The organism is Pseudomonas sp. PB120 (assembly GCF_009761815.1).
In the GTDB taxonomy this organism is placed as follows: Bacteria; Pseudomonadota; Gammaproteobacteria; order Pseudomonadales; family Pseudomonadaceae; genus Aquipseudomonas.
In genome coordinates this window covers 1-56,923 of record NZ_RWIN01000045.1, presented here as the reverse complement: position 1 = coordinate 56,923, position 56,923 = coordinate 1, and the positions used below count along the sequence as shown (strand labels likewise).

At 58.8% G+C, this 56,923-nt stretch carries 51 protein-coding genes, 1 other RNA gene and 1 pseudogene; 22 read left to right on the top strand and 31 right to left on the bottom strand.

The genetic code is table 11. From position 1 onward, the window contains the following. Nucleotides 1-258 precede the first annotated feature (258 nt). The 4 genes from dapB to grpE form a co-directional block, all read right to left on the bottom strand. Complete coding sequence (gene dapB / locus EJA72_RS09115) at nucleotides 259-1,065, bottom strand: 4-hydroxy-tetrahydrodipicolinate reductase (RefSeq protein WP_157711154.1); 807 nt, start codon at nucleotides 1,063-1,065, stop codon at nucleotides 259-261. Nucleotides 1,066-1,074: 9 nt separating this feature from the next. Continuing rightward, nucleotides 1,075-2,199, bottom strand: coding sequence for a molecular chaperone DnaJ (gene dnaJ, locus EJA72_RS09110; protein WP_157711153.1), 1,125 nt, complete (start codon nucleotides 2,197-2,199; stop codon nucleotides 1,075-1,077). A 295-nt stretch (nucleotides 2,200-2,494) separates the two neighbouring features. Further along, nucleotides 2,495-4,411 carry a molecular chaperone DnaK gene (gene dnaK / locus EJA72_RS09105; RefSeq protein ID WP_157711152.1) on the bottom strand — a complete coding sequence of 639 codons (1,917 nt, stop codon included), beginning with the start codon at nucleotides 4,409-4,411 and terminating at the stop codon, nucleotides 2,495-2,497. Between the two features lie 102 nt (nucleotides 4,412-4,513). Continuing rightward, nucleotides 4,514-5,080, bottom strand: a complete 567-nt coding sequence (gene grpE, locus EJA72_RS09100) for a nucleotide exchange factor GrpE (protein WP_017336461.1) — start codon at nucleotides 5,078-5,080, stop codon at nucleotides 4,514-4,516. Between the two features lie 240 nt (nucleotides 5,081-5,320). Here grpE and recN point away from each other — a divergent pair, with 240 nt between their 5' ends. Further along, a complete protein-coding gene (gene recN / locus EJA72_RS09095) occupies nucleotides 5,321-6,994 on the top strand; it encodes a DNA repair protein RecN (protein WP_157711151.1) in 1,674 nt (557 codons plus the stop codon). A gap of 75 nt (nucleotides 6,995-7,069) precedes the next feature. Here recN and fur read toward each other — a convergent pair whose 3' ends face one another. Further along, a complete protein-coding gene (fur, locus tag EJA72_RS09090; protein ID WP_003197684.1) occupies nucleotides 7,070-7,474 on the bottom strand; it encodes a ferric iron uptake transcriptional regulator in 405 nt (134 codons plus the stop codon). A 97-nt stretch (nucleotides 7,475-7,571) separates the two neighbouring features. On the opposite strand from fur, the gene EJA72_RS09085 reads away from it, so the two are divergent. Next, complete coding sequence (locus EJA72_RS09085) at nucleotides 7,572-8,099, top strand: outer membrane protein assembly factor BamE (RefSeq protein WP_157711150.1); 528 nt, start codon at nucleotides 7,572-7,574, stop codon at nucleotides 8,097-8,099. 61 nt (nucleotides 8,100-8,160) lie between these two features. On the opposite strand, the gene EJA72_RS09080 is transcribed toward EJA72_RS09085, so the two are convergent. From EJA72_RS09080 to EJA72_RS09070, 3 genes are read right to left on the bottom strand one after another with little or no spacing between them, the layout of a single operon-like run. Then, nucleotides 8,161-8,463, bottom strand: a complete 303-nt coding sequence (locus EJA72_RS09080) for an RnfH family protein (RefSeq protein ID WP_157711149.1) — start codon at nucleotides 8,461-8,463, stop codon at nucleotides 8,161-8,163. Next, on the bottom strand, nucleotides 8,456-8,890 hold the full coding sequence (locus EJA72_RS09075) for a type II toxin-antitoxin system RatA family toxin (RefSeq protein ID WP_157711148.1): 435 nt from the start codon (nucleotides 8,888-8,890) through the stop codon (nucleotides 8,456-8,458). The genes EJA72_RS09080 and EJA72_RS09075 overlap by 8 nt, the downstream gene beginning before the upstream one ends. 7 nt (nucleotides 8,891-8,897) lie before the next feature. Beyond that, entirely contained in the window at nucleotides 8,898-10,301 is a 1,404-nt protein-coding gene (locus EJA72_RS09070) for a sodium-dependent transporter (RefSeq protein ID WP_157711147.1), read from the bottom strand. 118 nt (nucleotides 10,302-10,419) lie between these two features. Here EJA72_RS09070 and smpB point away from each other — a divergent pair, with 118 nt between their 5' ends. Further along, the gene (gene smpB / locus EJA72_RS09065) at nucleotides 10,420-10,902 is read left to right on the top strand and encodes an SsrA-binding protein SmpB (protein ID WP_157711146.1); all 483 of its coding nucleotides are present in this window, start codon (nucleotides 10,420-10,422) and stop codon (nucleotides 10,900-10,902) included. 148 nt (nucleotides 10,903-11,050) lie between these two features. Here smpB and EJA72_RS09060 read toward each other — a convergent pair whose 3' ends face one another. After that, the gene (locus EJA72_RS09060; protein WP_157711145.1) at nucleotides 11,051-11,818 is read right to left on the bottom strand and encodes a GntR family transcriptional regulator; all 768 of its coding nucleotides are present in this window, start codon (nucleotides 11,816-11,818) and stop codon (nucleotides 11,051-11,053) included. 262 nt (nucleotides 11,819-12,080) lie between these two features. Here EJA72_RS09060 and EJA72_RS09055 point away from each other — a divergent pair, with 262 nt between their 5' ends. The 8 genes from EJA72_RS09055 (at nucleotide 12,081) to ssrA (ending at nucleotide 21,097) form a co-directional block, all read left to right on the top strand. After that, entirely contained in the window at nucleotides 12,081-13,775 is a 1,695-nt protein-coding gene (locus tag EJA72_RS09055) for a lactate permease LctP family transporter (protein ID WP_157711144.1), read from the top strand. A 151-nt stretch (nucleotides 13,776-13,926) separates the two neighbouring features. Further along, on the top strand, nucleotides 13,927-14,751 hold the full coding sequence (locus EJA72_RS09050) for a (Fe-S)-binding protein (RefSeq protein ID WP_157711143.1): 825 nt from the start codon (nucleotides 13,927-13,929) through the stop codon (nucleotides 14,749-14,751). After that, a complete protein-coding gene (locus EJA72_RS09045) occupies nucleotides 14,748-16,202 on the top strand; it encodes a LutB/LldF family L-lactate oxidation iron-sulfur protein (RefSeq protein WP_157711142.1) in 1,455 nt (484 codons plus the stop codon). Before EJA72_RS09050 ends, EJA72_RS09045 begins: the two co-directional genes overlap by 4 nt. Next, nucleotides 16,202-16,873: a lactate utilization protein gene (locus tag EJA72_RS09040; protein ID WP_157711141.1), complete on the top strand. Its 672-nt coding sequence runs from the start codon at nucleotides 16,202-16,204 to the stop codon at nucleotides 16,871-16,873. The genes EJA72_RS09045 and EJA72_RS09040 overlap by 1 nt, the downstream gene beginning before the upstream one ends. Further along, complete coding sequence (locus EJA72_RS09035; RefSeq protein ID WP_157711140.1) at nucleotides 16,870-19,686, top strand: FAD-binding and (Fe-S)-binding domain-containing protein; 2,817 nt, start codon at nucleotides 16,870-16,872, stop codon at nucleotides 19,684-19,686. The genes EJA72_RS09040 and EJA72_RS09035 overlap by 4 nt, the downstream gene beginning before the upstream one ends. A gap of 122 nt (nucleotides 19,687-19,808) precedes the next feature. Continuing rightward, nucleotides 19,809-20,081 (top strand): hypothetical protein, encoded by a 273-nt coding sequence (locus EJA72_RS09030; RefSeq protein WP_157711139.1) that lies wholly within the window; start codon nucleotides 19,809-19,811, stop codon nucleotides 20,079-20,081. A gap of 245 nt (nucleotides 20,082-20,326) precedes the next feature. Beyond that, on the top strand, nucleotides 20,327-20,605 hold the full coding sequence (locus EJA72_RS09025; RefSeq protein WP_157711138.1) for a hypothetical protein: 279 nt from the start codon (nucleotides 20,327-20,329) through the stop codon (nucleotides 20,603-20,605). A 95-nt stretch (nucleotides 20,606-20,700) separates the two neighbouring features. Continuing rightward, nucleotides 20,701-21,097, top strand: a transfer-messenger RNA (tmRNA) gene (gene ssrA / locus EJA72_RS09020). Nucleotides 21,098-21,177: 80 nt separating this feature from the next. Here the strand turns inward: ssrA and EJA72_RS09015 are convergent. The 10 genes from EJA72_RS09015 to EJA72_RS08970 all read right to left on the bottom strand — a co-directional run bounded on the left by EJA72_RS09015 (nucleotide 21,178) and on the right by EJA72_RS08970 (nucleotide 32,669). Beyond that, a complete protein-coding gene (locus EJA72_RS09015) occupies nucleotides 21,178-21,954 on the bottom strand; it encodes an aspartate/glutamate racemase family protein (protein ID WP_157711137.1) in 777 nt (258 codons plus the stop codon). A 202-nt stretch (nucleotides 21,955-22,156) separates the two neighbouring features. Then, nucleotides 22,157-22,864, bottom strand: coding sequence for a TetR/AcrR family transcriptional regulator (locus EJA72_RS09010; protein WP_157711136.1), 708 nt, complete (start codon nucleotides 22,862-22,864; stop codon nucleotides 22,157-22,159). Between the two features lie 67 nt (nucleotides 22,865-22,931). Further along, nucleotides 22,932-24,317, bottom strand: coding sequence for an MFS transporter (locus tag EJA72_RS09005; RefSeq protein ID WP_157711135.1), 1,386 nt, complete (start codon nucleotides 24,315-24,317; stop codon nucleotides 22,932-22,934). A gap of 76 nt (nucleotides 24,318-24,393) precedes the next feature. Beyond that, entirely contained in the window at nucleotides 24,394-25,545 is a 1,152-nt protein-coding gene (locus EJA72_RS09000; RefSeq protein WP_157711134.1) for an FAD-dependent monooxygenase, read from the bottom strand. After that, nucleotides 25,542-26,027, bottom strand: coding sequence for a thioesterase family protein (locus EJA72_RS08995; protein WP_157711133.1), 486 nt, complete (start codon nucleotides 26,025-26,027; stop codon nucleotides 25,542-25,544). Before EJA72_RS08995 ends, EJA72_RS09000 begins: the two co-directional genes overlap by 4 nt. Next, a complete protein-coding gene (locus EJA72_RS08990; RefSeq protein WP_157711132.1) occupies nucleotides 26,024-27,691 on the bottom strand; it encodes an AMP-binding protein in 1,668 nt (555 codons plus the stop codon). Before EJA72_RS08990 ends, EJA72_RS08995 begins: the two co-directional genes overlap by 4 nt. Nucleotides 27,692-27,820: 129 nt before the next feature. Then, on the bottom strand, nucleotides 27,821-28,714 hold the full coding sequence (locus EJA72_RS08985) for a VOC family protein (RefSeq protein WP_157711131.1): 894 nt from the start codon (nucleotides 28,712-28,714) through the stop codon (nucleotides 27,821-27,823). A 38-nt stretch (nucleotides 28,715-28,752) separates the two neighbouring features. Further along, nucleotides 28,753-30,012: an alpha/beta hydrolase gene (locus tag EJA72_RS08980; RefSeq protein ID WP_157711130.1), complete on the bottom strand. Its 1,260-nt coding sequence runs from the start codon at nucleotides 30,010-30,012 to the stop codon at nucleotides 28,753-28,755. Between the two features lie 165 nt (nucleotides 30,013-30,177). Further along, entirely contained in the window at nucleotides 30,178-31,497 is a 1,320-nt protein-coding gene (locus tag EJA72_RS08975) for an OprD family porin (RefSeq protein WP_157711129.1), read from the bottom strand. Between the two features lie 248 nt (nucleotides 31,498-31,745). Further along, a complete protein-coding gene (locus EJA72_RS08970; RefSeq protein ID WP_157711128.1) occupies nucleotides 31,746-32,669 on the bottom strand; it encodes a LysR family transcriptional regulator in 924 nt (307 codons plus the stop codon). Between the two features lie 76 nt (nucleotides 32,670-32,745). Between EJA72_RS08970 and EJA72_RS08965 the strand changes: the two genes are divergently transcribed. Further along, nucleotides 32,746-33,396, top strand: a complete 651-nt coding sequence (locus EJA72_RS08965; RefSeq protein WP_157711127.1) for an SDR family oxidoreductase — start codon at nucleotides 32,746-32,748, stop codon at nucleotides 33,394-33,396. A 131-nt stretch (nucleotides 33,397-33,527) separates the two neighbouring features. On the opposite strand, the gene EJA72_RS08960 is transcribed toward EJA72_RS08965, so the two are convergent. Beyond that, entirely contained in the window at nucleotides 33,528-34,733 is a 1,206-nt protein-coding gene (locus EJA72_RS08960) for an MFS transporter (RefSeq protein WP_157711126.1), read from the bottom strand. Nucleotides 34,734-34,847: 114 nt separating this feature from the next. Here EJA72_RS08960 and EJA72_RS08955 point away from each other — a divergent pair, with 114 nt between their 5' ends. Then, entirely contained in the window at nucleotides 34,848-35,510 is a 663-nt protein-coding gene (locus tag EJA72_RS08955; RefSeq protein WP_157711125.1) for a TetR/AcrR family transcriptional regulator, read from the top strand. Here EJA72_RS08955 and EJA72_RS08950 read toward each other — a convergent pair. From EJA72_RS08950 to EJA72_RS08940, 3 genes are all read right to left on the bottom strand, one after another. Next, the gene (locus EJA72_RS08950) at nucleotides 35,480-36,325 is read right to left on the bottom strand and encodes an MBL fold metallo-hydrolase (RefSeq protein ID WP_157711124.1); all 846 of its coding nucleotides are present in this window, start codon (nucleotides 36,323-36,325) and stop codon (nucleotides 35,480-35,482) included. The genes EJA72_RS08955 and EJA72_RS08950 overlap by 31 nt on opposite strands. Before the next feature lie 45 nt (nucleotides 36,326-36,370). After that, nucleotides 36,371-37,618, bottom strand: a complete 1,248-nt coding sequence (locus EJA72_RS08945) for an MFS transporter (RefSeq protein ID WP_256679661.1) — start codon at nucleotides 37,616-37,618, stop codon at nucleotides 36,371-36,373. An 81-nt stretch (nucleotides 37,619-37,699) separates the two neighbouring features. Then, the gene (locus tag EJA72_RS08940) at nucleotides 37,700-38,653 is read right to left on the bottom strand and encodes a D-2-hydroxyacid dehydrogenase family protein (protein ID WP_178129201.1); all 954 of its coding nucleotides are present in this window, start codon (nucleotides 38,651-38,653) and stop codon (nucleotides 37,700-37,702) included. A 142-nt stretch (nucleotides 38,654-38,795) separates the two neighbouring features. On the opposite strand from EJA72_RS08940, the gene EJA72_RS08935 reads away from it, so the two are divergent. From EJA72_RS08935 to EJA72_RS08915, 5 genes are all read left to right on the top strand, one after another. Continuing rightward, nucleotides 38,796-39,743: a LysR family transcriptional regulator gene (locus EJA72_RS08935; RefSeq protein WP_157711123.1), complete on the top strand. Its 948-nt coding sequence runs from the start codon at nucleotides 38,796-38,798 to the stop codon at nucleotides 39,741-39,743. A gap of 395 nt (nucleotides 39,744-40,138) precedes the next feature. Continuing rightward, entirely contained in the window at nucleotides 40,139-40,915 is a 777-nt protein-coding gene (locus tag EJA72_RS08930) for a phosphotransferase (protein WP_157711122.1), read from the top strand. Continuing rightward, nucleotides 40,912-42,051, top strand: coding sequence for a hypothetical protein (locus EJA72_RS08925; protein ID WP_157711121.1), 1,140 nt, complete (start codon nucleotides 40,912-40,914; stop codon nucleotides 42,049-42,051). The genes EJA72_RS08930 and EJA72_RS08925 overlap by 4 nt, the downstream gene beginning before the upstream one ends. Nucleotide 42,052: 1 nt before the next feature. Continuing rightward, on the top strand, nucleotides 42,053-43,033 hold the full coding sequence (locus EJA72_RS08920; protein WP_157711120.1) for a glycosyltransferase: 981 nt from the start codon (nucleotides 42,053-42,055) through the stop codon (nucleotides 43,031-43,033). A 63-nt stretch (nucleotides 43,034-43,096) separates the two neighbouring features. Next, the gene (locus EJA72_RS08915) at nucleotides 43,097-44,410 is read left to right on the top strand and encodes a nucleotide sugar dehydrogenase (protein ID WP_157711119.1); all 1,314 of its coding nucleotides are present in this window, start codon (nucleotides 43,097-43,099) and stop codon (nucleotides 44,408-44,410) included. A 138-nt stretch (nucleotides 44,411-44,548) separates the two neighbouring features. Here EJA72_RS08915 and EJA72_RS08910 read toward each other — a convergent pair whose 3' ends face one another. Beyond that, the gene (locus EJA72_RS08910) at nucleotides 44,549-45,748 is read right to left on the bottom strand and encodes a type II toxin-antitoxin system HipA family toxin (protein ID WP_157711118.1); all 1,200 of its coding nucleotides are present in this window, start codon (nucleotides 45,746-45,748) and stop codon (nucleotides 44,549-44,551) included. Continuing rightward, nucleotides 45,745-45,996 (bottom strand): helix-turn-helix transcriptional regulator, encoded by a 252-nt coding sequence (locus EJA72_RS08905; RefSeq protein ID WP_157711117.1) that lies wholly within the window; start codon nucleotides 45,994-45,996, stop codon nucleotides 45,745-45,747. Before EJA72_RS08905 ends, EJA72_RS08910 begins: the two co-directional genes overlap by 4 nt. Before the next feature lie 161 nt (nucleotides 45,997-46,157). Here EJA72_RS08905 and EJA72_RS08900 point away from each other — a divergent pair, with 161 nt between their 5' ends. From EJA72_RS08900 to EJA72_RS08890, 3 genes are all read left to right on the top strand, one after another. Next, a complete protein-coding gene (locus tag EJA72_RS08900) occupies nucleotides 46,158-47,564 on the top strand; it encodes a DUF2252 domain-containing protein (RefSeq protein ID WP_157711116.1) in 1,407 nt (468 codons plus the stop codon). Between the two features lie 262 nt (nucleotides 47,565-47,826). Beyond that, nucleotides 47,827-49,248, top strand: coding sequence for a glycosyltransferase family 39 protein (locus tag EJA72_RS08895; protein ID WP_157711115.1), 1,422 nt, complete (start codon nucleotides 47,827-47,829; stop codon nucleotides 49,246-49,248). Between the two features lie 458 nt (nucleotides 49,249-49,706). Further along, complete coding sequence (locus tag EJA72_RS08890) at nucleotides 49,707-49,967, top strand: DUF6124 family protein (protein WP_157711114.1); 261 nt, start codon at nucleotides 49,707-49,709, stop codon at nucleotides 49,965-49,967. A 118-nt stretch (nucleotides 49,968-50,085) separates the two neighbouring features. On the opposite strand, the gene EJA72_RS08885 is transcribed toward EJA72_RS08890, so the two are convergent. After that, a complete protein-coding gene (locus EJA72_RS08885) occupies nucleotides 50,086-50,913 on the bottom strand; it encodes a phosphatase PAP2 family protein (RefSeq protein ID WP_157711113.1) in 828 nt (275 codons plus the stop codon). Between the two features lie 34 nt (nucleotides 50,914-50,947). After that, complete coding sequence (locus EJA72_RS08880; RefSeq protein WP_178129199.1) at nucleotides 50,948-51,619, bottom strand: histidine phosphatase family protein; 672 nt, start codon at nucleotides 51,617-51,619, stop codon at nucleotides 50,948-50,950. A gap of 264 nt (nucleotides 51,620-51,883) precedes the next feature. Here EJA72_RS08880 and EJA72_RS08875 point away from each other — a divergent pair, with 264 nt between their 5' ends. Next, on the top strand, nucleotides 51,884-53,803 hold the full coding sequence (locus EJA72_RS08875) for a methyl-accepting chemotaxis protein (RefSeq protein ID WP_157711112.1): 1,920 nt from the start codon (nucleotides 51,884-51,886) through the stop codon (nucleotides 53,801-53,803). Between the two features lie 136 nt (nucleotides 53,804-53,939). Here EJA72_RS08875 and EJA72_RS08870 read toward each other — a convergent pair whose 3' ends face one another. The 4 genes and pseudogenes from EJA72_RS08870 to EJA72_RS08855 form a co-directional block, all read right to left on the bottom strand. Continuing rightward, nucleotides 53,940-54,308: a glyoxalase superfamily protein gene (locus EJA72_RS08870; protein ID WP_157711111.1), complete on the bottom strand. Its 369-nt coding sequence runs from the start codon at nucleotides 54,306-54,308 to the stop codon at nucleotides 53,940-53,942. 119 nt (nucleotides 54,309-54,427) lie between these two features. After that, nucleotides 54,428-55,885: an amidohydrolase family protein gene (locus EJA72_RS08865; protein ID WP_157711110.1), complete on the bottom strand. Its 1,458-nt coding sequence runs from the start codon at nucleotides 55,883-55,885 to the stop codon at nucleotides 54,428-54,430. Between the two features lies 1 nt (nucleotide 55,886). Then, nucleotides 55,887-56,747: a MurR/RpiR family transcriptional regulator gene (locus EJA72_RS08860; RefSeq protein WP_157711109.1), complete on the bottom strand. Its 861-nt coding sequence runs from the start codon at nucleotides 56,745-56,747 to the stop codon at nucleotides 55,887-55,889. Nucleotides 56,748-56,762: 15 nt separating this feature from the next. Then, nucleotides 56,763-56,923: pseudogene (locus EJA72_RS08855) on the bottom strand (permease DsdX); the annotation flags it as partial.

The following is a 56,923-nucleotide window of genomic DNA, read 5'->3' as shown; positions in this document are numbered from 1 at the left end:
GAAGACCTCCCGTAAATAAAGCCTGAAAGGGCGATCGCAGGTGTAAAAAAGCGGAGTGACGTATGGACACGTCACCCCGCTCATTCACTGAATTATTCTGCGCGCTTTTAGTGAACACACTAAAGCTGTAGCTTACAGAAAAAGGCCTTTTTGGTCTACCGCCAATGAGCCCTAAAGGCTGGAGAATGCGACAGGACGTCGCTTGGCGTAACAAAACCGGGCTCAAACGCAATGTTGAAACCCGGTTTCGGCTGTTTCTTAACGCAGGTCGAGCACGTCTTGCATGTCGTACAGGCCAGGCTCACGATCGTCCAGCCACAACGCCGCACGCACCGCGCCCTTTGCGAAGGTCATGCGGCTGGATGCCTTGTGAGTGATTTCCAGGCGCTCGCCTTCACAGGCGAACAGCACCGTATGATCGCCGACCACATCACCGCCGCGAACGGTGGCAAAGCCGATCGTTTCACGCTCACGTACACCGGTGTGGCCTTCACGCCCGTAGACCGCGACCTTTTGCAGATCACGATCCAACGCACTGGCAATCACCTCCCCCATACGCAGGGCTGTACCCGAAGGCGCGTCGATTTTGTGCCGGTGATGAGCCTCGATGATTTCGATATCAGCCTCATCGCCGAGGACACGTGCCGCCATGTCGAGCAACTTCAGCGACAGGTTCACGCCGACACTGAAATTGGCCGCGAACACGATCGGAATGTCCTTGCCCGCCTCGACCAGCAACTGCTTCTGAGCAGCCTCCAGCCCCGTGGTGCCGATCACCATGGCTTTACCCGCCTTACGGCAGAACGCCAGGTTTTTCAGCATGACTTCCGGAAGCGTGAAATCGATCAACACATCGAATTCTTCAGCCACCGCCTCGACGTGACCGGACAACGGCACGCCGATACGCCCGAGCGAAGCCAACTCACCGGCATCCACGCCGATCAGCGTGCTGCCGGGGCGCACGATGGCCGCCGTCAGACCGGTCAGCGGAGCGCGTTGCTGCACCGCCTCGACCAGAATCTTGCCCATGCGGCCAGCAGCGCCCATCACAGCTATACGTCGCATGCTCACTCCTTACAGATCGCCGAAGAAGCGCTTCACGCCTTCGAACCAACCGGTGGTTTTCGGGGAATGACTGTTGTCGTCTGCCAACGAGCTGCGGAACTCTTCCAGCAATTCGCGCTGACGACGACCCAGGTTGACCGGAGTTTCGACCGCCACACGGCACATCAAGTCACCAGCACCGCCGCCACGCACAGGCGCAACGCCTTTGCCGCGAACACGGAACTGCTTGCCGGTCTGAGTGCCTTCAGGGATCTTCAGTTTGACGCGACCATCGAGGGTCGGGATCTCCAGCTCACCACCCAGCGCCGCATCGACGAAGCTGATTGGCACTTCACAGAACAGGTGCTTGCCATCGCGCTGGAAGATCGCGTGCTCGCGCACGTTGATCACCACATACAGATCGCCAGTCGGCCCACCCTGAGCGCCCGCCTCGCCTTCGCCCGACAGGCGAATGCGGTCACCGGTATCAACACCGGCCGGCACTTTCACGGAAAGGGTTTTGTACTCTTCGACCCGGCCTTCGCCATTGCACGAGGTGCACGGATCAGAAATGACCTTGCCCTGGCCATGGCAGCGTGGGCAAGTCTGTTGCACCGAGAAGAAACCTTGCTGCATCCGGACCTGACCGATACCGCCGCAGGTCGTGCAAGTGATCGGCGACGAGCCTTTCTTGGCGCCCGAGCCATCGCACGGCTTGCAGTTGACCAGTGTCGGAACGCGGATATTCACGGTCGTGCCGCGCACCGCTTCTTCCAGATTCAGTTCCAGGGTGTAACGCAGGTCACTGCCGCGCTGGGCGCCGCCACGAGAACCACCGCGACCACCGCCGAAGAAATCACTGAAGACATCGCCAAAGATGTCGGAGAAATTCTGACCGCCAAACCCGGCACCGCCGCCACCCATGCTTGGGTCGACGCCGGCATGACCGTATTGGTCGTACGCCGCGCGCTTGCTGGAATCGGACAGCACTTCGTAGGCCTCGTTGGCCTCCTTGAACATCTCTTCCGACGCTTTGTCATCGGGATTACGGTCCGGGTGGTGCTTCATCGCCAGGCGACGGTAGGCCTTTTTCAGGTCCGCTTCGCTTGAGCCACGCTCAACACCCAACACTTCGTAATAGTCACGCTTTGCCATAAGTCTTTTCTCTTGAGGACGTTCGGCAAGACTCTCCTGAGCCCCGCCAAACTCGTTGAGCCCCAATACAGGCCCGGACCCAACTCACGTCAATTCAACGATCCTGGTCTTTGATTCGGTACGGTACTTTCGGCTCGAAAAGCAGGAGCATCTTCGGCCATACCAGCAGCACACGAACGCTGTCGCATGCTGTAAAAATTCGCGTGCTCCAGACACGCCAACGCGGGAGCAAGCTCCCGCGCGGCGACATCCTACCAGTCACCGCCGCAAGGCAGTCAACCGGGCGACCAACAACTTACTTGTGGTCTTTGACTTCTTCGAACTCGGCATCGACAACGTCGTCAGCCTTTTCAGCTTTTTCGTCGTGCGGTGCCGCGCCTTCAGCAGGCTGGGCCTGTTCGGCGTACATCTTCTGCGCTACTGGAGCGGAGACTTTCGACAGCTCTTCAACCTTGGCTTCGATGGCAGCCTTGTCGTCGCCTTTGACGGCGGCTTCCAGGGCAACCACGGCCGCTTCGATTGCAGTCTTCTCTTCAGCAGACACTTTATCGCCGGCATCAGCGACCATTTTGCGCGTCGAGTGAACCAGTGCGTCGCCCTGGTTGCGGGCAGCAGCCAGTTCTTCGAACTGACGATCGGCGTCGGCGTTGGTTTCAGCATCACGGATCATTTGCTGAATTTCTTCCTCGGACAGACCCGAGTTAGCCTTGATCACGATCGACTGAGTCTTGCCGGTGGCCTTGTCTTTGGCGCCTACGTGCAGGATGCCGTTGGCGTCGATGTCGAAGGTCACTTCGATTTGTGGCACGCCACGTGGTGCTGGTGGAATCTCGGCCAGGTCGAACTTGCCCAGGGACTTGTTCTGGGCGGCTTGCTTACGCTCACCTTGCAGCACGTGAATGGTCACAGCGCCCTGGTTGTCATCGGCCGTCGAGAACACTTGCGATTTCTTGGTAGGAATCGTGGTGTTTTTCTCGATCAGCGCAGTCATCACGCCGCCCATGGTTTCGATACCCAGGGTCAGCGGGCTGACGTCCAGCAGCAGCACGTCTTTCACGTCGCCGGCCAATACCGCGCCCTGGATGGCAGCACCCATGGCAACCGCTTCGTCCGGGTTCACGTCTTTACGTGCTTCTTTACCGAAGAATTCGGTGACCAGCTTCTGAACCAGTGGCATACGGGTCTGACCGCCTACCAGGATCACGTCGTTGATCGCGCCAACGTCGATACCGGAGTCTTTCAGAGCGATGCGGCAAGGTTCGATGGTGCGCTGAACCAGGTCTTCTACCAGCGCTTCCAGCTTGGCGCGGGAGATTTTCACGTTCAAGTGCTTAGGACCGGTAGCGTCTGCAGTGATGTACGGCAGGTTCACGTCGGTCGACAAAGCAGAAGACAGCTCGATCTTGGCTTTTTCAGCGGCTTCTTTCAGGCGCTGCATGGCCAGCGGGTCACCTTTGAGGTTCATGCCGCTTTCTTTCTTGAATTCGTCGACGAGGTAGTCGATCAGACGAATGTCAAAGTCTTCACCGCCCAGGAACGTGTCACCGTTGGTGGCCAGTACTTCGAACTGGTGCTCGCCATCGACTTCAGCGATTTCGATCACGGAAACGTCGAAAGTACCGCCGCCCAGGTCGTAAACGATCACGGTGTGATCGCCTTTCGCCTTGTCCATACCGTAGGCCAGAGCGGCTGCGGTTGGTTCGTTGATGATACGTTTAACGTCCAGGCCCGCGATGCGGCCGGCGTCTTTGGTCGCCTGGCGCTGGCTGTCGTTGAAGTAGGCCGGAACGGTGATCACCGCCTCGGTCACTGGCTCGCCGAGGTAGTCTTCGGCGGTCTTCTTCATTTTCTTCAGAATTTCAGCCGAGATTTGTGGCGGCGACATTTTCTGGCCGTTCACTTCTACCCACGCGTCGCCGTTGTCAGCCTTGGCGATTTTGTAAGGGACCATCTTGATGTCTTTCTGTACGACTTCTTCGTCGAACTTACGACCGATCAGACGCTTCACCGCATACAGGGTGTTGTGCGGATTGGTCACAGCCTGACGCTTGGCCGACTGACCAACGAGGATTTCGCCATCGTTGGCGTAAGCGATGATCGACGGCGTGGTACGCGCGCCTTCAGCGTTTTCAATAACTTTGGCTACGCCGTTTTCAAGCACGGAGACGCAGGAGTTGGTAGTCCCCAGGTCGATACCGATAATTTTGCCCATGTTCACTCTCCCGAAACTTTGGATTTGGTTGCCGCAGCAGTGGTGGCTGACTGCGGTAGCACTTAAACGCTTGACTTATAAATGGGGGCCTTGCGGCCAATTTCAAGCCTGCTCGTCAATCGAAGGCGAAACTGGCGCCGGGGCCTTGCTGACCACGACCATGGCCGGGCGCAGCAGGCGACCATTGAGCTGGTAGCCCTTCTGGAACACCTTGAGCACGCTGTTCGGCTCGACGTCGGCGCTTTCCTGCATGGCCATTGCCTGATGCAGGACTGCGTTGAACGGTTCGCCGTGCGGATCGATCGCTTCCAGCTGATAACGCTTCAGGGTGTCCTGGAACATTTTCAGGGTCAGTTCGATGCCTTCGCGCATTGGGCGGATGCTTTCGTCGTCCGGGTTGGACAACTCCAGACCACGCTCAAGGCTGTCGATGATCGGCAGCAGATCACCGGCAAATTTTTCCAGAGCGAATTTGTGAGCCTTTTCTACATCCTGCTCAGCGCGACGGCGGACGTTCTGCAGATCGGCGGCAACACGCAAAGCCTGATCCTGCGCGCCTGCCAGTTGCTCTTCGAGCACTTGTACACGAGCCGCCAGGTCTTCACCCGAAGCCGCGGAGCCCTGGTTGGCATCTTGATTTTGCGTATCCACTGTCTGTTCGTCAGCCATAGATTTCTCCTTTCAATATCGTCCGCGAGCTCAACTCGCGCGTCTGCCCAGCTATATGGGGCCGCAAAAATCAGCTTCAAGGGGCGGTTTGCGATTAACCCTACAAAAAACGCTGCATTGTCATGACGCGATGTAACAGGCATTTCGTCAGGCCAGGCAAATCGACCTGGGCAGGGGCATTGTCAGTCACAAATAAAACACTGTATAAATAACCAGACCTAATGCCTGGGAGCGGCCTTTATGCTGGTGCACCTGTCCGTACATAACTACGCAATCGTTGAACATCTCGATCTCGAACTTGATCGCGGGATGAGCGTGATCACAGGGGAAACCGGCGCCGGCAAGTCGATTATGCTCGACGCCCTCGGCCTGACCCTGGGCGATCGCGCCGACAGCGGCGTGGTCCGCCCCGGCGCCGACAAGGCCGATATCCTGGCAACTTTCGACCTGGTCGACATTCCGGAGGCCAGCGCCTGGCTGGCCGAGCGCGATCTCGAAAGCGACGGCCCGTGCATCCTGCGCCGGGTGATCACCGCCGAGGGACGCTCGCGCGGCTATATCAATGGCACGCCCTGCCCGCTGGGCGATCTCAAGGCCTTGGGCGAATTGCTGATCGACATCCACAGCCAGCATGAACACCAATCCCTGCTCAAGACCGACACCCACCGCCGACTGCTCGATGAGTACGCCGGCGCCACCGATCTTGCCCGTCAGGTGCACCTGGCCGCCCAACGCTGGCGCCAGACCCGCCAGGAGCTGGAGCGCCTCTCCAACTCCGGCGATGAACAGCGTGCCCGTCACCAGCTGCTCAGCTATCAACTTGAAGAGCTGGAAAACCTCGGTCTCGGTGATAACGAACTGGAGCAGCTGGAGCAGGAACACAAGAACCTGACCAACGCGGAAACCCTGCTGGGTATTTGCCGGCAAGTGGTGGAGCAATGCAGCGAAAGTGATTCCGGTAATGTCTTGAACGCCCTGACCGCCAGCCTCAATCGCCTGTCCAGCGTGAACAACTCCATTGGAGCATTGGGTGAAGCCAGCAGCTTGCTGACCAGTGCACAGATCCAGGTTGAAGAAGCGGTGGGCGAGCTGAATCGCTTCCTCGATAACTTTGACGCCGATCCAGCACGCCTGCAGTACCTGGAAGAACGCCTCGACGCGATCTACACCATGGCGCGCAAACACCGCATCCAGCCGACCGAAGTGGCGGAGCTGCAGCAGCGCCTGCTGGATGAAATCGAAACCCTGAATGCCAACGATGAATCCATCGAGCGCCTGAGCGATGAACTGTCCTCCTATGCTCGTCATTATCAGGAGAAGGCTCGAGAGCTGAGCGATTTGCGTCATCAGGCATCAAACAGCCTGGCCAGTGCGGTGGAGCAGGAAATCCAGCGACTCGGGATGCCTGGCGGCCGTTTCACTATTGAATTGCGCCCCAACGGCAGCGACGAATTGCTGCCTAACGGGCTTGAACAGGTAGAACTGCTGGTAAGCGCCAACCCGGGTCAGCCTTTGAAAGCACTGGCCAAAGTGGCCTCGGGCGGTGAGCTGTCGCGGATCAGCCTCGCGATCCAGGTGATTACCGCACAGACCTCACGCGTGCCGACGCTGGTATTCGACGAAGTGGACGTGGGTATTGGCGGTCCGACCGCCGAGATTGTCGGGCAGTTGCTGCGCCGCCTAGGGGAACGCGGGCAGGTGCTGACGGTCACTCACTTGCCGCAAGTGGCGGCGCAAGGGCATCAGCATTTATTCGTGCACAAAGTGCGAGGAGAGGATGCGACGCACACGGCGGTGTCCAAGCTGAGCAAGAATGATCGAGTCGAGGAAGTGGCACGGATGCTCGGAGGCATTGACCTGACCAAGGAATCCCTGGCTCACGCAAGGAAAATGGTCGTCACCGCAAAAATCTAGGAATGGCAGAAAGCACGAAGGCGACCCTAGGGTCGCCTTCGTTCGTTTCGCGAACCTTGAGTTCGCGCGACATGCTTACTTTTTCTTGCGTACGTACAGCACAAGGTTGTGGTCAACCATCTCGAAACCATACTTATCGACGATGGCTTTCTGCAGGCGCTCGATTTCTTCGTCGAAGAATTCGATCACTTCACTGGTTTCGACGTTGACCATATGGTCGTGATGCTTGCCGTCGTCCAGCTCGAAGACCGCATGGCCTCCGTCGAAGTTATGCCGCACCACAAGGCCAGCTGCCTCGAACTGGGTCAGAACACGGTAAACCGTGGCCAGACCGACGTCCTCACCAGCCTCCATCAGCGCCTTGTAAACATCCTCGGCACTCATGTGGCGTTGCTCGGCGGAATCGAGCATTTGCAGAATTTTGACCCGTGGAAGGGTCACTTTGAGGCCGGCTTTGCGTAGTTCGCTATTTTCAACCATGGTCAGCTTTCTCGCGATGCTGCTTCGCAGCTTCTCTTAATGCGGGTATGATCGGCGTTTACGTTGTCCCAGCCAAGATAGTGGAAGTCGCCCACCGATGCAAAACACCAAGCTCTTGCTAACCAGTTTCACCTTTGTGGGACTGCTCGCACTCGCCGGTTGTTCATTCCCCGGGGTTTACAAAATCGACATCCAGCAGGGCAATGTCGTCACGCAGGACATGATAGACCAGTTACGCCCGGGAATGACCCGCAAGCAAGTACGGTTTATCATGGGTAACCCTCTGCTGACCGACACGTTCCATGCCGATCGCTGGGATTATCTGTACAGCCTGCAACCCGGTGGCGGTGAACGCCAACAGGAACGCATTAGCGTTATCTTCAACCCAAATGATCAGCTTGTCAGCCTCTCTGGCGATTTCATGCCAGGCGTGAGCCGCGACGAAGCCATTCTCGGCAAGGACAGCGGCACGCAAGTCGCTGCACCGGCAGAAAACGTCGAGAAGCCGAAACCGGAAAAACCGGTCAAGCCAGGCTCGTTGCTGGATCAGATTCAGAAGGACGTCGACGGCGTAGAAACCGTTCCAGTCCCGACTCCAGAACCTCTGGAAACCTCGCCGCAATAATTTGCGACGCAATAAAAAACCCGGCATGTCCGGGTTTTTTATTGTCTGGCATTTAATCGCCTTATTGATTCCGCGCTTTCGCCTCGGCAGCCTTGGCGGCGCGCAGCCGGCGAACCTCTTTCGGATCAGCCAGCAGCGGCCGGTAGATCTCGATACGATCCCCGGGCTGAACCTCGCGAGTATCCGGATCGACTACCACCTTGCCGAATATCCCCACAGGACAACCGGCCAGATCCAGCTCAGGGAACGCTTGCCCCACTCCCGATGCCTGCAAAGCAGCCCGCACTGTTGTTCCCGCCGGCACCACCACACGAAGAAGCGCCTGACGATCCACGGCGGCATACACCACCTCGACCTCAACCATGTATTTGCTTGGCGCGCTGGCAGAATGCATCGACCAGTGTATTAGCCGCCTGATTGAACAATGGCCCCAATGTCGCGCGAATAATCGGCCCGGCGTAATCGAAGGACAGGTCCAGGCTGATCTTGCAGGCCTTGTCGGTCAACGCCTTGAACACCCAGATGCCATGCAGCTGTGTAAACGGGCCTTCCTCGAGGTTCATTTCGATCGATTGCCCCGGAACCAGCGTATTGCGGGTCACGAAATGCTGGCTGAGACCACCCTTGGCCACGCCAACGCTTGCGCGCATGTGCTCGGGAGAGCTTTCCAGTACCTCGGCCGAGGCGCACCACGGAAGAAACTCCGGGTAGCGCGCCACATCATTGACCAGGTCATACAGCGCTTGTGCCGGATACGGCAGCAAGGCAGAACGTTGAATGTGTGTCGTCATGTCAGCGTCACTTCCACAGCTGGGTGGCAAACACTACGAGAATGCCAATGGGCGCCACATAGCGCATCAAAAACAGGGACAGGGTGAATAACAACGGGCTGCGGATCGACAATTCGTCGCGTACCGTTTCACGGCCCATCACCCAGCCGGCAAACATCACGAAACACAAACCACCGAGTGGCAACATGATTCGCGAGGTAAAGAAGTCGATCAACCCAAAGAAGTGCAGGCCACTGCTTGCACCCCATTGGTAGAGGTGGAATACCCCGCCTTCGTTCACGAAGAACTTGGCTTCCTTCCCGATATTGAAGGAAAACACAGTGCCCAGACCGACAAACCAGCAAATGAATGCCAGCCAGGAAGTGATCCAGGCGCGGCTGGTTTTCGTCCGTTCCACCAGATAAGCCACCATCGGCTCAAGCAATGAAATCGCCGAACTCCAGGCCGCAATCGCTACCAATACAAAGAACACCACACCCATCAGCTGGCCGAACGCCACGCTGCCAAAGGCAAAGGGCAAGGTAACAAACATCAGGCCCGGGCCTTCGCTGGGGTCCAGACCGGCAGCGAACACAATCGGAAACAATGCCAGCCCGGCCACCAGCGAAACAAAGGTATCGAGCAACGCGACACCGACCACCGTGCCGGAAATCGACGAATGCTTGGGCATATAAGCGCCGTAGATCATGATCGAGCCGACCCCTACGCTCAGGGAGAAGAACGCATGCCCCATGGCGGGCAGGAGGCCGTCGAGTACTTTTTCCGGACGGAAGTCGAACATGAAATGCACGCCATCCATGAAATGGCCGGTGGTCATGCTGTAGCCCAGCAACACCAGGATCATTACAAACAGCAGCGGCATCATGATGCGCAGGCTGCGCTCAAGGCCGGCAACCACGCCCCGGGCGATGACGACAGCGGACAGCAGCATAAAAATTGTGTGCCAGAGTGTCATTCGCCATGGATCGCCAATCACATTGCCAAAGTACGCGTTGACCTGCTCAGGCGTTGCCCCCTGAAAGTCGCCGCGCCCCATGTCGATGATGTAATCCAGCGACCAGCCTCCGACCACACTATAAAAAGAGAGGATCAGCAACGCCGTAATCATTCCGGCAAATGCGCCCCAGGACCACTTCGCCGAATGCCCCGCCTCCAGCGCCAGCACCTTCAAGGCGTTGGCCGGGCTTTGCCGGGCGCGGCGGCCAATCAGGGTTTCCGCCAGCATGACCGGCACGCCAATCAGCGCGATACAGACCAGGAACATCAGCACAAACGCGCCGCCGCCGTAAACGCCGACCATGTAGGGGAACTTCCAGATGCTACCCAGCCCCACGGCCGAACCGGTCGCGGCGAGGATGAAGACCCAGCGGCTTGCCCAACTGCCGTGGACAGAAATCTTTTCTGTCGACATCGTTACCACGTCCAAGCATTGCAAAAAGAGGGCGCATTGTCCGGGATTCAATCAACCTGCTCAAGCACGTAGCGATACCGTAGCCGACTGACGCGCAACTCCCTATAATGCCGCCCCTATGGCTAAACAGAAGAAACACCCAACAGGGACCATCGCGCAAAACAAAAAGGCGCGACACGATTACTTCATCGAGCATAAGTTCGAGGCTGGTCTGGTCCTGGCCGGCTGGGAAGTAAAAAGCCTGCGGGCAAGCAAGCTGCAGCTGGTTGACAGTTATGTGCTGCTCAAGGATGGCGAAGCCTGGCTGCTCGGCAGTCACATTACGCCCCTGATGACCGCCAGCACTCATGTCATCGCTGACCCGACCCGCACCCGCAAGCTGTTGCTCAACCGGCGCGAGCTGGACAAGCTGGCCACGTCCGTGCAGCAAAAGGGTTACGCCTGCGTATGCCTGTCCTGGTACTGGAGCAAGCACATGGTCAAGTGCGAGATCGCTCTGGGCAAGGGCAAGAAGGAATACGACAAGCGTGATACCGAACGCGAGCGCGACGCCGGTCGCGAACTGCAGCGTGCGGTTCGGAACAAGGGCAAGGAAGACTAATTCCTAGCCCTGTGGCGAGGGAGCTTGCTCCCGCTCGGCTGCGAAGCAGTCGTAAACCGGAATACCTGATTGGAATGTCTGGTTTTAGGGCTGCTTCGCAGCCCAGCGGGAGCAAGCTCCCTCGCCACACATAATCACAACGCCCAAATTACATCCCCTTGCGCCGCTCCGCCCGAGCCATGCGCTGCACTTCCTGACGCACTTCCTCCAGCACTTCCTGCACATACAAAATGTGCCGACTGGAAACCTCCCGCGCCTGCTCTGCTCTGCCTTCGATAATCGCCGTGTACAACTCCCGGTGCTGAGTGATCAGCATGTCGCGAGTCTCAGTGCGCTGCTTGTACATCCCGCCAATATTGGTCACTACGTTGCGTTTCAGCAGGTCAAACAACCCGCGAATCGTGTGTAACAACACCGCGTTGTGGCTGGCTTCGGCGATTGCCAAGTGGAATTTCGCATCTGCCGCGCCTTCTTCGGCCCTGCTCACCTCGTCATGGCGCGTATAACAATCCTGCAACTCGTTGAACGCCGTGGTCAGCCGCTCACGATCAACGTCCGTGGCACGCAATGCCGCGTAGTAGGCGCAGGACGCTTCCAGGGTGTGGCGAAACTCCAGGAGATCGCGCTGGGCTTCAGGATTGCTTTCCAGTAAATGCAGCAGCGGATCACTGAAGGTCGTGCCCAGCGACTCCACCACATAGTTGCCGCCGCCTTGGCGGCTGACCAGCAGCCCTTTGGCTGTCAGCTTCTGAATGGCCTCTCGCAGCGAAGGGCGTGACACGCCGAACTGCTCGGCCAGCGCGCGCTCGGCCGGCAAGCGCTCACCTGCCTTCAGCGTGCCTTCGAGGATCATCCCTTCCAGCTGCTCGACAATATCGTCAGACAAACGGCGCTGACGAATTTGATCAAACCCCATAACTCATTTCTCCACCATCCCGACGGCTCGCCGGGGCCTCTATTCTGGCCTATAGACGCCGCGCCAGCACCTGCCACCCGGCATTTGATCAAGCGGTTCAGATGATCCGCACACCCACGCATACGACAAAAGTTTTAGGGCGACAAATTGACACACCGCCTACAAGGCTTTTACCCTAGCCAACAGCGATTGTAAATTGGTATTACCAATTATCCAAGAACGCTGACAGTGCCTGACCAACAACAATTAGGGGCCACCCCATATGCAAACCTGGCAACAGCTCTATACCCCGCTCGGCAGCCTCGGCGTGTCCGCGCTCGCGGCCGTTATCCCCATCGTGTTTTTCTTCCTCGCGCTGGCCGTGTTCAGACTCAAAGGACACGTGGCGGGCAGCATCACGCTGGCCCTGTCCATTGCAGTGGCCATATTCGCGTTCCAGATGCCGGTCGACATGGCCTTCGCTGCAGCCGGTTATGGCTTCGCTTACGGGCTGTGGCCGATTGCGTGGATCATCGTGGCGGCGGTGTTCCTCTACAAACTGACGGTCAAGAGTGGTCAGTTCGAAGTAATCCGCAGCTCGGTACTGTCAATCACTGACGACCAGCGCCTGCAGGTGCTGCTGATCGGCTTTTGCTTCGGTGCGTTCCTTGAAGGTGCCGCCGGTTTCGGTGCGCCGGTAGCGATCACCGCTGCGCTGCTGGTCGGTCTGGGGTTCAACCCGTTGTACGCCGCAGGCCTGTGCCTGATCGCCAACACCGCACCGGTAGCGTTCGGCGCGCTGGGCATTCCGATCATCGTGGCTGGCCAAGTGACCGGTATCGACGCGTTCAAGATCGGCGCCATGACCGGCCGCCAACTGCCATTGCTGTCGCTGTTCGTGCCGTTCTGGCTGGTGTTCATGATGGACGGCATGCGCGGCGTGCGCGAAACCTGGCCCGCTGCCCTGGTGGCCGGCCTGAGCTTTGCCATCACTCAATACTTCACCTCGAACTTCATTGGCCCGGAACTGCCGGACATCACTTCAGCCCTGGTCAGCCTGATTTCCCTGACCTTGTTCCTGAAAGTCTGGCAGCCAAAACGCGCCGCCGGCCAGCACATCGCCGGCGCTGTTTCGTCGTCCGTGGTGACCGCCAGTGCCGGTGGTTTCGGCCAGAAGCGTACAACCGTGGCATCGCCGTACAGCCTCCTGGAGATTTTCAAGGCCTGGTCGCCGTTCCTCATCCTCACCGTGCTGGTCACCATCTGGACCTTGAAGCCCTTCAAGGCAATGTTCGCTGCCGGCGGATCGATGTACAGCTGGGTGTTCAACTTCGCGATCCCGCACCTGGATCAGATGGTGATCAAGGTCGCACCTATCGTGACCGCACCAACCGCCATTCCAGCGGTGTTCAAGCTTGACCCGATTTCCGCGACCGGCACGGCGATTTTCTTCTCCGCGCTGATCTCGATGCTGGTGCTGAAGATCAACATCAAAACTGGTCTGACCACTTTGAGAGAGACCTTCTACGAGCTGCGTTGGCCGATCCTGTCCATCGGCATGGTGCTGGCCTTCGCCTTCGTCACCAACTACTCGGGCATGTCGTCGACCATGGCGCTGGTTCTGGCAGGCACGGGTGCAGCCTTCCCGTTCTTCTCGCCGTTCCTCGGCTGGCTGGGTGTGTTCCTGACCGGTTCCGATACTTCGTCCAACGCGCTGTTCAGCTCGTTGCAAGCGACCACCGCGCACCAGATCGGTGTCAACGATGTGTTGCTGGTCGCGGCGAACACCAGTGGCGGCGTGACCGGGAAGATGATTTCGCCTCAATCGATCGCCGTAGCCTGCGCCGCGACCGGGCTGGTCGGCAAGGAATCGGACCTGTTCCGTTTCACCCTCAAGCACAGCCTGTTCTTTGCAACGATCGTCGGCCTGATCACCTTGGCTCAGGCCTATTGGTTCACCGGCATGCTGGTGCACTAAGGACTACAAGACATAAAGAAAAAACCGACGCCGGACCACGATTCCGGCGTCCGCTATTCACCACCCGGTCTGTAAGGCTGCTGAAAGCTTCCCGCCCTATATTCAGCAGCCTCAGCGGACGGATAACCGGGCCCACCCGGAGACACGCCTGATGAGCGAGCTTTTTTACAACGCCGTGCCGAACGCGACCCGTGTCGCCCCGCCGCTGCCTGAACCTCGGCAATACCCCAGCGAGAAACCGTCACGGGTCTACCTGTTCGGGACCTGCGTGGTGGATTTGTTCTATCCCGAGGCCGGGATGGACGCGATCCACCTGCTGGAACGCGAAGGCATCCGCGTCGAGTACCCGCAAGGGCAAAGCTGCTGCGGACAACCGGCCTACACCTCGGGTTACACCGAGCAGGCCAGGACCGTGGCGCGCTCGCAACTGGCGCTGTTCGCCGGGGATTACCCAGTGGTGGTGCCATCGGGATCCTGTGCCGGGATGTTGCGTGAACACTATGCCGACTTGTTCAAGGACGAGCCGCAGACGTTGAAACAGGTTCAGGCCCTGGCGGCGCGGACTTATGAGTTGGCCGAGTTCCTGCTGTTTGTCTGCAAGGTGCAGCTCAAGGACAGCGGCGCTCCGGTGAAAGTGGCGTTACACACGTCGTGCTCGGCACGCCGCGAAATGAACACCCACCTGCACGGTCGCGAATTGTTGGCGCAACTGAACAACGTGGAGCGGGTCAATCACGATCACGAAAGCGAATGCTGTGGCTTCGGTGGGACATTCAGCGTCCGTATGCCAGACATTTCCGGCGCGATGGTGGCTGACAAGACCCGGTCATTGAAGGAATCCGGCGCACACAGGGTACTGAGTGCCGACTGCGGATGCCTGATGAACATCAACGGCTCGCTGGAAAAACAGAAAGAAGCATTGCGCGGCCAACACCTGGCAAGCTTCCTCTGGCAGCGAACCGGAGGCGCCCAATGAACGCTTCCGCGATTATTCCTACGGTTGCCGTAGAAGAAGACTTTCGCACCCGGGCTCACAAGGCATTGGGTGACAAGCAACTGCGAAACAACTTTCGCACGGCGATGGATTCACTGATGACCAAACGGGCAGCGTCTTTCAGCGATGCCCATGAAAGAGAACATCTGCGAGCGCTGGGCAATGCAGTCCGCGCCCGTGCGTTATCCAAGTTGCCCGACTTGCTCGAGCAGCTTGAACAGAACCTGACCCGCAACGGTGTGACAGTGCACTGGGCGGAAACGGTGGACGAAGCCAATGGCATCGTCTTGTCGATCATCCGCGCTCACGAGGGGCGGCAAGTGATCAAGGGCAAATCGATGGTCAGCGAAGAAATGGAGATGAATCATTTCCTCGCTGATCGGGGCATTGAATGCCTGGAATCGGACATGGGCGAGTACATCGTCCAGCTCGACCACGAGAAGCCTTCACACATTATTATGCCGGCGATCCACAAGAATGCCGGTCAGGTCGCGTCCTTGTTCCACGACAAACTTGGCGTGGAATACACCAAGGACGTTGACCAACTCATTCAGATCGGTCGCAAAGTCTTGCGGCAGAAATTCTTCGAAGCGGACATCGGCGTCTCCGGTGTCAACTTCGCCGTGGCCGAAACCGGCACCCTGCTGCTGGTGGAGAACGAAGGCAACGGTCGCATGACCACTTCAGTGCCACCGGTGCACATCGCCGTTACCGGCATCGAAAAAGTCGTGGAAAACCTGCGCGACGTGGTGCCGCTATTATCACTGTTGACCCGCTCTGCGCTGGGCATCCCGATCACCACCTACGTCAACATGATCTCCGGACCGCGCAAGGAGCATGAACTCGACGGCCCGCAGGAAGTGCATCTGGTGCTGCTGGACAACGGTCGCAGCCAAGCCTTTGCCGACAGCGAATTGCGCCAGACCCTGAACTGCATCCGCTGCGGCGCCTGTATGAATCATTGCCCGGTCTACACGCGAATCGGCGGCCACGCCTATGGGGAGGTTTACCCGGGGCCTATCGGAAAAATCATCACCCCGCACATGGTCGGCCTGGCGAAGGTGCCGGACCATCCAAGCGCGTCGTCGTTGTGCGGCGCCTGCGGCGAAGTCTGCCCGGTGAAAATTCCGATCCCAGCCCTGCTGCGTCGCTTGCGCGAAGAAAACGTCAAGGCACCCGACAATCCGCATCACGTCATGCGCGGCCAGGGCAGCAAGTATTCACGCAAGGAACGCTTCATCTGGAATGCATGGGCCAGGCTCAACAGCTCTCCGACGCTGTATCGCCTGTTCGGCTTTTTCGCCACGCGCCTGCGCGCCCTCACGCCGAGCAATGTCGGCCCGTGGACGCAAAACCACAGCGCGCCGAAACCCGCTGCCCGTTCGCTGCATGACATGGCTCGCGAGCATTTGGCCAAACAGGGAGATCGCTGATGAGCGCCAAGCAAAATATCCTCGCCAAGTTACGCAACAGTCTGACGGGTACCACACCAGTGCCTGACGAGTTCGACGTCGAACTGGTGACCGCGCCCTACACCTACACGCCCGAACAACGCATTGCGCAACTGCGCAAACTGATGGAAGCGGTCCACACCGAAATCCACCTGACCTCAGGCGAACGTTGGCCGGAACTGCTCGCGCAATTGCTGCGGGACCGCCATTTACCGAGCCTGTTGATCGCACCGACGACACCTTACGGTGAACGTGTCACTCAACACTGGGCGAAAAATCCTGGCTTGCCGACGCTCCAGGCCTACAACCGCCCGATCGAAGAATGGAAAGCCGAGCTATTCAACGATACGCCGGCCAGCCTGACCTCCACCCTCGGAGCAATCGCCGCGACCGGTAGCCTGATTCTCTGGCCGACGCCGGAAGAACCGCGCTTGATGAGCCTGGTGCCGCCGGTGCATTTCGCGCTGCTCAAGGCCAGTGAAATTCGCGACAATTTTTATCAGGTGCAACAGGAATTCAACTGGGCCCAAGGCATGCCGACCAATGCGCTGTTGGTGTCCGGCCCGTCGAAAACCGCTGACATCGAACAAGTCCTGGCCTACGGTGCTCACGGCCCGAAAGACCTGGTGGTGCTGATCCTGGAGGACCAATGACTCTTCCGGCGGCGTTCCTGCGCGATGCAGCGCAACTGATCCCTCAATCGCGGCGTTTCGACGATCCGCTGTCGACATTGGCCTTCGGCACCGATGCCAGTTTCTACCGGTTGATTCCGAAACTGGTGATTCGCGTGGAGTCCGAAGATGAAGTGGTCGCGCTGCTGAAACTCGCACAACGCGATCACGTCCCGGTCACTTTCCGAGCCGCCGGCACCAGCCTGTCTGGCCAGGCCATCAGTGATTCGGTGCTGATCGTGCTGGGGGATAACTGGAACGGCCGCGAAATTCGCGGGCAAGGCACACAAATCCGCCTGCAGCCCGGCGTAATCGGCGCGCAGGCGAATGCGTGGCTGGCACCGTTCGGACGCAAGATCGGCCCGGACCCGGCCTCGATCAACGCCTGCAAAATCGGCGGCATCGTCGCCAACAACGCCAGCGGCATGTGCTGCGGCACGGCTCAGAATACCTATCACACGTTGGCGGGCATCCGCCTGGTGCTGGCCGACGGCAGCCGCGTCGATACCGAGGATGCCGCGAGTGTGGCGGCGTTCCGTCAAAGCCACGCGTCGCTGCTTGAACGCCTGGCGACGTTGGGCCGCGAGACCCGTACCAATACCGAACTGGCGGCAAAAATTCGCCACAAATACCGCCTGAAAAATACCACCGGCCTGTCACTCAACGCCCTGGTGGATTTCGACGAGCCTGTGGATATCTTGAGCCATTTGCTGGTGGGCTCCGAAGGCACGCTTGGCTTCATCAGCGCCGTGACCTACGACACCGTGATCGATCACCCAAACAAGGCATCGGCGCTGATCGTCTTCCCCAACGTGGAAACCTGCTGCAACGCCGTTACCGTGCTGAAAAGCCAACCGGTGTCAGCGGTGGAATTGCTGGACCGTCGCAGCCTGCGTTCGGTGCAGGAAAAGCCCGGCATGCCGGCTTTCGTACAACACTTGTCGAACAATGCCTGCGCGCTACTCATCGAGTCCCGCGCCGCATCATCCACCTTACTGCAGGAACAGCTGGCGCAGATCATGGCGTCGTTGACTTCTTTCCCCGTAGAGAAGCAAGTCGACTTCACTGAAGACCCGGTCGAAAACGCCCGGCTCTGGGCGATTCGCAAGGACACCTTCCCCGCCGTCGGCGCTGTGCGCAAAACCGGCACCACGGTGATCATCGAAGACGTGACCTTCCCGGTGGAGCAACTGGCTATCGGCGTGAACCGCCTGATCGAGCTGTTCGACAAACATCACTACGACGAAGCGATCCTTTTCGGACACGCGTTGGAAGGTAATCTGCACTTCGTCTTCACCCAAGGCTTCAACAACCCGGAAGAAGTCGCACGCTATCAGGCGTTCATGGACGACGTCGCGCAGTTGGTCGCGGTGGAATTTGGAGGCTCGCTGAAGGCTGAGCACGGCACCGGTCGCAACATGGCGCCGTTCGTTGAGCTGGAATGGGGCAGCGATGCCTATCAGCTGATGTGGCAGCTCAAACGCCTGCTCGACCCCAACGGTATTCTCAACCCGGATGTGGTGCTCAGCGAGGATCCGCAGATCCACCTCAAGCACCTGAAACCGCTGCCGGCCGCCGACGAAATTGTGGATAAGTGCATCGAGTGTGGTTTCTGCGAGCCGGTCTGCCCGTCGAAAGGCCTGACCCTGAGCCCGCGCCAGCGCATTGTGATCTGGCGCGACATCCAGGCGAAAAAGCGCGCCGGTGTCGACACTGGTGAACTCGAAGCCGCCTACCACTACCAGGGGATCGACACCTGTGCCGCCACCGGTCTGTGCGCGCAACGTTGTCCTGTAGGCATCAACACCGGCGAGCTGGTGAAAAAGCTGCGCGGGCGCAACGCGACTCACGTGAAAACCGCCAACTGGCTGGAAGGCAATTTCGCCACTGCCCTGCAAGGTGCCCGTTTCACCCTGCATGTGGCGAATGGCGCGCGGATGCTGCTGGGGGCGCCACGACTGGCCAGGCTGTCGGCGACGCTGACAAAGTTGTCCAAGGGGCAGGTCCCGCAATGGACCAACGCCATGCCACAGCCGGAAAAGGCCATTCGCTTCAGCCCGACCGTGTCGGACGAGCGCCCTCGGGTGGTGTACCTCGCCGCGTGTGTCTCGCGGGTGATGGGGCCGGCGGCCGGTGATAAAGAGCAGATGTCGCTGTACGACAAAACCCGTGGGCTGCTGGAAAAGGCCGGTTATCAGGTGGTTTTTCCCGACAATCAGGACGCTCTTTGCTGCGGCCAGCCATTCGCCTCCAAAGGCTACGCCGAACAGGCCGAGCACAAACGCCAGGACCTGATCGGCGCGCTGCTGCACGCCAGCCGAGGCGGGCTAGATCCGATTTATTGCGACACCAGCCCATGCACATTACGGCTGGTGCAGGACCTTGGCGATGTACGACTGGACCTGTACGACCCGGTGCGTTTCATCCGCACGCACTTGATGGATCGGCTCGAGTTCACGCCGCAGGAAGCGCCGATTGCGGTGCACGTCACCTGCAGCACCCAGCATTTGGGCGAAAGCCAGGCGTTGATCGATCTGGCGCGCAAGTGCAGCAAACATGTGGTGATTCCCGAGGGCATTCACTGTTGCGGGTTTGCGGGTGACAAAGGCTTCACTACGCCGGAGTTGAACGCTCATTCTTTGAGAACGTTAAAGGACGCGGTACAGCACTGCAGCGAAGGGATTTCTACCAGTCGCACTTGCGAGATCGGCCTGACGCAACACGGCGGAATTGACTATCACGGGCTAGTCTATCTGGTGGACCGGGTGACGCAGGCGAGGTTGAACAGCAAATAAATAGAACCCTGACGCGACGCCGCAGTCCACAGATCAAGCCCGTACATTTCGGGCTTTTCCAAAACTCGGCAGCCCGTCCTGATGGCCAGCGATGCCTGGACCCTCAGTTCAAGGAGATACACATGAAACGTTCTGTACTGTTAGGTCTGTTCGTTACTGTCTCACTGATGGCGTCCACCTCGTTTGCGGCAGACGACCTCTGCGCAACCAATCTGAAAACCATCGAGAATGCCAAGGCACAGATTCCTCCTGAGATGAGTGAACAGGTCATGGACAGCGTCAAGCAAGCCAAAGAGGATCAGGCAAAAGGTACCAAGGAAGGGACTGATGATTGCATCGCCGAGACTACGCAAACCATTCAGGATCTGAAGAACGCGAGTAAAGGCGGGAAGTAACCCATTAGCTGGTCAGCATTCGATCCGCCTGGTTCCGCCAGAGATGAAGCAAAACAAAACCCGCCCCGTGCGGGTTTTGTTGCATCTGGGGGCCAACAATTTTTCCATCTCCTTACTGAGGAAACCGAATTACTGCGCTGCTTCGCAGTCTTTTAGGTAGGCTTTATCCATTGTGGCTTTTTCGACCTCGGCCGAGCCAACCGCTCATACGGCAATGCCGAGACTATTCGTTCGAGGAGATATTCATGAAACGTGCCCCACTCGCGGGTCTGTTCATTGCTGCTGCACTGTTGGCCTCACCCGTATTTGCAGCGGACAACAACCTTTGTACGAGCAAGCTGCAAGAGCTCAAAAGCAAAGTGAATTCGCTGCCGGCGTCCTCCGGAAACGTCGCAATGGAGATCAAAAGACTGATGTCCAGCGCCGAAGCCTCCCAGGCCTCCGGGGACGACAAAAAATGCGTCACCGAGGCCACCCAGGCATCGGCGCTCGCTGACCAGCAACGCAACCAGCCGACCCCATAATTCGTAGCGGCCAACCTTCGGGTTGGCCTTCTCATGCGGGTTGGCGTACACTGCACAGGCTTGTTGCTCACCATGATTCACAGAGCAACAGGCTCGGGGCCGTTTAGGATTCGACGCCGGTTGCGAAACTTTAGGTGCATGCCGAGTTGGTAACAGAACTCGTAAATCCACTGTTGCAACTACTTATAGTTGCCAATGACGAAAACTACGGCCAGGAATTCGCTCTCGCTGCGTAAGCAGCCTTAGCCCTGAGCTTCTGGTACCTTCGGGTCCAGCAATCACCAGGGGATGTCTGTAAACCCAAAGTGATTGTCATATAGAACAGAATCGCCGTGCAGTACGTTGTGGACGAAGCGGCTAAAACTTACACAACTCGCCCAAAGCACCCTGCCCGTCGGGTCGCTGAGGGTTAACTTAATAGACACGGCTACGCATGTAGTACCGACAGCGGAGTACTGGCGGACGGGGGTTCAAATCCCCCCGGCTCCACCAACTCAACAAAAAAGACGTCCTAGGACGTCTTTTTTTGTGCCTGAAATTCAGTAGAGCCAACGCGTCCACTTCTAAGCAATCTACTCAAAAGCGATTCTTGGATATATCCCACTGAGCAGCGAACCGGCGTTCGGAACGATTGCCTCAAGATTCAGATGATCCAGCATGCGCCTGACGGTGCACACGGCAGTAGAAATTGTCGGGATCCCCATCATGTCTTCGATCGCCTGAATGGCAGGCAGGGAGGGCATTTGCACACATGCCGACGCCACGATCACATCCGCCCCTTGAGTATTGAGCCGTTTCACGTCCTTTAGAAGCTGCAGGGGGTCACGCAGACCGACTTCAAGGTTGTCTGGAATTTCAAAGCTGATCGAATCAATGACTTCAATGCCCTCGTGCTGGATGTAATCGACAACCAGCTCGGTCAAGGAACACATGTAAGGCGCCATGAGTGAAATGCGCTTCGCACCCATTATTTTCAGCCCCTCGATCAGCGCACCGGCAGACGTCATCACGGTCGCCAGGCAATGATTCGCACGAGCAATGTCCAATAGCTCACGCTCTGTTTGTCGATGATACCCACGGCCACTGGCCATTATCGCCACCAGGCAGGCCGTGCTCATCACATCCACACGCGCATCCGACAGTTCGGCCGCACAACGAAGCGCTTCCTTGTTCATGGCGGCTAACTCTTCCTTAGTCACCTTGTGCATGCGCATTCGGCTGGAATGGAAGGTAAATCGCTCGGGGAGTATGGCTTCCCGCGCATGCAACATTGCGGGAATCTCAGTCTCCATGGTGGTGTTGGAGCTCGGGACGATCTGGCCAATGCGAAAGGGACGTACGAGTGTCATGAAGCTCTCCGAAACGTGAAATTATCGACGTAGTTGTCAAATTAATCTACCAAATTTGACTATAGTGTCAAACACAAAACAAACATGTCGACACAACACGCAATCAATAGAGAAATGGAATGCTGCAGCTGAAAAATCAATCAGCGCTCGGCAGGAATTGCCCTGAGCGTTTACGCCCGGCTCACCGGGCGCAAACAATGGGTCATTCGGCTGTGATCATGCCTTCAAGACGATCAATGTCTTCGCGCAACAGGCCGATCATATGCGCAACACCGCCCGCACCTGACGCATCGCGTCCGGCCACCAGGCCTTCAAGCGCAATTGCCGTCAATTGACTGGAGAGCTGCTCAGGGGTCAAGTTGCTGGTCTTCTCGCCATGGGGGTACCAGAAGGCCACCCAATTACAGACGCCCAGCAGTGAAAATGCAGCCATCTCATCGTTCACAGCGCGACAGGACCCTTCACGGATGGACTGCGCCACCAGATCGGTCAATGCCGCCAAGGTTCGCTTTCGGGCCGTTCGGTACTGCTTGGCCAAGGCTTCCGGAAACGCACCCTCACTGGTCAGCAGCAAACGAAAGCGTTGCGGATGCTGGGCCACTTTGCAGGCCATGTTGGTCACGCCTTCGCGCAATCGGTCCATTGCGCTTGCGCTATCTTCAGCAGCCAGGCGTTCCAGGTCCCGAGCAGTCTCCAACGTGAAACCACGCACCAGCGTCTCGAGCATTTCATCCTTGCCCTTGACGTAGTGATAGATGCCGGTACGTGTCAGGCCAACGGCCTCGGCCAGTTCCTGAAGCGATGTGCCCGCGACCCCTTTCTGCGCAAACAGGCGTTCAGCCGCTTCCATCAACTGGTTCATCACCAGCTCGTAACGGGCCGGCGCTTTGTTTTTAGAGGTATTGGACATGAGGTGCAGTAGATCCCATTCAAAGTAGCCGCAGAATGCCAGCGCCAGCGGCACAGGACAAGATCGGTCATGATCTCTGCACTTTAGTGAGGGATGCAGGTGTTACCGCATCTAAAGAGCGGGAGCGCAGCACCGGTCGCGGCAGCCCCCCTTGAAACCAGAACACCAGGCTGGCCAGCAATGCAAGAAATGCGGGCAGGGATGCGGCCAGCAACAACGACTGCGAGGTCCACCCCAGGCGCATCAACTCGCCCCCGATCACCGGCCCGACGATCGACCCCAACCGGCCAACACCCAACGCCCAGCCAGCCCCGGTGGAGCGCATGGTGGCGGGGTAAAATACCGTCGCCAGCGCGTTAAGTGCGCTTTGCCCGCCCAGCACACAGAATCCTGCAATCGCGATGACGATAGTGGCGCTGACCATCGATGTGGCCACTTGACCCAGCACTGCTATCGCCACAGCGGCGACGGCAAACATGCACACCATGACGGGCCCGAAGCCCCGGCGGTCAACGAACCAGCCCAGGACCAGGTTGCCGATGATCCCTCCGGTCCAAAGCAATGTACCTGCCAGCACCGCCGAAGAAGTGTCGTGGCCGGCATCGTGCATGATGACGGGTAGCCAGCTCGCGAGAAAATAGGCGCCCAAGAGGTTCATAAACAGGATGATCCACAGCATCGCGGTGCCCAACCCGCGCGAGTCGCGAACAAGGTCAAGCAAGGAGGAGCGCTTGCCAACCGGTGCATCCCTCACCTGCAATCGGGTGTCCGGCTGCAGGTGCAGCGCGCCATCAATACGGCGCAGCCAGCCCCTGACACGATCCAGCTTGCGCTGACGCAGCACCAGAAACTGTATCGACTCAGGCATGATAATCAGCATCAAGACAGCCAACAGCAAAGGCGCCGCCGCACCGACCAAAAAGACGGATTGCCACCCCAGGGGCTCGATCATCATTACCGCCAATGTCCCGCCCAATGCGCCCCCAACCACAAACCCGCAAGAGGTCAACATCACCAGGGTGACGCGGTTACGCAAGGGGCTGAACTCACCGGCCATGGCCATGGCATTGGGCACGATGGCCCCCATGCAGAACCCGGCCAGGAAACGCAGCACAAGCAGGTCGCGAACGGTGTCAGCCGTTGCGGTGGCCGCCATGCCGGCACTCAAGCCGATCAGGGCGATGATCAGAATAAGTCGTCGCCCCAAACGGTCGGCAAGAATCCCCGCCAACGGCGCCCCCACGGCCATGCCGATCAGACCGGCACCAAACACTGGCCCCAGGTCCGACTTGTTGATACCCCATTGCTGAATGATCGCCGGCGCGACGTAGCCCATGGCCTGAACGTCAAACCCGTCAATGATCATGCAAATCCCGCACATCACCAGCACCAGCACTTGCAAGCGACTCAGCCGACTGTTGTCGATCACTTCGCCCACGTCGATCGTGTTCATGATTGGCTCCATCAAGCATCAATTGTTGTTGTTATTGATTGATACGCGCCGGGTGACCGGCACTTCTGCCTCGGGTTCAACCCGCCGCCACCTGCGACGACGGAACACGCTTTTCCACGGCAGCGACAAAGTACGGATCGCGTTGGCGCAAGTCATCGTGAGAGACCTGGCCGGTACGCCCCATGTAGTCATAGGCGAAGCTGACCGGGTCCAGGTGCAACTTGTCGGCGACGTTTTCGTACCAGTCCAGGCTGCGTGCCGCGGCGGTCTGGAAGCTGGTGGACGCGCCGCGTCGCGCCGATTCGAACAGGTCGAATGCGGCGCGCACATCAGCGGGATGCTCCACCAGCGCACGATGTAACGCGATCGCATCCTGCATGGCCATGCGTGTTCCGGAACCCAGGGAGAAGTGCACCGTGCGCAGGGCATCGCCCAGCAGGACGACATTGTCGTGAGTCCAGCGTTCGTTACGCACGACGTTGGCTTCGAACCACAGGGAGCGATTGCTCAGCAACTCGTTACCCCCCAGGTCGGCGGCGAAAATCTCACCGCAAATCCGCCGGCTCTCCTCTTCACTGGCGTGCTCCAGACCCGCCCGCTGCCAGGTCTGGGGGTCAACTTCCACCAGGAAAGTGCTCAACTGCGGGCTGTACTGATAACTGTGGGCGATGAACACGCCGTGCTCACTCTCACGGAAAATCAGTGACACCGGATGGAAGCGTTGCCGGGTGCCGTACCAGGCGAACTTGTTGCGCCGACCTTCGAAGCTCGGTTTGAAGTGGTCGGCGTAATGGGTACGGACACGGCTATTGGTGCCATCAGCCGCAACCAGAATATCGACCTGGCTGGCCAAGGCGTCGAAGTCTTCAATGCGCTGGCCGTAATTGACCTGTACACCGGCGCGCTCACAAGCGTTCTGCAGGGTGTGCAGCATGTCGATCCGCGAGGTCCGGGAAAAGTGATTGCCGTGAACCTGCACGTGCGTATCGCGGTGAACGATTTCGAGGAAATCGCACGCCACATGGTGCGCAATGAATTCCTTGTGAAATTCCGGATCCGCTTCGGCAAACGCGGCCAGCCCGACATCGGAAAACACCACCCCCCAGCCATAGGTTGCGTCGCGGGAATTCTGCTCGTAGACCACGATGTCATGGCGTGGATTATGTTTTTTCGCCAAGAGTGCGAAGTACAGGCCGGCAGGCCCGCCGCCGACGATTGCAATTTTCATGAGGACACCTCGGAGTCAGGCGCTTTGAGCACCTGTGCATGATTACTCTGATAACTGAGCAGGGCTTGGCGGAAGACGTCAGGGATGACAATCCCTTTGCGTTCGTCTCGGGCGACGCACACGGGGGTGTGGGTGGCAATGAATACGATGTCGCCGGCCTGAGTGCGCGCGGTCAACGTCAGCACGAAGCTGCGGCTACGGATTTCGCTGACCTGCACCTCGGTATCGAACTCGTCGTCCGGGCGCATCGATCCACGAAAATCGAAGGCCAGCGCCCGGGTCGGCGTGCCGAAGCCATGGTGCTGTTTGGCATGCTGCGGCGACATGCCCAGCAGCTGTTCGTAGAACAACTCTGCGGTGGAAATCACGTACTCGCCGAACACCGGCGTATACACCACGCCAGCCGGATCGCAATCGCCCCACTTTACCCGGCGCCGAACAATGAACGGCACCTGGCTGATCACTGCTTCCGTGGTATTCATGAGGCACGGGCCTCTTCCAGTGCCATGCGTTCAGCCAGCACACGCTTGAGCGCAGGCTTGTCCAGCTTGCCGACCTTGGTCACCGGGAAGACGTCGATCAATTCGATACGCTCCGGAGACTTGAACCTGGCCAGGCCATGCTCTACCAGGAAGTCACTGAGCCCTTTGAGATCCGGCAACACTGCGCCCGTACGCGGGATGATAAAGATGCAGCCTTTTTCGCCGTAGATCGGATCGGGCATTGCCACCAGTTTTGCGTCGGCAATCGCCGGATGGCGGCATACAAAGCTTTCCACTTCTTCGCAGCCGATCTTCTCGCCGCCGCGGTTGATGTTGTCTCGCAGGCGGCCTTCGAAGGTGTAATGGGTCACGCCATCAACCACATGGGCGGTCATCATGTCTCCCGAACGGTAGAAACCGTCCGAAGTGAACGCACCGTGATTGGCGGCCGGATCATCGAAATAACCGTTCAGGGTCGAGGGTCCCCGGAAACACAACTCACCCATCTGCCCAGCCCCGACAGGTTGTTCGCTGTCGGGATCGAGCAACCGCAATTCGTCGTAGGCGCAGCCCGACGAGCCCTGGGTCTGATGCCGAACGTATTGCGGTGCATCCGGGGCGGCGCCGAATAACAGGCCCTCGGTCAAACCGTAGAGGTTGGAGCACGGCACGTTCAAATGAGCTTCGAGAATCTCCGAGCGGCTCATGGTGGCGAACATCTTCAGCGAGCTCAGGTCATGCTTGCTCACCTCCTGATAGGCCAGCAGCTGTGGGGCGACCGGCCCGATGGAGATGGCATGAGTCACCTGGTGCCGCTCGATCAGATCGAGCATCAGCGGAATGTCGACCCGGGACATCAGAATGGTGCTCATGCCAAACAGGAGCGGCGGCAGTAGCACGTAGAGCTGCCCGGCGTTATGCAACAACGGCAACGACCAGATGACCTTGCTCTGCTCATCAACCTGATACAGCTTGGCCAGGTCCCGAGAATGCCCCAGGTATTCGGCGTGGAAACGCGGAATGATTTTCGGTGTTCCTGTAGTACCGCCAGACAACTGGAAGCTCAGGACGTCTTCACTGCCCAGCTTCACTCGCGCGAGACGGTCGCGAGCGACGTCCAGTGGCATGTTCGCAATCATGGATTCGACGTTGGCCAACCCGTCGAATTGCCCGCGCACCACGATCAGGTGCTCGAGGGTGCTGCTCTGGGCGAGCATGCCGCGAGCGAATGCCACCAGATCGTCACGGCCAAAATCCGCCTGAACGAAGTAACCCCGGGCCGACGACTTGGTGGCCAGCTGACCGATTTCGACTTCACGGTGCTGAGGCAATGAGCAGACCGGAACAATGCCAGACTTGAAGCAGGCCATGAGCACGATCACGGTTTGCAGCGAGGTGCCGAGCTGGAAGATCGCCCGGTCACCCGTGTTCAGTCCCATGTCCAACAGGGCTGCGCCCAGCCGCTCGCTGGTCTCGTCGAGTTCGGCGAAAGTCAGGCTGGCATCATCGCAAACGAATGCAATACGTTCGGGGTAACGCGCGGCCGTTTCACGAAGGACCTGGCCGACGGTCGCATCGACCCAGGCGTCGTTGGCAAAATATTCAGTGGCACGTTGCGCCACGGGATAAACCACCCCGGCGATGGGGCTGTGTATACCTTTCATTTACTTCTTGCCTCCTGCTGCGGGACAAACTTCCCGTAGCGGTTACTTATTTTTATGCAAGTGCACGGCATTCAGGGCAGTTTCGGGAGGGTTGCGTTCACGCCAGGCGCGCAACTCGACATCCCGTTTTTATCCATTCGCCAGGGCAGGTGCGATCCGCACAACATCCCGGTCCAATACCTCGATAGTGCCGTGTACGCCGCCGGTGAACAGTCCGTACCAGATGGCCGGTTTGACCCCCAGCACGCTGCGGCGAAACTCGATGGGCGCATCGGCATCGATACGGTCATAGCCCTCCATCGGCACCACCCGGCAGTCATCGCGGTGAGCGGCGTCCTTGATGATCGAGGAAAACTCTTCGACCTGCGGGATGTACAACCGAACCGGCGCGCTGCCACTGCCGTTTCGGGCTTCAATCAGCTGCGCCTTGCGCGCCCACACCTCGTCGATTTCAGTGACCCGGCGACCGTCGTTTCGCGCCTTGTCTTCTGCGTCCAGCGCGGCCTCCAGCGTCAGCAAGCCATCGCTGGCATCCAGCGCTCCCAAGGCCCGCAACTTGCGGGTGAATTCGATGAAATAGCCATTGGGGTCACGCACGTAAATCGACTCGATGACTTCATGGCGGGTTTCCACCGAGACATTCAAACCTTGAGCTTCCAGTCGGTGCTTCCACGCTTGCAACTCGCCTTCGCTCTGGACCTCCCACGCAGTATGGGTTGCGTCGAACACATGGTCGTCCGGCGCCGGACGCATGTCGCTGCGGCCTTCAAGTGCGTCCGGCTGATCCGAACCCAGGTAGTAGAAAAAGGCGATGGTGCTGCCCTTTCCGCTGTCGAAGAAAAAGTGCAGGAAGTCGGGGTGGGTTTCCGGTCCCCAACCTCTTGCAGAAATCACATGAATCAGCGGCAAGCCGAGCTTGTCGCGGTAGAACTCGATGGTTTCCCGCAGTTTCCAGGTCGGTCGCGCGGTGTGATCGACACCGTGCAGCTGCAATGTAGCGGGGGTGGGTTCCAAAGCGGTCATGGACGCCTCCAGCGTGGATGAATTGAGGGGCAGTTGGATTACTGCGCAAAATGCTGCTGCAGCCAGGCCGACAGGCGTTGGCCTGCCTCACGGCGACCTAAAGGGCCATCAGGCTGAATAGATCGGCCATGGTGGTCGCCGCTGACACGGTGGTGCTGTTTGTCCGCGGAACCCAGTGCATCGAAAATCGTTTGCACATCGCCAGGAAAACAGGCTTGGTCCCCGGTGTACTCGACCACCAGCGTCGGCTGGGTCAAGGCATAAGCCGCTCGCGCCAGCGACGCATTGGACGACAACGCCGACCAGGTGGAGAGCCAGCTTTCGGGGGTGCATTGGCGGGCGAAACCGACAGCGCCATAGTTGGAAATGTAGGGGTCGCTACCCCACAAAGAGCCGAAACGGCGTTCGGAGGGGTCCAGGCTCAGGTCGAAACAGCGCAGGTCGGCATCGGTACGCCAGACGTTGATGATTGGGGTGTGGGCGGCAACGCGGCGATCTTCGATGCTGGCATCGCGGCCCAATTCCTTGACCCGCTGGCGCGCGGCTTGACGTCGCTGGATCAGTTCACGAGCGCGCTGGTCGAGCCGAGCAACACGCTCACGCTGGGCTGCGCGGTAACGCTGAACGAACGCCGGTGAATAGTGGGTATCGCTCGGGCCATGAAACCCGTTGCCCGGGTTCAGCGGATCGAGCGTCGGGTCGATTGACAGCGCATCGTTTTCATCGGTGACCGACGGATCGATACAGTTCATCAACAACGCCCCCTGCCCCGGATGCGGACCGATGAACACCAATCCTGCCGGGAGCGGCATGTTCAACCCGGCCAGCAAGGTCGGGCGGCCGCCAGGGGTTTTGCTGATGCGCTTGTCACTCGGCAGCGAAGCCTGCTCAGTGTAGAACGCATACAAACCGGCCCCCCCGGAATTGCCCAGCAAGATGATGCGTTTGAAGCCGATGGATTGCAGATGATTAAGACCGGCAGCCACGTCGTGCAAAGCCAGTTCGTGCTCCAGGCGCAGGTCATTGCCGACCGACCGGGGCGCCTGGGACCAGGCGGCATAGCCAGCTTCGACGATGTCGGGAATCAGGTAATGGCAGGCCATGAACTCACGAGGGTGCATGACGCAAACCACGGTGTCGGTGGCCGTGGCGGGCTGGTACAGCGAACCGGAAGTTGCAGCCTTGTCGGCGGTACGCAAAACCACGTTGGTCGTGGTGGTACCCGCCGGCACGTTCCGTGGATTCCAGTCGGTATTGAGGAATCCGGCAGTGGCTTGGGAAGACGAGTGACTGTTCATTATTTTTCTCCAAACATCCGAGCAACGATGTGCATGGATCTAAAATCCTCCAAATCGACACACATGTCAAATACAAAACATATGTGTCAATTATGGAGAACAAACACAAACGCCTAATATCAGACTAATTAGTCAATTATTTATCCAACAGAAAACCAGCGAACGCTAAAAGGTGAAGGGGTATTCGATGATCACCCGCACTTCGTCCAGATTGGGTAGATCTGCACGCTGCACCGCCGCGTCCGAGCGCAGGGTAGCCTGCCTGACCCTGAATGACAGATCCTTTGCCGGCCCGCTCTGGACCACGTATTTCACCTCCAGATCGCGCTCCCAACGGCTCCCGTCGGTAATCGTCTTGTAACGTGAATAGGCGCCTGCGCCATAACCGCTGCCGTCGATACCATCGCTCGTGAGGTAACGCCCCATCAAGGCCAGGCCAGGAATGCCAAACGCGACCATGTCCAGGTCGTAACGCAATTGCCAGGAATGTTCGTGGGGAAGGTTGAAGTCGGCGTTCTGCGATTTGTTGGCGAGAAAGGCAACGGCATCACCCGGCTGGGTGCCGAACCCCAGGTAGTCATAGGGCTGATTACCGTTGACCACCTGCCGCCCAAGCGTCAACTTGTGCGGGCCGCGCTTGTAGGCCAGGCTCGCCGACCAGGTGTTGTTATCGATTTTTCCCGCAAGGGCTTTGCCGCTGTCTTCCGTGTGAAAACCGGCCAGCGACAAACTGACGGACTGCAAATTGTCGATGGCCCAAACGTAATCGGCGCTGGCGAAATACTGATTCCAGATGTCCTGATAGTTGGCTGCGAACGCGCCCAGCTTCACGTTATCTGGAGCCTTGTAGAAGCCGCCGAAATAATCGACACGCTTGGCGTCGATTCGGGCATAAAACGCACTCAGCGGCCCATCATTGTTCGTGGAGTTCACCCCGTTTCCCGAGGTGAAGTGCCCGGCGTCGAGGCTCAATCGCGGGATGTCATTGCTTAACAGCTGGAACCCTTGCGCACTGGACGGAAACAGACGCGCGTTAGCCATCGCGAACACTGGATTGAGCGGCATCAGATTGCCGTATTTCAGTTCGGTAGCGGACCATCGCATTTTGACCGCCCCGCCCCCTTCGGACCATTCATTTTCCGGTTCGCCTTTACTGTCAGTCGGCAACAGATTCAGTTGTGAGCGCTGACGACTGCCATCGAGCTTGAGCCCTAGCATCCCGTAGGCATCAAGGCCGAAACCGACAAGCCCCTGCGTATAGCCCGACTTGTAATCGAGAATGAAGCCTTGCGCCCACTCCTGGCGCAGATTGGTGGGGCCATAGTCGCTGCGAAAATCACGATTGAAGTAGAAGTTTCGACTGAGAAGCTTCGTCTTGCCGTCTTCGAGAAAGCCGGCGGAATCACTTTGATCGAGAGCGAAAGAGGCGGTTGAAAAACTCATGAGCACAGCGACCCATGTCACCTTTGAATAGATAACTGTCATGTTCTGCTTATCCTGTTTTTTTTGGATTTGTTCAGGATTTATGTTTGGAGCGTGACCCAGTGGATACGGTGCAAAGCACTGGCACAGCGCTCCCGTTTTTTATTGTGTGCTTGCGACAACCCCAAGCGTTGCATGGCGCCGGCATCAGCCCCCGGCAAGCCTTCCCTTCCTGCCGAAATCAATCATGATCCGGGTGCATGACGTCGTCAATCATATAAGTCTAATATTCGACACAAAGGTGAAATCCATCAATTACCACCGCTCAGCGCAAGCGCGAGCTCATCGACAAACACACGGGTTTTGACGGGAATGAGCCGACCCGGTGGCATCACGGCATACACCCCTCCATCGAGGGTGCCGAACCATCCTTTCAGGACTCGCACGAGGCGCCCTTCCTGGAGTGCGGCGCCCACCAGCCAATCTGCAACCATGATGATTCCCACGCCATTGAGCGCGGCGGGTAAAAGCGCTTCCGAGCTGCCAGAAACCAACGAGCCTATTGGTCGAACCGTCAACTCCGTCGCGCCATTCTTGAGCACCCAGTTGGGCCAGGTACTGATGCTGCTGAATCCCAAACAATTATGATCGGCCAGATCTTCGGGCCTGTTGATGGCGTCATGCTGTGCCAGGTACTGCGGCGAGGCATACAGCCCTGTGTTGTACGAAGCGATCTTTCGAGCGGTCAGCGAGCTGTCTGCCAGTGACGCGCCAAGCCGGATGGCGACATCAAAACCGTCCGAAACGACATCGACGTACTGGTCGGTGTATTGCGCGTCGATACGGATCTTTGGATATTTCTGGAGGAAATCCGGCAACAACGGGGCAATGCAGCGATGCCCGAATGCCATGGGAAGCGAGACCCTGATCAGCCCCTGCGGGCTGGCGGCATGATCCATCGCCTCGTCGCCCGCACTGGCCAGTTCGTCAAGCAAGGTTCTTACGCGCTGGTAATAATTGCGCCCCACCTCCGTCAGGTTTACCCGGCGTGTCGTGCGCGTGAGCAGGCTCACGCCCATGCGTTTTTCCAGCTGGCTGATGCGCCGGGAGACGATGGTTGGATTCTTGGAAACCAACAGGCTTGCCCCCACGAAACTTTTAGCTTCCACCACCGCCAGGAAGGTCACCATCTCTTCGAGATTCAAGACCTCAAGCAGCTGATTCAGATTTTGCATGAGTTAATTCCTGACGCTGCTGATTATCGCTAAAGGACCGATCGATAAGCTCCCTGCTCCCTCAATGGAGTTCCCGATGAAAAATTTTCTGAGTATTGGTTGTGGCAAGGGCATCGGTTTGGCGACTGCCGAACGCTTCGCCCGCGAAGGGTTTCGGACCACATTAACGGCCCGCACCGGCAGTACGCTCGGCGCGATGGTTCAGGCACTGCGAGATAAAACCTTCATGGCTGAATCAGCAGTGCTGGATGCGTCGAATATTCAGGCCGTGTCGACGTTGGTTCGCGAGATGGACGACAAACTTGGAGTTGATGTACTCCACTACAACGCCGCCGCACTGCGCGCCGATACCATCGCAAGCCAGGCCACCGAATCCTTCGTGCCTGACCTCGCGGTAAACATCGGAGGTGCGTTGGCCGCTATCCAGGCCGTGCTGCCAGGTATGGCCAAGCGAGGCGGCGGTACCATCCTGCTGACCAGCGGCGGCTTCGCCTATCACCCGTCTCCAGACTATCTGTCGCTCAGCATCGGCAAGGCGGGTTTGCGCGCATTGGTGCAAGCACTGTATGCCCCGTGCCGCGCGCAAAATATTCACGTGGCCATGGTGACGGTGGAGGGCCACGTAGACCATGCGACAGCGATTCCTGAAAATGCGGCCGAGCATTTCTGGCAGCTGTACAGTCAAGCGCCAGGTAGTTGGACAAGCGAGGCTTACCACAGCTGGTAAGGCGGCGAAAAACCTATAGGCGACGAGCCTAATCAGTGGAGGTCAGCGCCCGTGAAAGCAACATTCGAAGCGTTGCTGGCTTTCGACAGGTCGCGACCTCCGCTTTTTCCCAGCGCCATGCTGCCTGCACATCAATGACCGGCGACCACCTGGCTGGACTGCCTGCCACCGTGGGCAAAGCCGTGAGCCCGGGCTCGAAACGCGATGGCCAGGCTTAGCAGGAGCAGGATCAACAACGCCCAGGGAAAGGAACTCACGCCCCATTCACCGAGCAACACACCACCCAATAATCCACCGCCAGCGATAGCGCTATTCCAGACGACGACGTTCATGGAAAGAGCAACGTCGGCGCCCTCACCTGCCACATCGGCAAGCGCGGTTTGCAATAAGGTGGCGGCGCCACCAAAGGTCAGCCCCCAGATAAAAACACCCAGGTAAATCGCCACGGCGGAGCCAGAAAACAGGCCCAGGAAAACCGAAACGGCGGCGAAGGTTGCGAGACTGGCCAACACTGTCGTTCGAAGATGCCGATCAACCAGCCGCCCTGTTACCCAGATCCCCGCCAGTGCGGCAACACCAAATGCCAGCAGTACCAGATCTACGTCACTGGCCAAGCCAGCCTCGGCCACAAAGGGTGCTACATAGGTGTAAAGAATGTTGTGAGCCAGCATCCAGGTGAAGACGACGCCCAGCACCGAACGTACGCCGGGTGTGGAAAATACCTCTCGCAACGCCATGCGTTGTGACGATGACTGGCCTGGGTAATCCGGCACTTTGACCAGCACCCACGCGATCAACACCAGGGTCAGTGCCGACATCACCCCAAACGCCATGCGCCAGCCTATGATTCCGCCCAGCCAGGTTCCCAAAGGCACGCCCAGCGACAACGCGATAGGCGTTCCTACCATCGCTACCGCCAACGCGCGCCCCTGCAATTGAGGGGCAACCATACGTCGTGCATAACCTGCGATGAGGCTCCAGGCCAGCCCCGCTGAAACACCAGCAAAAAACCGCGCAACCAGCGTCAGCCAATAAGAGGAAGACAGCGCCGTGATGGAATTGAATACCAGGAAGCCGACAACTGTCAGCAGCAGCACCGTCCTGCGACGCCAGCTTTGTGTGGCTATCGTCAGCGGAATGGCTGCCAGCAGTGATCCCAACGCGTAAACGGTCACCATCTGCCCAGCCAAGGACGCCGAAATGCCGAGCCCATTGCCGATCTGGGGCAGCAAGCCCGCTGGCAATGTCTCGGTCACAATGCAGATGAAACCCGTCATCGCCAGCGCAAGTAGCGCACCGAAGGGAAGCGTGTCGCCCTGTCGTTCATTGGTAGCCATTTGTCCCTCTCCTCCTACTAATATACTGATCGATATAAATATAGGGAGACACAAGCAAGTGGTCAACGACATATGTATCGATTAGTATTTAAATAATTCCAGAGGAGGACCGACATGGCACAGATGGGACGTCCGCGCACGTTTGACCGTGACGTGGCAATCACGCAGGCACTGCATTTATTCTGGGAGCATGGCTACGATGCGACCTCGCTCAGCCTGCTCAAGGCCAGCATCGGGGGCGGCATTACCGCGCCGAGCTTTTACGCCGCGTTTGGCTCCAAACAGGCCTTGTTCAATGAGGTCATGGAGCGCTACCTCACCACCCATGGGCGGGTCACCGACAGCCTGTTTGACACTACCTTGCCGCCCAGGCAGGCGATCGAACTCACCCTTCGCCGCTCAGCGAAAATGCAATGCGAGCCCGACCACCCAAAAGGGTGCCTGGTGGCGCTAGGCTTGATGAGCGCTTGCTCGGACGAGAGCAAGACGATTTCCGAGCCTCTTGCGCAGGCAAGGCGCTTGAACCGCGCAGCCATGGTTGCCTGTATCGAACGCGCCATCGCTGAGGGCGTACTGCCGACAACGGTAACCCCGGCCCCCCTCGCCGCCGTCTTCGACAGTTTCCTTCTGGGCTTGTCGACGTTGGCGCGCGACGGCGTTCCACATGCCACGCTGGATGCCGCGGTGACTCAAGTGATGGGGATATGGGACAGCTTGCGTATTGATCACGACATGCAACCGAACAATCAGGCCCTACTGACCAGCTTCAATTCATAACCGCCCGCACAACAGGCGTGGATGTGCCCGATGCCTGTTACGTGCGGCCCCGTCACCAGCAGGTCCTCATTCGCGAGCCGCTCCAGCAATCGTACTCTCGTGTCGAGGGCCTGGACCGGGTCCATGTCAAAACCGATGCTCCAATGCGGATAGCGCAACTGCAACAGTGTCGAATGTATGACGTCACCCCAGATAAGTACGCGCTGACCACCGCTCTCAATCTGAATGCCACTGTGCCCTGGCGTATGCCCGTGAAGCGGGATCAAGCTGACGCCAGGGATGATTTGTGCGTCGGCAGGGAGCGCCTTGATACGCGGCGCATAGGCTGTCAATGCCGAGCTCGCCAATGTGAACAGGCCCGCCTGCGACATCTGAGGATGTTTTTCAGGTGAGCCCGGATCGCTCCAGAACGCCAACTCCTCTTGCGAAAGAAAGAGCGTCGCATTGGGATACAACGCACCGCCGTCCTCTTTGACAAGGCCTCCGACATGGTCCTCATGCATATGAGAAATTATGACGCCCTGAATCTGGTCGAGCGCATACCCGGCAGACAGCAACGCCGCTGATGCTTTTCCGAAGCGAGGCCCCAGCTCGCGACCACACCCGGCATCGATCAGCCAAAGCTCATCATTTTTCTTCAAAAGGAATGCATTGATCGGTTCAGGCGTGGGTCCTGATGCAGGAAGACCTACGCTTTCGAACAATGCGGCACCTTCCTCGGACGCCGCTGCGCTGATCATGTCGGTACTGCAGAGAAAAATCCCGTCCAGTAACGTGACTAGCGTGAATTCGCCGATGGTGTGCTCTTCAATCATTTCTTTATTCTCCAGATTGACCAGGCAGGTTCGCCGCGAGCGTCTTCACGCTTGCGCTCCAGCCTTTGAGTGATGGATAAATTGCACGAGCAACGCAGTCGCTGAAGCGATCAACGCCATGGCCATCACCGCGGTCCAGCCGCCGGACTGCCAGCCGAGGCTGCCAGCGGCGGAACCGGCGGCGCCGAACGCAAACTGGGAGGCCATGAAAATGGTGTTGAAGCGCCCTCGGGCAGTGCCAGCGAGAGCAAGGATTCGCGACTGGTTGTAGATAAGCGACATCTGCAAACCGGTCGTCATCAGAATGGCGCCGACGCCAAGCCCCACCAGATTCACGAACGCAATCATTACGAAAAAACTCGCCACGACCAAACCGATACCGACGTGACCTGCGTACTGGCCTGCAAGGCGCAACCCTGGTGGTGCAAGCATCACACCGACGAGTGCCACGACCCCGAACAGCCCCGCCGTACCGCTGCTGAGTCCAAACGCCGGGCTTTGCAGCAAGAGTGTGAGAATCGTCCAGAAGGCACTGAATCCGAAGAACACAAGGCTTTGCACCAGTGACGCCTTTCGAAGTTCAGCGCCATCGCGCACGACTTCAAACAATGAAACAAGCAACTCAATGTAGGAAGCGCGTGATTGCGGTTGGCTGGGCGGAAGTTTCAGCGCGAGCCCGGCCAGCATCATCAGGGAAAGCGCAGCGCCCACCAGGAACATCGCACGCCAGCTGAAGCAGGCCCCCACAAACCCGGCAATCACTCGCGCCAGCAACACCCCGACAAGCAGCGCGCTGGTGATTGATGCGAGCACTCGCTCCCGGCTGCTCGCCGGGGACAGTTCGGATGCGAGCGGGATGATTTGCTGGGCAATCGTCGCGAACACCCCAATCATGATGGACGCCATTGCCAGGCTATACAGTTCGGGCGCTACGCTCGCGCAAAGTGTCGCGACGGTGAGGCCAACGCATTGAAAGAGTATGAGTCGGCGACGGTCCAGCTTGTCGCCAAGTGGCACAAGGAGAATCAAGCCCAAGGCATAACCAATCTGTGTCGCAATCGCCACGAGACTGACTTGGGTACCGATCCCGAAGCCGTCCGCGATCAACCCAAGCAAAGGCTGGTTGTAATACTGGGTGCCTACTGACAGGCCGGTCGCCGCTGCAAGCAGAAGTACCAGCCCCCGGCTCATGCCTGCGCCCTCGGTCTGCGGCGTGGGCTTTATAGATGGGGCGTTCATAACGTGTTCCTCCAGGCAACGAGATGCCATTGCCTGCAGAAAAACCGCAAACAACGAAAAATTCAGGGGACTGTATTTTTTGCGCTAACAGCGCTTATGGCGGCTGACAGGAATGCCAAAGGAAACCTGCAGACCTCATCGAAAGATCAAGCGGACGGGAGAGCCGTCCATCCATGCAAGCAGATTGCAGACGGTCTCTTCGTAAAAAACCTTGTAGGTGTTTCGAGTGACGTAGCCGATATGCGGGGTGGACAGCACGTTGTCCAACGTCCGGAACGGGTGGCCAGTCGGTAAGGGCTCGGTATCGAATACATCGAGCGCGGCGCCCGCCAGCGCACGCTTGGCGAGCGCTTCAATGAGGGCCGCTTCATCAACCAGCGGACCGCGCGAAGTATTGACCAGCCACGCGCTCGGTTTCATCAATGCAAGCTCCGCTGCACCGATGATGCTCTTGCTTCGCTCGGACAAAATCAGGTGAAGCGAAAGCCAATCCGATTCCTTCAGCAGCGTTGTTTTGTCTACGAGCGTTGCGCCAGCGGCCTCTGCCGCAGTTGCGGTGAGGTGTTGGCTCCACGCAATGACCTTCATCCCGAATGCCCGGCCGACCGCAGCGACGCTCGAACCCACGCGTCCCAGCCCAAGCAGCCCAAGCGTGCTGCCTTGAAGATCGTTCCCGACGCCTGTTTGCCATCCGCCTGAGCGAATGGAGCCCTGCTCGGCCGATAAATGCCGCGCCGAAGCCAGAATCAAGGCCCAGGTCAGTTCCGGCGCGCCATTCGTACGACCGCCTGTGGCACTGATCAGGATGCCCTGCCGCAACGCCGCCTCGATATCGATCGAAGCGTTTTGCGCAGCGGTTGAACAGATGAATTTGAGATTGGGCAGTCGACTCAAAATCTCAGCCGTTAACGGCGTCCGCTCACGCATGACGCAAATCACATCAAAGGGGTGAAGCCGCTTCACCAACGAGCCGGCATCCGCCAGAGAGTCCTGAAATACGGTGATCTCTGCTCGCGCGGCGACGGGCGACCAGTCCGCACTGGAGAGCGCTACACCTTGGTAGTCGTCAAGAATGGCTACTTTAATCACGTGACGTTCCTATATGCCATTTGGTCCGCAAGCCCCCCAAGTCAACGGCCACCACCAGTGCCTGGGTTCGACGCCGAGATATTGACCGATCGATACATATCTGACAAATTGCTGCTCGCGATGGCACCTATCTCTGTGAGCGATGAATACGAAAACGCTTCGAAACCTCGACCTGAATCTCCTGCATGTGTTTTCCGTGCTCATGGAGGAGAAAAGTGTCAGCAAGGCGGCTGAACGACTCTTTATTGGTCAACCCGGTCTTTCGGGTGCACTGCGACGCCTGCGCGAGGCATTGGATGATGAATTGTTTGTTCGAGTTGGGCGGGGCCTGCAGCCCACACCAAGGGCGCTCGCGATTGCACCGGACATCGCCAGGGCGTTGTCCACCATCGAGCGTGCGGTGCGGGCGCCAGACGTGTTCGATCCTGCCGCGTGGGAGGGTGAATTGCGCATTGGCATGTGCGATAACTTCGAGGTGGCCTTTCTTGGGCCGCTCACGGCACGAATCCGCGAGCTCGCACCGCGCTCATGTGTATTGGCCGTGGCTTCGACAAAGCGAGATTCGGTTCAGCTTCTCGAACAGGGCGCTTACGACGTCAGCGTTTCCGTCCACGAAAATCCACCGTCGTGGCACCTGTGCGATCCTCTGTTCCAACAACGTCTTGTATGCCTTTATGACCCCAGGCAGCTAAACCTGACATCGCCACTGAGCATCAATGACTACGCGAAGGCTCAACATGTCATCGTTTCGTCGGAAGGCGACGGCGCGACAAACCTTGACAGTGTGCTCAGTGCTGCCGGGGTCAGGCGCGACATCGTCGCTGGCGTTTCAAGGCATGCGTCAATTGCGCCGTTATTGCTGTCAGTACCGGCCATTGCAACTGTTCCCGAGATAACGGCCTATTGCCTGGCGCCGCTTTATGGCCTTCAGGTCACCGCGTCGCCGCTCGAATTACCACTGGAGCAAATCTCCATGTTGTACAGGCGCACTGACCAAATGGACGGCCGCTCCATTTGGTTCAGGAATATCGTTAAAGACGTCATATCAACAACACTGGCCAGTCGCGCGATGCAGGATGCAAGGGTGTGACGGCCTTTTCCTGATCGTCGGCAAAGCCGTCGATAACACCCGCCCCCCCTGAGATACCCCCTCCGGCGTTCTACCGCCGAGTACCCCTCTGAGAATCCGTGCGAAAAATATTCAACGCATGTAGGAAATTTCCCACGATTGAACATGACATCTTGATGACAAAAATTTCATAATGCACATCTCCCGCCACCTATGACTGAAACGCCATGAAATAAAAAGCTTGCTATCAATTTTTTTGACGGCAAAATGGCGTCAAATTGTGGCCACATGCCACTACACAAATCAGATCTTCCAGGCTTACGCAACAAAACAACGCTCCACCGCCTGCTCCTGCTGGAGCTATTCGCATCATCGAATTGGCGTGAGGGGGGGTGTTTGCAAAATGAATGGACTCAATGATCAAGCAAATTTATGCCTCTTCGCAGCTCACCGCTGTGGAACAGCAGGATATCCAGCATTTCATCAAAGATGCCCGCAGCCTGCGTTGTTTGAGCCAGCCAGACGCCGACACCCAAGTGTGGCTCGGCAATCACCGCGCCCTGGTGTTCAAGGTGTTCGATATCCATCGCTTGAGGCAACGCTGGCGCGCCCGCTGGAAACTTCCCTGCCCGATTTACGGCCAGCGTTATGGATGGGCTGAGCGTGCCAATGCGGTGCGCTTTGGCGACCTCGCGCTACCCGGCCTGTCGGTTCGCGCCTACCTGGAAAGCGCCCACCCGTTGCTGTGCGCGCGTCAGGTCGTCGCCTACCCGTACCTCGAAGGCTACGACACCCTGCAACAAATACTGGAAGCCGGCCATGCACCCTTTGCCGCGCTGAACGCGGTTGAGCCCGTGCTGCTGAAAATGGCCCAGGACGGTGTGTTTCACCTGGACCTCAATTCCCGCAACGTGATGCTCGACGCCCGACACAACGTGCGCATCATCGACTTTGAATACATGGCCTGGCAGCAACGTCAGCCCGGCGCGATGTACGCCTACTACCTGGGTTACCTGTGGCAGAAGTGGGCCCGCAGCAGCCTGCTTTCCAGCGATTTCGACCACTGGTTCGACACGATGCTGGAACAACGCCAGGCCCTTTTCAGCGAAACCAAAGACGACCTCCTGGCCAGTTTCCACCTGGGCAAGGAGCGTGAGCTGTCGCGTTCGCAACGCTATCGGATGTTTTCATGAACCTGTTTCAACAGCTGTTGACGCGCTATCGCCTGATGCGCTGGCGCAAAAAGCTCAAGGCCGATCGCGGCTTCAACCTGCGTGTGCGCAACCCTTCGCAGTTTCTGCAGAACCTCGATGCACAAGGCGTGAAATACGTCGTGCTGCGCTGGTACGACGAACTGCCCCAAGTGCTCGACCGTCGCGTGGCCGACGACGTCGATCTGCTGGTGGAACACGGCAGCCTGGCACGCATTGCCGCCGCGGTACCGTTCTTCAACCTTGGCAAAAAGGCCGACAAGGTCAAGTTCGACCTGTACAGCGACTCCGGGCGCAACGGCCTGTCTTATCGCCGCATGCCCTATTACCCGCCGATCCGTGCCAGGCACTTGCTGGACACGCGCGTCGCCGATCCCCGCGGTTGGTATCGCATTGCGCCTCACGCGTACATCCCGGCGCTGGTGTATCACCTGACCTACCACAAGCGCCAATCCAGCGGCCTGCGCCTGTCGCCTGAAAGCAGCGATGCCAGCCGTCTGAAGGCGAAAAAGGATTACCCGGCGCTGCTGCAGGCCGAGGCGCGCAAGGAAGGCGTAGCGTTGCCGCCTTTGTCGAGCCTGCTGGAAGCCCACCAATGGTTGCAGAGCCAGGCGTGGTCGATGCCCTTCGACCTGATTAAACGCTGGCCCGACCAGGATGTCTGGCTCGATGAACTGTACCGCTATGAAGCCGCACAGATTGATTCGATTGCAAATACGGCCGCGCTGGATGACGACCTGGTCGTGCTGGTCACGCGCCAGGAGTCCCGCGACCCCGAATGCGAGTCGTACATTCTCGAGGCCCTCGCGCAACACGCCGGCAGCGTGGAACACATCGAACTGGCCGAGCAGCAAACACAGCGTCTGCTGTGGTGGGCCCGCGGCGGCAATTGGCTGGCGTCCAAACACTACACCCTGAGCGCCCCGGCCTTGCTGATCAAATGCCGCCTGCCCGAAGGGGCGGCGGCGCTCAAGGAAACCATTCGCAAGCAACTGTCCCAGCGTCATGGCAAGCAGAACTGGCTGCATGGCACCGATGACCTCAACGAAACACGCTACTACCTGACGCTCCTCGACAGCCAGGCGTATCCGCTACCCGCACCTCATGGAAGACCTTGAAATGAAGCTGCTCATCGTCTCGCGTCAACAACGCGCGCGCTCCTTCGACACACTGTTTGCCGGGCTCTGCGCACAGTTCAGCGACGTGGAGATCCACAAGCTGGAAAAGGCCGAAGTGCACAACATCAAGTCCTACCTCGCCCGAGTGGACCTGACGCAGTACGACCGGGTGCTGTTCGACATTCCGCTGCGCCGCATCGGCCCGGCCTGCAAGGCCCTGCGCTCTATCCAGGGCCTGATTTTTTATGAGGAAGATGCTTGCCAGGAACTCGTAGCCGAGAGCAAGTACACCGAACAGTTCTCCAAAGATTTCGCCTTGTTGAGCAATGCGCGCATCGTGGTCACCAGCTACTTCATCCGCGATTACCTGATCGCCAAGGGTATCGATGCCTACTGCATTCCCAAGGCTTTCGACGACAGCACCCTGAAAAACCTCGACACGCCCCGCGACATAGCGCTGGCCTTCATCGGCCGCACCAAGAGTCAGGTGTACAACGAGCGACGCAGTCTGCTGGAAAGCATGGCCAAGCGTTTCGCCATGCAAACCCTGCGCACCGAAACCCCGCAGGAATACCTGAACCTGCTCAATCGCATCGCCGTGTTCATCAGTGCCGACATCGGCTTCAACGAATACATGGCCAAGAATTTCGAAGCCATGGCCTGCGGCTGCCTGTTGCTGGCCAAGCGGCAACCCTCGGAAGACCAGGCCCTGGGCCTGATCGACATGCACAACGTGGTGCACTACGACACGCTGGAAGAAGCGGCCGACAAATACCAGCAACTGCAAAACGACCCGGCCCTGCTGGAGCAAATCGCCCGCAACGGCCTGGACCTGGTCAACAGCCGCCATGCGCTGTCCCTGCGCGTTCCGGACTTCGTCGCCGTGATCAAGTTGCCCGCCAAAGCCGTTGAGGTCGCACCGCGCGGCGTGTTCGAACGGCTGATGCACCGCCTCACGCGCCAACGTCAGGCCTGTCACTGAACAAGGCCGACCGCCCGTCGATGGGCACTAAAAAATTATTTTGTTTAACGGGATTACGCTGCAATGAGTGATATCAAGAGCTCCACGATCGCGCGATTCAAAAGTCGTGAGGCCATCATCGGCATTGTCGGCCTGGGCTATGTCGGCCTGCCGCTGATGCTGCGCTACACCGCCGCCGGCTACCGCGTGCTGGGCATCGACATCGACCAGCACAAGATCGACATGCTGAACGATGGCATGAGCTACATCGAGCACATCCAGGGCGAACGCATCGCCCAGGCCCGCGCCGCAGGTTTCGAGGCCACCGCCAACTTCGCCCGCGTCAGCGAATGCGATGCGCTGATCCTGTGCGTGCCCACCCCGCTCAACGAATACCGCGAACCAGACATGAGCTACGTGGTCGGCACCGCGGACAACATTGCGCCATTCCTGCGTCCCGGCCAGATCGTTTCGCTGGAAAGCACCACCTACCCGGGTACCACCGACGAAGAATTGTTGCCACGCATCCGCAACCAGGGCCTGACCGTCGGCAAGGACGTTTTCCTGGTGTACAGCCCGGAGCGTGAAGACCCGGGCAACCAGCGCTTCGACACCCAGACCATTCCCAAAGTCGTCGGCGGCACCACCCCGGCCTGCCTGGAAGTAGGCGTCGCACTGTACGAACAGGCCATCGACCGCATCGTGCAGGTCAGCTCCACCAAAGCCGCCGAGCTGACCAAACTTCTGGAAAACATCCACCGCGCCGTGAACATTGGCCTGGTCAACGAAATGAAAATCGTGGCCGACAGAATGGGCATCGACATCTTTGAAGTGGTCGATGCCGCGTCCACCAAACCCTTCGGCTTCACCCCCTACTACCCAGGCCCAGGCCTCGGTGGCCACTGCATTCCAATCGACCCGTTCTACCTGACCTGGAAAGCCCGCGCCTACGGCTTGCACACCCGCTTCATCGAGCTCTCGGGGGAAATCAACCAAGGCATGCCTGAGTACGTGGTCAGCAAACTGGTAGAAGGCCTGAACAACGAAGGCAAGGCCCTGAAGAACAGCAAAGTGCTGGTGCTGGGCATCGCCTATAAAAAGAACATCGACGACATGCGCGAGTCGCCGGCGCTGGAAATCATGAAACTGGTGCAACAGCGCGGTAGCGACATCGCCTACAGCGACCCGCACATCGCCGAATTCCACGGCCACGGCGAGTACCAGTTCCAACTCGACAGCCAGGAGCTGAGCCCGGAAAGCCTGGCCAGCTATGACGCCGTGGTGCTGGCCACCGACCACGACCGATTCGACTACGCAATGATCGGCCGTCACTCGCAGCTGCTGGTCGACAGCCGCGGCAAATTCCGCGAGCCCGCTGCCAACGTCATTCGCGCCTAAACGCTGGTAAAACTGTAGGAGCGAGCTTGCTCGCGAAGCACTTGAGAACGCTGCGCGGTGTCAGGATTACAACAGCATCGTTGACGACCCTCGCGAGCAAGCTCGCTCCTACCCCTAACGTTCAGCACAACGCGAACGCTACCCAAAAGTCAGTGCAAAGGGCGCCGCCGCTTGTTGGATTGCACTGATTACATGAGGCGCCCTCTCCCCATGTTGAGGATACCGATGAAGCACCACTTCGAGTGCCGCAAGCAATCGCTGAATACGCGCCTTCGGCTGTTCGATCTCGCAAGCGAGTGCAAACTCCAGCAACCCTTGCCGCGAGGCGAACATTGATTTATTACCCGCCAGATCCAGCGCCAAAACATCCTCCGGGATGTAAGCCGTGGTGTTGACGATGTCAAATGCCGGCGCCAGGCGAGCATCGCGTTGCGTAGGCTCGGAATACAGCAAACCAAAGTTCTTCAGGTGGGCGTCGCCATTTCCGACGATGCAGCTCAGCGTTACGCTGTCGAATAGCTGCTCAAGCGAAGACCGCAGATTTTTCACAGGACAGAACAATCGAATGGCCTTGGCGATGGCCGCGTAACTCTTGCTGTACTTCTGATCGGCCGAAAGCCCCATCAACGCGGCCATGTCTTCGAAGCCGATCGGATTGAGCTGATCGTCTCGATCGAATCGGCGCATGACAAACAGCTTGGCATTGTCGGAAAGGTAAAACTCCGGGACGGGAATGCCTGCCTCTTTGGCAATGGACATGCAAAGGAATTCGTTGATCGCCAGGCCCGGAAACTCGTCCCGGCCACTTTTAATGATCAAGTCCGAAGTTTTTGAAGTCACTCGTGGCAATCCAATGCCCTGAAGTTCGGGTACCAGCACCTTCGGTTGGACACCCGAAATACCCGCCCGCAGGATGTATCGATCCAGCAGGCTGGCGAAAATATCTTCCGTACCGTCCCACGTCAGAATCTCTTCGAGTTTTTCTCCCGGAAACTGCTGCTCGGCGAGCAAAGCTTCAACTGTTTCGGAGCGCACTTGAATCCTGCCAATCGGCGAACTGCTACCGGAAAGAGCCAGCAACAGCATCGGATCGACATTGACGGTTTTAGCCAAACGATTACGCAGTTGCTCCAACACATACCCTTCGGGCAGATTCATCTGAAACACAGGGTGCAGTTCTCGCCGACGAAACTCTTCCGCGCGGACGGGCATCGACAGGCTGACAGCCATGTTGGGCAAAGCTTCTTCGTGATAGCGGAAAACGAAATCCTCGGCGCTGGTGAAAATCCGGCCGCTGAGTCCCTCCGGGGTGCTGACGGCGAGCGAGGCCATTTTCATTCAAACAATTCCCCAAGCTCTTCAAGTGTCGGCATGGCTGCCGGAATGACGGCCAACTCGCACTCCAAAGCGCCCAGGATGCGCGCATAAGCGAGCATGCCCACGGTCAGGGCGCCCTTCTCTACAGCAACGACTTTTTGTCGCGGCAACCCGGCGAGATCGGCAAGACTCGCTTGAGTCAGACCGCGGTTTATTCGCTTTTCGCGAATCTGGCGACCCAGGCGGGAGACAAGCAGAGCGTGATCCATGTTCGTTTACCGTGACATTTTCAATTAAATGTACTTTATACGAGACATTTTTGCCAGTCGGACTCTGTACGTTCCAGGATCATTTTCGTCTGTGCCGAACAGAGTCGCTGGATCGCCTTCTACAATCAATCACCATCCCCTATCACTGAGCAAACGAACCCATGACCACCCTCAAAGAACGCTTGAAGCAAGGCAAGGATGCTCGCAAAAATTGCTCACGCAGTTCGCAGGCGTCTTTGGGGAAAATCAATCGCGACCCGATTCCGTTGATCAAGGCGTCGAGCGAAGGTCGGGTCAAGTCGCTGGTCGAACTGCGCTACGGGCGCATGCTGGTCTCGCCGTTTACCTTCTACCGTGGCAACGCACTGTTGCAGGCCCACGACCTGGCCGGTACGCAGAACATGGGCCTGGTGTCGCCGATCTGTGGCGACAGCCACCTGATGAATTTTGGTGGTTTTGCCACGCCCGAGCGCAACCTGCTGTTCAGCGTCAATGATTTCGACGAAGCCCATCCCGGGCCTTGGGAGTGGGACTTGAAACGGCTGGTGGCGAGTTTTGTGGTGGCCGCCCGTGACCTGCGCCATGGCGAAACGGTGGAAGAAACGGTCTGCCGGCAAGTGGTCGGCGCCTACCAGCAGACCATGCTCGAGTGCGCCCAACAAAGTGCGCTGGAGACCTGGTACGAATCCATCAGTTATGACGACCTGCTGCAACAGGCCAGCAAAAACACCCTGGAGCACGTGCAGCGCGCCATCGACAAAGCCGAGCGGCGCACCCATGCCGAACTGCTGCCGAAAATCAGTGAGCGAGACGCGCACGGCCGTCTGATCATTCGCGATGACCTGCCGGAAATCTTCCACCTGCACAAAAACACAACGCTGCTGGATGCCGAAGATGACTGGCTGCGTCTCTCGGACTGGCGTCCGCTCTACAAAACATTCATGAGCGACTATCGAAGCACGCTGCAAGCGGATCGCCGTGATCTGTTATCGCGTTTTCACGTGCATGACATGGCGTTCAAAGTGGTGGGCGTGGGCAGTGTCGGCACCCGTTGCCTGGTGGCCCTGCTGACCGATGAACAAGGGTTCCCGTTGTTCCTGCAATTCAAGGAAGCGCGACCGTCGGTGCTCACCCACTATGTGAAAGCCAAATCACGGGTGCGGCACAACGGTCAGCGCGTGGTCGAAGGCCAGCGATTGATGCAATCAGCCAGCGACCTGTTCCTCGGATGGGCGACCGGCCCAAACGGTCGTCACTTTTATGTGCGTCAGCTGCGCGACATGAAAGTCTCGGCCGAACTCGAAAACTTCGACGCTGAAACCTTCGCCGCCTATGGACACGTCTGTGGCCGCGCCCTGGCCCGCGCACACGCCAAGGCGTCCGGTTGCGCCGCCCAGATCAGCGGTTACCTCGGCAAGGGCGATGCGCTGGCGGATGCATTGTTCAAATATGCGCGAACCTACACCGACCAGAACGAGCGCGATTTCGAACGCTTCCAGTTGGCCTGCCGCAAGGGGCAATTGCGTGCGCGGTCGGAAGCGGACTTTGCGGCGGATCATTTGCCATAGGGTGCAGCTGCGCTGGGTGCGGGGCTTCATGCAGATGAATTTTTCTTCACCCCATCGCCCCGCGCCAACCGGTACATTGCGCTCGCTCATTCAAGAAACTACGGTTTGCCCGCCCTCCCGCGGGCTTTTTTTTGTCTGTCGTTTTGTCCGTCAAAACCCTTGGCGCCGCGTATCCGGAAAACTCACCTTTCGTTCACGATTCGTTTAGTAATCGCCGCGTATGCTCAAACTTCCCCGTTTCCCCTTCGGTCAGCAAAAGCCCATGTCGCGCCCCGCCAGTTCACTGTTTTTGCTTGCCGCCCTGTTGTTTTTCTTCGCCCTGGGCAATCACCAGCTGCAAGGTTCGACGGAGGCTCGGGTGGCCGGGATTGCCATGGAAATGCACGTGGACAACGATTGGGTCACCCCCCGGTTGTTCGGCGAACCTTTTCTGGAGAAGCCTCCCCTGAGTTTGTGGCTCGATGCCGGTGCGATCCGCGCGTTCGGTGGCACGCCTTGGGCGGTGCGGCTGGCGTCGGCGTTTGCCGGGTTGTTCAGCGTGATGATCCTGTACGCGATGCTGCGCCGGTTCGGCCGCCCCAAGTCGATTGCCTGGACGGCGGGCATTCTGCTGGCGACCATGGCCAGTTACTGGAGCAATGTGCGCGGCGTCGGTGAAGACGCCCTGCTCGCCCTCGGCGTGACCCTGGCGCTGCTGGCCTTTTTTCAGGGCCATCGGCAGGCGAGCACCGGCAATGCGTGGCTGTTTGCATTGGGCATCGCCATCGCGACGTTGAGTAAAGGCGTGTTGGGCCTGGCGATGCCGGGGGTGGTGATCTTCGCGTTTCTGCTGGCCGAGAGCCTGATGGACAAGCGCCTGAAGATCTCGGACTGGCTGCGTCCTGGCGTGCTGACGCTATTGGGCCTGGTGCCGCTGATGATCTGGCTGGCGGTGCTGTATCAGCGCGGCGGTACTTCGGCAGTGACGGAAGTGCTGCTGACCAACAGCGTCGGGCGTTTCAGCGGCTCCTTTGTCGACGCCGGGCATTACGAGCCGTTCTATTACTACCTGGCCAAACTGCCCCAGGCATTTTTGCCCTGGAACATTCTGGTGTACCTGGGGCTGTGGCATTTCCGCAAAAGCCTGATGGCCAATCGTTACTTGTTGTTTTTCACCCTGTGGGTGCTGGCGCAGTTCGTGATGTTGACCCTGGCGTCGAGCAAACGCACCGTTTACCTGATGTCGATGACACCCGCCGCCGCGGTGATTGCCGCCGAATATGCGAGCGTGCTGTACGAACGGTTGAAGGCCCGTCACACCGGTATCGCGCGCCATCGACAGGTGTTCGCCGTGGGGGCCATCGCCGTGGTGATAGGCAGCTACCTCGCCGCCGCTCAGTGGGCGCTACCCCATGCGGATCGCAGACTGTCTTTCCTGCCACTGACCGAGCAGATTCAAACGATGCAGGCCAATGGTCAGCAAGTGGCCATGTTCCAGGCCAATGAGCGGGTGGGCGGCGCCAGCGTGTTCTATACGCAGAGCAAGCTGAAGGGGCTGGACACCGAGGAACAGCTGCATGAGTTTCTGGCGGCCTCGCCCACTCATGTGGCGGTGATGTCCGCTGACACGGAACCGGGGCCTCCGTTGAAAGTGCTGAAAATGATGCGGGTTGGACGCCAGGATTATTTCTTTGTCGGGCAGTGAGACCGAGTAATCGTTCATCGTCGGATCGCCGCCCGGAGCCGGCTCACTCCCACAGTGGAATGCATTCCAATGTAGGAGCGAGCCTGCTCGCGAAGGCGGCCTCATTGACGACAACGATGTCTTCTTCATTGCAGGACATGACCTACCCAAAAAGCAGAAAAGGCCCACAGAACTTTAAGGTTGTCGGTCGGAAGCGGGCTCTCTAGTCTTGGGTTGTCACTGAAAACTCAGTGATCGGGTGTGAGAACCCGGAGGACGATGTTAATCCAGTGCCATAACCACCATAATTGCCGCCAGCTTATCCGCTGCCTGCAGTTTCGTTATGGCGGCTGTGTGCGGGCGGACTTCGGTCTGGCCGGAACTTGTCCTCCCCGGTTTCTCACTCCGCACACAGCTGCCACCTCTTCTACCGCGTGAGAAACGGCAAGGGATGGCGCCTAATTGATGAGGACTGTCTTTTGGATAAGCTAATCCCAGATCCCCCACCTACCAAACCCTATCGCCCCAGCCCCTTCTTCACGATCCTCCCCGACATCGGCACCGAAAACCTCCTCGCCCATGCCTGCGAGTCCTTGGCCTCCGCCAGTGTCATGACCAGCGATTTGGCCACCGACCTGAACGGTTCGCAGCGCAACACCGCGCTGGCCATTGCGCAGATCATCATGCTGGCGGAGTTGGCGGTGAACCAGGCCTTGGATAACGTCGATCCCCAGGAATAAGCAATCCAATGTGGGAGCGAGCCGGCTCCGGGCGGCGATCCGACGATAGCAATTTCCCAGGCAACAAAAAACCCGCAATCCCTACTCGGATTGCGGGTTTCGTCATTCAAGATTTATCTCAAATCACAGGCTGAGCCACCAACTCCGGCCTTTCAGCCTTCTTCAACACCGGCACATCCAGCCGCGCCCGGCCATAAAACGCCAGCGCCGTCACCAAACACGCCGCCCACACGAAGATCCCGGCCCAGAAGGTGTGGGACATGTAGTGCCAGCCTTGCAGAACCCGCGTCGTGCCGTAGATGAAGCCGAGCAACAGCGAGCCCCACAGGATCGCTTTCGAATAGCGCCAGCGATAACGGCGAGCCACAAAATACAGGGCCAACATGGTGAAACCACCCGATGCATGTCCGCCTGGCCAGCAACGGCCCTTGCCCGCTTCCCTGAACAGCTGGAAGTTGTTGTACCACTCGATGTGCGGCATTTTCCCGCCGTAGAGCGTGGTTTCAATCGGGCAGTACACGCTGGTGTGCGACTTCAGGAAATGGATCACACCGGTACAGATCGCAAACGCGAACACGACAAACAGGAAATCCCGGCGATGGGCATGGGCAAACCGAAGCACCGGGGCGGCTTTGCAGCGTTCCAGAAAAGCGCCGAGGCGCGGGTGCTTTTGCGGGTTGACCAATGGCCAGACAAAGGACAGCACTGCCCCGATCAAGGCGATTTCAGCGGTCCAGTTCGGAATGATCCGCGCCCACTTGTGGGTCAGTTGCTCAAAGAAGCGAACGTGATCGAGCGGAAAGATCTGCGCCACCGGGTCAAACAGCAAGTTGCTGAAGGCCATGTCGATGGTGGTCATGTCGAACATCAGGAAAACCACCGCCGCGCAGGCCAGTGGAATACCAAAATTCACCCAGTAAAAACGGTAGCGCGAAGCAGTCAGCATCGTGTGTCCTGATCCAGAGGGAAGATGAAAAAAATCATTCGGTGGTCACCGAACGCCAATCCGAGGCCTCGATAACACCGAGCATGCGCGGGTGTTCAGGGGTTTGGGCAGACACGAACAACGACGCACCGTAACCCAAGGTCGAGGCCGGCAACTTGAGGTCTTTCTCCAGTTGCGACATGCATTCGCTGTGGGTCACCAGTATCAGGTTGCGACCCGCCACTTTGTGCGCCAGGGCGTCACGCAGCATGGTGCCTTTGCAGTTGATCAACCAGTCTTCCCCGACCCCGACCTTGTTGAACATGAAGCCGGCTGTCTGCGCGGTGCGGATCACCGGGCTGTTGTAGATATCGGACTTCTCCAGCCCCAGTTTTTGAAACTGGTCACCTACCGCCACCGCGACGCTTCTGGAACGCTCGGTGATGCCGTCGTTACCGCTCAGGCAGGCAGCACTGGAATGATCGCAGCGTTCGACGTGACGAACCAGCACGATCATATCGCCCTTGGCCCAGCCGTCAACCAGCGCCTTGGCACCGGCCGCGTTGCCATGGGCCAGGTCCGGCGCACCGACAGGGCGCAGCAGCCAGAATGCCAGGGAAACCATCAGCAGCGCCGAGGCAATCACCACGGCGGTGTTGCGATAGCGGGTCAAACGGCTCAGGTCGATCGAGCGTTTTACCCCGAACAGGCTCAGTCTTAATCCCACATCAAGCCGCCTCGCCGGCCAACATCTTTTTTCATTCGAAGCGGCGAGGTTAGAGAAGCTCGCGTCGGCAGCCAGTGAAACCCATGTGAAAAAAAGCTTAAAACCGGGCAAAAGCCGAGTAACGGAAACTGCTCCGCAAAAACCTTTCAGCTCTCGCGAAGGCGGCCGATACAGTCCTGCTACACCCCCTTGCTGGCGCCCAAAAACAACAATCTTCCAGCCAACCGACGATCAAGAAGCACAACGTTCCTGGAGGAATTTTTGATGAATAGCTGGTTCGGCAATATCAGCGTGAACCTGAAACTGGGCCTGGGATTCGGCCTGGTCCTGGCGTTAACGTGCGTCCTGGCCCTGACGGGCTGGACCAGCCTGGGCGGGTTGATTGACCGCAGCAACTGGATGAGCGACATCACCCAGCTCAACGCCGGCCTGACCAAGCTGCGCGTGGTTCGTCTGCAATACATGCTGACCAACGGCGACGAAACGGCCGCGCAGGCCGTGCAAACCACCCTCGACGCCTTCTCCGCGCAACAGCAATCGCTGCTGGCGAAGTTCAAGAGCCCGGAAAACCTCAAGCTGCTCAAAGCCCAAGGTGACGTCATCGAGGCGTATAAAACGTCCCTGAACAAAATGCGCAGCGCCTACCGCTCAGGTAACAGCGCTCGCGACGCCATGGGCGCCAACGCCGAAACCGCCAACACGCTGCTGGGCACCATCAACACCCGCGTGCAGCAAATGCCGCTGAGCGACCAACGCTTCGAACAGTTCCAGGCCATCACGGCGGCCCGGGAAGCGTTCTTGCTGGCCCGCTACGAAGTGCGCGGCTACACCGCGACCACCAACGCCGAGACCGAGCAAAAAGCCGTCGGCCAACTGGACGCGGCGATTGCCAGCCTGAAAACCCTCAACGTGCAGTTCGCCGACACTCAGCTGGACGCCCTGCGTCAGCTGGAAACCGCGCTGACGTCCTACCGCAGTGCCTTGCAGGCTTACAAGGCCGCCAGCAACGATACCGTGCAGGCACGCAAGGAAATGACCGACCAGGGCGCCACCATTGTGACCTTGAGCGATCAGCTGTATCAGATCCAGCTCGACCGCCGCGACGCCGAAAGCGCCCAGGCCCGCACCCTGCAAATCATCAGCACCTTGCTGGCGTTGTTGGTCGGTGTCATTGCCGCCCTCGTCATCACCCGTCAGATCACCGGCCCCCTGCGCGACACCCTGGCCGTGGTGCAACGCATCGCCAGCGGCGACCTGTCCCAGGACGTCCAGGTGACGCGCCGCGACGAACTCGGCGTGTTGCAACAAGGCATCGCGCGCATGGGCGTGACCCTGCGTGACTTGATCAGCGGCATCCGCGACGGCGTCACCCAGATCGCCAGCGCCGCCGAAGAGCTGTCGGCCGTGACCGGGCAAACCAGCGCCGGGGTCAACAGCCAGAAAATCGAAACCGATCAGGTCGCCACGGCCATGCACGAAATGACCGCCACCGTGCAGGAAGTCGCACGCAACGCCGAACAGGCGTCCCAGGCTGCCGCCGCGGCTGACGGTGAAGCTCGCGAAGGCGACAAGGTCGTCAACGAAGCCATCGCCCAGATCGAGCGACTGGCCAGCGAAGTGGTGCGTTCCACCGAAGCCATGAGCGTGCTGCAACAGGAAAGCGACAAGATCGGCAGCGTTATGGACGTGATCAAGGCCGTGGCCGAGCAGACCAACTTGCTGGCCCTCAACGCAGCGATTGAAGCGGCTCGCGCCGGTGAAGCCGGTCGCGGATTTGCCGTGGTGGCCGACGAAGTCCGGGGCCTGGCCCAGCGCACGCAGAAATCCACCGAAGAAATCGAAGGCCTGGTGGCTGGTCTGCAGAACGGCACCCAACAAGTGTCGGCGGTGATGAACAACAGCCGCGTCCTGACCGACAGCAGCGTCGCCCTGACCCGCAAGGCCGGCGTCTCACTGGAAAACATCACCCGCACGGTGTCGAACATCCAGTCGATGAACCAGCAGATCGCGGCCGCCGCCGAGCAGCAAAGCGCCGTCGCCGAAGAGATCAGCCGCAGCATCATCAACGTACGCGACGTGTCCGAACAAACCGCCGCCGCCAGCGACGAAACCGCCAAGTCCAGCATTGAACTGGCGCGGTTGGGCAACCAGTTGCAGATGATGGTGAGCCACTTCCGGGTTTGACGGTCAGCCAGCGCTGATTTGCAGATCCAATCGCGAGCAGGCTCGCTCCCACAGAATTGCGCTGAACCTGTGGGAGTGAGCCTGCTCGCGATGGCGATACGACAAACAACCTGGATTTCCGCTCTGGCTTGTCGCCCTACACACAAATCGCATTGGTAAACACCAACCGATTCCCAAACGGATCGGTCACGGTCATGTCCTGGCTGCCCCATGGCATGGCCTGGATCTGGGGGTGCGAAACCTTGTATTGCTTGGCGATCAGCTGCTGTTGGAACGCCTCCAGTTCATCCGTCTCGATGCGCAAGGCCGAGCCGGGTGTGCTGTCGCCGTGGTGTTCCGACAGGTGCAGCACGCATTCGCCACGGGAGACTTGCAGGTACAGCGGAAAATTCGGCTCGAAACGATGCTGCCAGTCGACCTTGAAGCCGAGGAAGTCGACGTAGAACTCCATGGCTTTGTGTTCGTCGAAAATCCGCAGAATCGGGGTGGTTTTGCCGAAGCTCATGAAGTTGCTCCCAGACTGGAAAGACCCGGCGTGTAGCCGGGCTAGTGTCAGCGCTTCGGCTTGGCGATGGCTTTCTTTAGTTGCAATGTGCCATCACTGTGACGCAGCACTCGGAATCGTTATTGAAAACCGTCGCGCAAATCCCCTTCTCGCGCCAGAAACCGCCCTTCCCGTTTGCCGTTTGCCTGCCCGTCGCTGTAGCTCAACACGCCATTGACCCACACCCCGTCAATCCCTTCCGCCGCCCGTTGCGGGTCATTGAAGTCTGCGACGTCACGGATGGTCGCCGGATCAAACAGCACCAGATCCGCCCAATGCCCTTCACGGATCTCGCCACGTTCCTTCAAGCCAAACCGCGCCGCCGACAGCCCGGTCATTTTGTGCACCGCGGTGTGCAGTGGAAACAGCCCCACATCGCGACTGAAATGCCCGAGTACCCGTGGGAAAGCGCCCCACAAACGTGGATGGGGGAACGGATCTTCCGGCAGGCCGTCTGACCCCACCATCGACAACGGATGCGCGAGGATTCTTCGTACATCCGCCTCGTCCATGCCGTAGTACACCGCGCCCGCGGGTTGCAGTCGGCGGGCCGCTTCGAGCAATGCCACGTTCCACTCGGCAGCAATGTCCATCAGGTCGCGACCGCCCAGTTCCGGATGTGGCGTGGACCAGGTGATGGTGATGCGGTGGGCGTCGGTGACCTGTTTTAGATCGAGGGTCGAAGAGCTCGCCGCATAGGGGTAACAATCGCAGCCCACCGGGTGGGTTTTCGCAGCCTCTTCCAGCGAAGCCAATAATTGTGGGCTGCGTCCCCAGTTACCGGCGCCGGCACACTTGAGGTGGGAAATGATCACCGGGGATTTCGCATGGCGGCCGATCTGGAACGCCTCGTCCATGGCCTCCAGCACGGGCTCGAATTCGCTGCGCAAATGCGTGGTGTACACCGCGCCGAACGCCGTCAGTTCTTCGGTCAGTTGCTTCACTTCATCGGTGGAGGCCGAGAACGCGCTGGCGTACGCCAGGCCTGTGGATAAACCCAAGGCACCGGCTTCGAGGCTTTCGCGCAGTTGCTCGCGCATCGCGCTGATTTCATCGGCCGTGGCGGTGCGGAACAGGTCGTCGAGGTGATTGCTGCGCAACGCGGTATGGCCGACCAGCGCGGCAACGTTCAGCGTGGTGTTCGCCGCTTCGACCGCCGCACGGTAAGCGCTGAAGGTGGGGTAAACAAACGCAGCCGCTGTGCCGAGCAGGTTCATCGGGTCCGGCGGATCGCCCTTCAAACTTACCGGCGAGGCGCTGATCCCGCAGTTGCCGACGATCACCGTGGTCACCCCCTGGCTGAGCTTGGGCAGCATCTGCGGCTGACGGATCACCACGGTGTCGTCATGGGTATGCACGTCGATGAATCCCGGCGCCAGCACCCGGCCGGCAGCGTGGATTTCTTCGGCGGCGCGGGCATCGTGCAGGTCGCCGATACGCTCGATGCGGCCGTTCAGAATCGCCACGTCGGCGGTGTAACCGGGGGTGTTGCTGCCGTCGATGATCAGGGCGTTGCGAATCAGCGTGTCGTACATCATGTCAGTCTCCCAGCGGCAAGTGATCGTCGCCGCCGCGGTAATCGTCGAGGGCGAGTTTGATCCGCCGCAGACGTTCTTGATTGTCTTCAGGATTGGCCAGCGCCAGCTCGGTGGCAAGCACGTCGATGGCCAGCAGCATGCCGTAGCGCGCCGCCGTGGGTTTGTAGATGAACGAGGTTTCGGCGCTTTGCAGCGGCAGGACGATGTCGGCCAGTTGCGCCAGCGGCGAGTCGGCGCGGGTGATGGCCAGAATCCGTGCGCCATAGTTGCGAGCCAGCTCTACCGTCTCCAGCAACTCGGGCGTGATGCCGGTCAGCGAACAGACGATGACCACGTGCTCGGCGCTGAGGCTGGCCGCGGTGATCCGCATCATCACCGCGTCATGGCACACGGCAATCGGGTAGCCGAGTCGCACCAGGCGCACTTGCAGTTCATCGCTGCACAACGTCGAGCAGCCGCCCATGCCGAACGCATGAATCATCCGCGCCTTGCCCAACAATTTAACGGCATCGGCAAAGCGCGACTCGTCAAACGCGGACAGATGCTGGCGCAGCGTCGACTCGATGTCCCCGACGATCTGCCCATAGAACGCCGATTGCTCGGGTGTACCGGCCGGGTCGAGAAAACGGCTGCCGACGCCGTTGGCCTGGGCCAGTTGCAGGCGCAGGTCACGCAGGTCGCGACAGCCGACGGTGCGGGCAAAACGTGACAACGTGGCGGTGCTGACTTCCGCTCTCAGCGCCAGCTCATCGAGGCTGGCGGCGGAAGCAAACCCCACGTCGTCGAGCATCAGCCGTGCGATGCGGCCTTCACCGGCACTGAACGAATCCTGACGGGCGCGGATTTGATAGAGGATGTCCATGGCGAGCGGCTCCGGTTAAATCAGGTAAGAAAGACCCACGGTCAACGCGAAAGCGACCACCGAAATCAGGGTCTCGAGCACGGTCCAGGTCTTGAAGGTCTGGGCGACGGTCATGTTGAAGTATTCCTTGATCAACCAGAAGCCGCCGTCGTTGACGTGGGAAAAGATAACCGACC

What these genes read in the sequence shown, in the direction of transcription:
- dapB (WP_157711154.1), bottom strand. Translation starts at nt 1,065, where the DNA reads ATGCGACGTATAGCTGTGATGGGCGCTGCTGGCCGCATGGGCAAGATT.
- dnaJ (WP_157711153.1), bottom strand. Translation starts at nt 2,199, where the DNA reads ATGGCAAAGCGTGACTATTACGAAGTGTTGGGTGTTGAGCGTGGCTCA.
- dnaK (WP_157711152.1), bottom strand. Translation starts at nt 4,411, where the DNA reads ATGGGCAAAATTATCGGTATCGACCTGGGGACTACCAACTCCTGCGTC.
- grpE (WP_017336461.1), bottom strand. Translation starts at nt 5,080, where the DNA reads ATGGCTGACGAACAGACAGTGGATACGCAAAATCAAGATGCCAACCAG.
- recN (WP_157711151.1), top strand. Translation starts at nt 5,321, where the DNA reads ATGCTGGTGCACCTGTCCGTACATAACTACGCAATCGTTGAACATCTC.
- fur (WP_003197684.1), bottom strand. Translation starts at nt 7,474, where the DNA reads ATGGTTGAAAATAGCGAACTACGCAAAGCCGGCCTCAAAGTGACCCTT.
- EJA72_RS09085 (WP_157711150.1), top strand. Translation starts at nt 7,572, where the DNA reads ATGCAAAACACCAAGCTCTTGCTAACCAGTTTCACCTTTGTGGGACTG.
- EJA72_RS09080 (WP_157711149.1), bottom strand. Translation starts at nt 8,463, where the DNA reads ATGGTTGAGGTCGAGGTGGTGTATGCCGCCGTGGATCGTCAGGCGCTT.
- EJA72_RS09075 (WP_157711148.1), bottom strand. Translation starts at nt 8,890, where the DNA reads ATGACGACACACATTCAACGTTCTGCCTTGCTGCCGTATCCGGCACAA.
- EJA72_RS09070 (WP_157711147.1), bottom strand. Translation starts at nt 10,301, where the DNA reads ATGTCGACAGAAAAGATTTCTGTCCACGGCAGTTGGGCAAGCCGCTGG.
- smpB (WP_157711146.1), top strand. Translation starts at nt 10,420, where the DNA reads ATGGCTAAACAGAAGAAACACCCAACAGGGACCATCGCGCAAAACAAA.
- EJA72_RS09060 (WP_157711145.1), bottom strand. Translation starts at nt 11,818, where the DNA reads ATGGGGTTTGATCAAATTCGTCAGCGCCGTTTGTCTGACGATATTGTC.
- EJA72_RS09055 (WP_157711144.1), top strand. Translation starts at nt 12,081, where the DNA reads ATGCAAACCTGGCAACAGCTCTATACCCCGCTCGGCAGCCTCGGCGTG.
- EJA72_RS09050 (WP_157711143.1), top strand. Translation starts at nt 13,927, where the DNA reads ATGAGCGAGCTTTTTTACAACGCCGTGCCGAACGCGACCCGTGTCGCC.
- EJA72_RS09045 (WP_157711142.1), top strand. Translation starts at nt 14,748, where the DNA reads ATGAACGCTTCCGCGATTATTCCTACGGTTGCCGTAGAAGAAGACTTT.
- EJA72_RS09040 (WP_157711141.1), top strand. Translation starts at nt 16,202, where the DNA reads ATGAGCGCCAAGCAAAATATCCTCGCCAAGTTACGCAACAGTCTGACG.
- EJA72_RS09035 (WP_157711140.1), top strand. Translation starts at nt 16,870, where the DNA reads ATGACTCTTCCGGCGGCGTTCCTGCGCGATGCAGCGCAACTGATCCCT.
- EJA72_RS09030 (WP_157711139.1), top strand. Translation starts at nt 19,809, where the DNA reads ATGAAACGTTCTGTACTGTTAGGTCTGTTCGTTACTGTCTCACTGATG.
- EJA72_RS09025 (WP_157711138.1), top strand. Translation starts at nt 20,327, where the DNA reads ATGAAACGTGCCCCACTCGCGGGTCTGTTCATTGCTGCTGCACTGTTG.
- EJA72_RS09015 (WP_157711137.1), bottom strand. Translation starts at nt 21,954, where the DNA reads ATGACACTCGTACGTCCCTTTCGCATTGGCCAGATCGTCCCGAGCTCC.
- EJA72_RS09010 (WP_157711136.1), bottom strand. Translation starts at nt 22,864, where the DNA reads ATGTCCAATACCTCTAAAAACAAAGCGCCGGCCCGTTACGAGCTGGTG.
- EJA72_RS09005 (WP_157711135.1), bottom strand. Translation starts at nt 24,317, where the DNA reads ATGAACACGATCGACGTGGGCGAAGTGATCGACAACAGTCGGCTGAGT.
- EJA72_RS09000 (WP_157711134.1), bottom strand. Translation starts at nt 25,545, where the DNA reads ATGAAAATTGCAATCGTCGGCGGCGGGCCTGCCGGCCTGTACTTCGCA.
- EJA72_RS08995 (WP_157711133.1), bottom strand. Translation starts at nt 26,027, where the DNA reads ATGAATACCACGGAAGCAGTGATCAGCCAGGTGCCGTTCATTGTTCGG.
- EJA72_RS08990 (WP_157711132.1), bottom strand. Translation starts at nt 27,691, where the DNA reads ATGAAAGGTATACACAGCCCCATCGCCGGGGTGGTTTATCCCGTGGCG.
- EJA72_RS08985 (WP_157711131.1), bottom strand. Translation starts at nt 28,714, where the DNA reads ATGACCGCTTTGGAACCCACCCCCGCTACATTGCAGCTGCACGGTGTC.
- EJA72_RS08980 (WP_157711130.1), bottom strand. Translation starts at nt 30,012, where the DNA reads ATGAACAGTCACTCGTCTTCCCAAGCCACTGCCGGATTCCTCAATACC.
- EJA72_RS08975 (WP_157711129.1), bottom strand. Translation starts at nt 31,497, where the DNA reads ATGACAGTTATCTATTCAAAGGTGACATGGGTCGCTGTGCTCATGAGT.
- EJA72_RS08970 (WP_157711128.1), bottom strand. Translation starts at nt 32,669, where the DNA reads ATGCAAAATCTGAATCAGCTGCTTGAGGTCTTGAATCTCGAAGAGATG.
- EJA72_RS08965 (WP_157711127.1), top strand. Translation starts at nt 32,746, where the DNA reads ATGAAAAATTTTCTGAGTATTGGTTGTGGCAAGGGCATCGGTTTGGCG.
- EJA72_RS08960 (WP_157711126.1), bottom strand. Translation starts at nt 34,733, where the DNA reads ATGGCTACCAATGAACGACAGGGCGACACGCTTCCCTTCGGTGCGCTA.
- EJA72_RS08955 (WP_157711125.1), top strand. Translation starts at nt 34,848, where the DNA reads ATGGCACAGATGGGACGTCCGCGCACGTTTGACCGTGACGTGGCAATC.
- EJA72_RS08950 (WP_157711124.1), bottom strand. Translation starts at nt 36,325, where the DNA reads ATGATTGAAGAGCACACCATCGGCGAATTCACGCTAGTCACGTTACTG.
- EJA72_RS08935 (WP_157711123.1), top strand. Translation starts at nt 38,796, where the DNA reads ATGAATACGAAAACGCTTCGAAACCTCGACCTGAATCTCCTGCATGTG.
- EJA72_RS08930 (WP_157711122.1), top strand. Translation starts at nt 40,139, where the DNA reads ATGATCAAGCAAATTTATGCCTCTTCGCAGCTCACCGCTGTGGAACAG.
- EJA72_RS08925 (WP_157711121.1), top strand. Translation starts at nt 40,912, where the DNA reads ATGAACCTGTTTCAACAGCTGTTGACGCGCTATCGCCTGATGCGCTGG.
- EJA72_RS08920 (WP_157711120.1), top strand. Translation starts at nt 42,053, where the DNA reads ATGAAGCTGCTCATCGTCTCGCGTCAACAACGCGCGCGCTCCTTCGAC.
- EJA72_RS08915 (WP_157711119.1), top strand. Translation starts at nt 43,097, where the DNA reads ATGAGTGATATCAAGAGCTCCACGATCGCGCGATTCAAAAGTCGTGAG.
- EJA72_RS08910 (WP_157711118.1), bottom strand. Translation starts at nt 45,748, where the DNA reads ATGAAAATGGCCTCGCTCGCCGTCAGCACCCCGGAGGGACTCAGCGGC.
- EJA72_RS08905 (WP_157711117.1), bottom strand. Translation starts at nt 45,996, where the DNA reads ATGGATCACGCTCTGCTTGTCTCCCGCCTGGGTCGCCAGATTCGCGAA.
- EJA72_RS08900 (WP_157711116.1), top strand. Translation starts at nt 46,158, where the DNA reads ATGACCACCCTCAAAGAACGCTTGAAGCAAGGCAAGGATGCTCGCAAA.
- EJA72_RS08895 (WP_157711115.1), top strand. Translation starts at nt 47,827, where the DNA reads ATGTCGCGCCCCGCCAGTTCACTGTTTTTGCTTGCCGCCCTGTTGTTT.
- EJA72_RS08885 (WP_157711113.1), bottom strand. Translation starts at nt 50,913, where the DNA reads ATGCTGACTGCTTCGCGCTACCGTTTTTACTGGGTGAATTTTGGTATT.
- EJA72_RS08875 (WP_157711112.1), top strand. Translation starts at nt 51,884, where the DNA reads ATGAATAGCTGGTTCGGCAATATCAGCGTGAACCTGAAACTGGGCCTG.
- EJA72_RS08870 (WP_157711111.1), bottom strand. Translation starts at nt 54,308, where the DNA reads ATGAGCTTCGGCAAAACCACCCCGATTCTGCGGATTTTCGACGAACAC.
- EJA72_RS08865 (WP_157711110.1), bottom strand. Translation starts at nt 55,885, where the DNA reads ATGATGTACGACACGCTGATTCGCAACGCCCTGATCATCGACGGCAGC.
- EJA72_RS08860 (WP_157711109.1), bottom strand. Translation starts at nt 56,747, where the DNA reads ATGGACATCCTCTATCAAATCCGCGCCCGTCAGGATTCGTTCAGTGCC.